Origin of the sequence: Nocardia violaceofusca NBRC 14427, assembly GCF_963869435.1 — a bacterium.
GTDB classification, from domain to species: Bacteria; Actinomycetota; Actinomycetes; order Mycobacteriales; family Mycobacteriaceae; genus Nocardia; species Nocardia aobensis.
The window spans coordinates 172,676-228,688 of the sequence record NZ_CAWMPM010000009.1 but is presented as its reverse complement, the minus strand read 5'-3'; the positions used below and the strand labels follow the sequence as shown (position 1 = coordinate 228,688).

At 68.1% G+C, this 56,013-nt stretch carries 61 protein-coding genes (2 of these 61 only partly in view); 29 read left to right on the top strand and 32 right to left on the bottom strand.

From position 1 onward, the window contains the following. The 5 genes in view from AC5592_RS09280 to atzF are tightly spaced (at most 34 nt apart) and all read left to right on the top strand, a layout consistent with a single transcriptional unit that may run on beyond the window. Positions 1–219 carry the 3' end of an amino acid permease gene (locus AC5592_RS09280; RefSeq protein WP_063063947.1) on the top strand. 1,305 nt of this gene lie to the left of the window's left edge, so only the last 219 of its 1,524 coding nucleotides appear in the window; the start codon falls outside the window, past its left edge; the stop codon is at positions 217–219. A 34-nt stretch (positions 220–253) separates the two neighbouring features. Continuing rightward, positions 254–1,003, top strand: a complete 750-nt coding sequence (locus AC5592_RS09275) for a DUF1989 domain-containing protein (RefSeq protein ID WP_063063946.1) — start codon at positions 254–256, stop codon at positions 1,001–1,003. Continuing rightward, complete coding sequence (locus AC5592_RS09270; RefSeq protein WP_063063945.1) at positions 1,000–1,620, top strand: urea amidolyase associated protein UAAP2; 621 nt, start codon at positions 1,000–1,002, stop codon at positions 1,618–1,620. Before AC5592_RS09275 ends, AC5592_RS09270 begins: the two co-directional genes overlap by 4 nt. Next, positions 1,617–3,635 (top strand): 5-oxoprolinase/urea amidolyase family protein, encoded by a 2,019-nt coding sequence (locus AC5592_RS09265; protein WP_084506495.1) that lies wholly within the window; start codon positions 1,617–1,619, stop codon positions 3,633–3,635. The genes AC5592_RS09270 and AC5592_RS09265 overlap by 4 nt, the downstream gene beginning before the upstream one ends. A gap of 10 nt (positions 3,636–3,645) precedes the next feature. Beyond that, positions 3,646–5,238, top strand: a complete 1,593-nt coding sequence (gene atzF, locus AC5592_RS09260; protein WP_063063944.1) for an allophanate hydrolase — start codon at positions 3,646–3,648, stop codon at positions 5,236–5,238. 6 nt (positions 5,239–5,244) lie between these two features. On the opposite strand, the gene AC5592_RS09255 is transcribed toward atzF, so the two are convergent. The 3 genes from AC5592_RS09255 to AC5592_RS09245 form a co-directional block, all read right to left on the bottom strand. Then, a complete protein-coding gene (locus AC5592_RS09255; RefSeq protein ID WP_036500849.1) occupies positions 5,245–6,060 on the bottom strand; it encodes a sulfurtransferase in 816 nt (271 codons plus the stop codon). Between the two features lie 62 nt (positions 6,061–6,122). After that, entirely contained in the window at positions 6,123–7,277 is a 1,155-nt protein-coding gene (locus tag AC5592_RS09250) for a benzoate/H(+) symporter BenE family transporter (RefSeq protein WP_063063975.1), read from the bottom strand. A gap of 143 nt (positions 7,278–7,420) precedes the next feature. Continuing rightward, positions 7,421–7,993: an Lrp/AsnC family transcriptional regulator gene (locus tag AC5592_RS09245; RefSeq protein WP_084506493.1), complete on the bottom strand. Its 573-nt coding sequence runs from the start codon at positions 7,991–7,993 to the stop codon at positions 7,421–7,423. 94 nt (positions 7,994–8,087) lie between these two features. Between AC5592_RS09245 and pdhA the strand changes: the two genes are divergently transcribed. Genes pdhA through AC5592_RS09230 form a run of 3 tightly spaced genes read left to right on the top strand, consistent with a single transcriptional unit; the run spans position 8,088 to position 11,696 of the window. Next, the gene (gene pdhA, locus AC5592_RS09240; protein ID WP_232329271.1) at positions 8,088–9,308 is read left to right on the top strand and encodes a pyruvate dehydrogenase (acetyl-transferring) E1 component subunit alpha; all 1,221 of its coding nucleotides are present in this window, start codon (positions 8,088–8,090) and stop codon (positions 9,306–9,308) included. Next, entirely contained in the window at positions 9,305–10,285 is a 981-nt protein-coding gene (locus AC5592_RS09235) for an alpha-ketoacid dehydrogenase subunit beta (protein ID WP_036498463.1), read from the top strand. The genes pdhA and AC5592_RS09235 overlap by 4 nt, the downstream gene beginning before the upstream one ends. A gap of 25 nt (positions 10,286–10,310) precedes the next feature. Next, complete coding sequence (locus AC5592_RS09230) at positions 10,311–11,696, top strand: dihydrolipoamide acetyltransferase family protein (protein WP_051024351.1); 1,386 nt, start codon at positions 10,311–10,313, stop codon at positions 11,694–11,696. Here AC5592_RS09230 and AC5592_RS09225 read toward each other — a convergent pair. Then, a complete protein-coding gene (locus AC5592_RS09225) occupies positions 11,693–12,154 on the bottom strand; it encodes an acyl-CoA thioesterase (RefSeq protein ID WP_083870615.1) in 462 nt (153 codons plus the stop codon). The two genes, AC5592_RS09230 and AC5592_RS09225, sit on opposite strands and share 4 nt — an antisense overlap. 432 nt (positions 12,155–12,586) lie before the next feature. Here AC5592_RS09225 and AC5592_RS09220 point away from each other — a divergent pair, with 432 nt between their 5' ends. Continuing rightward, entirely contained in the window at positions 12,587–13,942 is a 1,356-nt protein-coding gene (locus AC5592_RS09220) for an MFS transporter (protein WP_063063974.1), read from the top strand. Positions 13,943–14,020: 78 nt separating this feature from the next. Here AC5592_RS09220 and AC5592_RS09215 read toward each other — a convergent pair whose 3' ends face one another. Beyond that, entirely contained in the window at positions 14,021–15,844 is a 1,824-nt protein-coding gene (locus AC5592_RS09215) for a DUF2075 domain-containing protein (RefSeq protein ID WP_232329270.1), read from the bottom strand. 246 nt (positions 15,845–16,090) lie between these two features. Here AC5592_RS09215 and AC5592_RS09210 point away from each other — a divergent pair, with 246 nt between their 5' ends. The 6 genes from AC5592_RS09210 to AC5592_RS09185 all read left to right on the top strand — a co-directional run bounded on the left by AC5592_RS09210 (position 16,091) and on the right by AC5592_RS09185 (position 20,059). Continuing rightward, positions 16,091–16,666 (top strand): TetR/AcrR family transcriptional regulator, encoded by a 576-nt coding sequence (locus AC5592_RS09210; RefSeq protein ID WP_063063942.1) that lies wholly within the window; start codon positions 16,091–16,093, stop codon positions 16,664–16,666. Between the two features lie 70 nt (positions 16,667–16,736). Then, complete coding sequence (locus AC5592_RS09205) at positions 16,737–17,525, top strand: oxidoreductase (protein WP_063063941.1); 789 nt, start codon at positions 16,737–16,739, stop codon at positions 17,523–17,525. A gap of 189 nt (positions 17,526–17,714) precedes the next feature. After that, positions 17,715–18,035 (top strand): hypothetical protein, encoded by a 321-nt coding sequence (locus AC5592_RS09200; RefSeq protein WP_063063940.1) that lies wholly within the window; start codon positions 17,715–17,717, stop codon positions 18,033–18,035. A 32-nt stretch (positions 18,036–18,067) separates the two neighbouring features. Further along, positions 18,068–19,462, top strand: a complete 1,395-nt coding sequence (locus tag AC5592_RS09195) for a hypothetical protein (protein ID WP_063063939.1) — start codon at positions 18,068–18,070, stop codon at positions 19,460–19,462. Next, entirely contained in the window at positions 19,463–19,765 is a 303-nt protein-coding gene (locus tag AC5592_RS09190; RefSeq protein ID WP_036498470.1) for a hypothetical protein, read from the top strand. 9 nt (positions 19,766–19,774) lie between these two features. Next, a complete protein-coding gene (locus AC5592_RS09185; RefSeq protein WP_157121699.1) occupies positions 19,775–20,059 on the top strand; it encodes a hypothetical protein in 285 nt (94 codons plus the stop codon). Positions 20,060–20,065: 6 nt separating this feature from the next. Here the strand turns inward: AC5592_RS09185 and AC5592_RS09180 are convergent, their stop codons facing one another. Continuing rightward, positions 20,066–21,502, bottom strand: coding sequence for an MFS transporter (locus AC5592_RS09180; RefSeq protein ID WP_063063938.1), 1,437 nt, complete (start codon positions 21,500–21,502; stop codon positions 20,066–20,068). 59 nt (positions 21,503–21,561) lie between these two features. Between AC5592_RS09180 and AC5592_RS09175 the strand changes: the two genes are divergently transcribed. Next, the gene (locus AC5592_RS09175; protein WP_063063937.1) at positions 21,562–22,071 is read left to right on the top strand and encodes a MarR family winged helix-turn-helix transcriptional regulator; all 510 of its coding nucleotides are present in this window, start codon (positions 21,562–21,564) and stop codon (positions 22,069–22,071) included. A 6-nt stretch (positions 22,072–22,077) separates the two neighbouring features. On the opposite strand, the gene AC5592_RS09170 is transcribed toward AC5592_RS09175, so the two are convergent. From AC5592_RS09170 to AC5592_RS09155, 4 genes are all read right to left on the bottom strand, one after another. After that, positions 22,078–22,395, bottom strand: coding sequence for a hypothetical protein (locus AC5592_RS09170; protein WP_063063936.1), 318 nt, complete (start codon positions 22,393–22,395; stop codon positions 22,078–22,080). Positions 22,396–22,588: 193 nt separating this feature from the next. After that, positions 22,589–24,001 carry an NAD(P)(+) transhydrogenase (Re/Si-specific) subunit beta gene (locus AC5592_RS09165; protein ID WP_036498474.1) on the bottom strand — a complete coding sequence of 471 codons (1,413 nt, stop codon included), beginning with the start codon at positions 23,999–24,001 and terminating at the stop codon, positions 22,589–22,591. Positions 24,002–24,004: 3 nt separating this feature from the next. After that, the gene (locus AC5592_RS09160; protein ID WP_063063935.1) at positions 24,005–24,346 is read right to left on the bottom strand and encodes an NAD(P) transhydrogenase subunit alpha part 2; all 342 of its coding nucleotides are present in this window, start codon (positions 24,344–24,346) and stop codon (positions 24,005–24,007) included. Then, complete coding sequence (locus AC5592_RS09155) at positions 24,346–25,512, bottom strand: Re/Si-specific NAD(P)(+) transhydrogenase subunit alpha (protein ID WP_371507162.1); 1,167 nt, start codon at positions 25,510–25,512, stop codon at positions 24,346–24,348. Before AC5592_RS09155 ends, AC5592_RS09160 begins: the two co-directional genes overlap by 1 nt. Before the next feature lie 248 nt (positions 25,513–25,760). On the opposite strand from AC5592_RS09155, the gene AC5592_RS09150 reads away from it, so the two are divergent. Genes AC5592_RS09150 through AC5592_RS09140 form a run of 3 tightly spaced genes read left to right on the top strand, consistent with a single transcriptional unit; the run spans position 25,761 to position 27,724 of the window. Next, a complete protein-coding gene (locus tag AC5592_RS09150) occupies positions 25,761–26,231 on the top strand; it encodes an HIT family protein (protein ID WP_036498440.1) in 471 nt (156 codons plus the stop codon). After that, positions 26,228–27,067: a maleylpyruvate isomerase family mycothiol-dependent enzyme gene (locus tag AC5592_RS09145; RefSeq protein WP_063063934.1), complete on the top strand. Its 840-nt coding sequence runs from the start codon at positions 26,228–26,230 to the stop codon at positions 27,065–27,067. Before AC5592_RS09150 ends, AC5592_RS09145 begins: the two co-directional genes overlap by 4 nt. Positions 27,068–27,073: 6 nt before the next feature. Then, positions 27,074–27,724, top strand: coding sequence for a Type 1 glutamine amidotransferase-like domain-containing protein (locus tag AC5592_RS09140; protein ID WP_063063933.1), 651 nt, complete (start codon positions 27,074–27,076; stop codon positions 27,722–27,724). A 21-nt stretch (positions 27,725–27,745) separates the two neighbouring features. On the opposite strand, the gene AC5592_RS09135 is transcribed toward AC5592_RS09140, so the two are convergent. Further along, the gene (locus AC5592_RS09135; protein WP_036498437.1) at positions 27,746–28,078 is read right to left on the bottom strand and encodes a winged helix-turn-helix transcriptional regulator; all 333 of its coding nucleotides are present in this window, start codon (positions 28,076–28,078) and stop codon (positions 27,746–27,748) included. 67 nt (positions 28,079–28,145) lie between these two features. Here AC5592_RS09135 and AC5592_RS09130 point away from each other — a divergent pair, with 67 nt between their 5' ends. Both AC5592_RS09130 and AC5592_RS09125 read left to right on the top strand, forming a co-directional pair. After that, a complete protein-coding gene (locus tag AC5592_RS09130) occupies positions 28,146–28,472 on the top strand; it encodes a hypothetical protein (RefSeq protein WP_036498460.1) in 327 nt (108 codons plus the stop codon). Between the two features lie 4 nt (positions 28,473–28,476). Next, positions 28,477–29,121 carry a cysteine hydrolase family protein gene (locus AC5592_RS09125; protein ID WP_036498436.1) on the top strand — a complete coding sequence of 215 codons (645 nt, stop codon included), beginning with the start codon at positions 28,477–28,479 and terminating at the stop codon, positions 29,119–29,121. Positions 29,122–29,133: 12 nt separating this feature from the next. On the opposite strand, the gene AC5592_RS09120 is transcribed toward AC5592_RS09125, so the two are convergent. After that, positions 29,134–29,721, bottom strand: coding sequence for a TetR/AcrR family transcriptional regulator (locus AC5592_RS09120; RefSeq protein WP_036498435.1), 588 nt, complete (start codon positions 29,719–29,721; stop codon positions 29,134–29,136). Between the two features lie 157 nt (positions 29,722–29,878). On the opposite strand from AC5592_RS09120, the gene AC5592_RS09115 reads away from it, so the two are divergent. After that, positions 29,879–31,342 (top strand): MFS transporter, encoded by a 1,464-nt coding sequence (locus AC5592_RS09115; protein ID WP_063063932.1) that lies wholly within the window; start codon positions 29,879–29,881, stop codon positions 31,340–31,342. Between the two features lie 48 nt (positions 31,343–31,390). On the opposite strand, the gene AC5592_RS09110 is transcribed toward AC5592_RS09115, so the two are convergent. After that, positions 31,391–31,711, bottom strand: a complete 321-nt coding sequence (locus AC5592_RS09110; protein ID WP_030513633.1) for a GroES family chaperonin — start codon at positions 31,709–31,711, stop codon at positions 31,391–31,393. Positions 31,712–31,761: 50 nt separating this feature from the next. On the opposite strand from AC5592_RS09110, the gene AC5592_RS09105 reads away from it, so the two are divergent. From AC5592_RS09105 to AC5592_RS09095, 3 genes are all read left to right on the top strand, one after another. Further along, the gene (locus AC5592_RS09105; protein ID WP_036498433.1) at positions 31,762–33,120 is read left to right on the top strand and encodes an FAD-binding oxidoreductase; all 1,359 of its coding nucleotides are present in this window, start codon (positions 31,762–31,764) and stop codon (positions 33,118–33,120) included. Between the two features lie 111 nt (positions 33,121–33,231). After that, complete coding sequence (locus tag AC5592_RS09100) at positions 33,232–33,552, top strand: hypothetical protein (RefSeq protein WP_036498432.1); 321 nt, start codon at positions 33,232–33,234, stop codon at positions 33,550–33,552. 45 nt (positions 33,553–33,597) lie between these two features. Beyond that, complete coding sequence (locus AC5592_RS09095) at positions 33,598–33,888, top strand: GNAT family N-acetyltransferase (protein ID WP_036498431.1); 291 nt, start codon at positions 33,598–33,600, stop codon at positions 33,886–33,888. A 22-nt stretch (positions 33,889–33,910) separates the two neighbouring features. Here AC5592_RS09095 and AC5592_RS09090 read toward each other — a convergent pair whose 3' ends face one another. From AC5592_RS09090 to AC5592_RS09070, 5 genes are all read right to left on the bottom strand, one after another. Further along, entirely contained in the window at positions 33,911–34,219 is a 309-nt protein-coding gene (locus AC5592_RS09090) for a hypothetical protein (RefSeq protein ID WP_030513629.1), read from the bottom strand. Positions 34,220–34,519: 300 nt separating this feature from the next. Continuing rightward, positions 34,520–35,677, bottom strand: coding sequence for an acyl-CoA dehydrogenase (locus tag AC5592_RS09085; protein ID WP_036498430.1), 1,158 nt, complete (start codon positions 35,675–35,677; stop codon positions 34,520–34,522). A 183-nt stretch (positions 35,678–35,860) separates the two neighbouring features. Continuing rightward, complete coding sequence (locus AC5592_RS09080; RefSeq protein ID WP_036498429.1) at positions 35,861–36,541, bottom strand: TetR family transcriptional regulator; 681 nt, start codon at positions 36,539–36,541, stop codon at positions 35,861–35,863. Between the two features lie 49 nt (positions 36,542–36,590). After that, positions 36,591–37,127: a 5-(carboxyamino)imidazole ribonucleotide mutase gene (gene purE, locus AC5592_RS09075; protein WP_063063931.1), complete on the bottom strand. Its 537-nt coding sequence runs from the start codon at positions 37,125–37,127 to the stop codon at positions 36,591–36,593. Then, positions 37,120–38,322, bottom strand: coding sequence for a 5-(carboxyamino)imidazole ribonucleotide synthase (locus AC5592_RS09070; RefSeq protein WP_036498459.1), 1,203 nt, complete (start codon positions 38,320–38,322; stop codon positions 37,120–37,122). Before AC5592_RS09070 ends, purE begins: the two co-directional genes overlap by 8 nt. 151 nt (positions 38,323–38,473) lie before the next feature. On the opposite strand from AC5592_RS09070, the gene AC5592_RS09065 reads away from it, so the two are divergent. Then, positions 38,474–39,019: a GtrA family protein gene (locus AC5592_RS09065; RefSeq protein WP_039776751.1), complete on the top strand. Its 546-nt coding sequence runs from the start codon at positions 38,474–38,476 to the stop codon at positions 39,017–39,019. A gap of 9 nt (positions 39,020–39,028) precedes the next feature. Here the strand turns inward: AC5592_RS09065 and AC5592_RS09060 are convergent, their stop codons facing one another. From AC5592_RS09060 to AC5592_RS09030, 7 genes are all read right to left on the bottom strand, one after another. After that, entirely contained in the window at positions 39,029–40,339 is a 1,311-nt protein-coding gene (locus AC5592_RS09060; protein WP_036498426.1) for a sensor histidine kinase, read from the bottom strand. A 6-nt stretch (positions 40,340–40,345) separates the two neighbouring features. Continuing rightward, a complete protein-coding gene (locus tag AC5592_RS09055) occupies positions 40,346–41,023 on the bottom strand; it encodes a response regulator transcription factor (RefSeq protein WP_030513615.1) in 678 nt (225 codons plus the stop codon). Between the two features lie 60 nt (positions 41,024–41,083). Continuing rightward, entirely contained in the window at positions 41,084–41,632 is a 549-nt protein-coding gene (locus AC5592_RS09050; protein ID WP_036498425.1) for a PH domain-containing protein, read from the bottom strand. Between the two features lie 29 nt (positions 41,633–41,661). Continuing rightward, the gene (locus AC5592_RS09045; protein ID WP_232329269.1) at positions 41,662–42,459 is read right to left on the bottom strand and encodes a biotin--[acetyl-CoA-carboxylase] ligase; all 798 of its coding nucleotides are present in this window, start codon (positions 42,457–42,459) and stop codon (positions 41,662–41,664) included. Between the two features lie 81 nt (positions 42,460–42,540). Then, positions 42,541–42,771, bottom strand: coding sequence for a hypothetical protein (locus AC5592_RS09040; protein ID WP_157121697.1), 231 nt, complete (start codon positions 42,769–42,771; stop codon positions 42,541–42,543). Between the two features lie 131 nt (positions 42,772–42,902). Further along, the gene (locus AC5592_RS09035) at positions 42,903–43,241 is read right to left on the bottom strand and encodes a hypothetical protein (RefSeq protein WP_063063929.1); all 339 of its coding nucleotides are present in this window, start codon (positions 43,239–43,241) and stop codon (positions 42,903–42,905) included. Beyond that, the gene (locus tag AC5592_RS09030) at positions 43,241–43,693 is read right to left on the bottom strand and encodes a DUF1707 SHOCT-like domain-containing protein (RefSeq protein WP_063063928.1); all 453 of its coding nucleotides are present in this window, start codon (positions 43,691–43,693) and stop codon (positions 43,241–43,243) included. Before AC5592_RS09030 ends, AC5592_RS09035 begins: the two co-directional genes overlap by 1 nt. Before the next feature lie 279 nt (positions 43,694–43,972). Here AC5592_RS09030 and AC5592_RS09025 point away from each other — a divergent pair, with 279 nt between their 5' ends. After that, positions 43,973–45,637, top strand: coding sequence for a serine/threonine-protein kinase (locus AC5592_RS09025; protein ID WP_063063927.1), 1,665 nt, complete (start codon positions 43,973–43,975; stop codon positions 45,635–45,637). Positions 45,638–45,784: 147 nt separating this feature from the next. Here AC5592_RS09025 and AC5592_RS09020 read toward each other — a convergent pair whose 3' ends face one another. After that, positions 45,785–47,587 (bottom strand): acetyl-CoA carboxylase biotin carboxylase subunit, encoded by a 1,803-nt coding sequence (locus tag AC5592_RS09020; protein ID WP_063063926.1) that lies wholly within the window; start codon positions 47,585–47,587, stop codon positions 45,785–45,787. A gap of 121 nt (positions 47,588–47,708) precedes the next feature. After that, positions 47,709–48,638: a sulfurtransferase gene (locus AC5592_RS09015; protein WP_063063925.1), complete on the bottom strand. Its 930-nt coding sequence runs from the start codon at positions 48,636–48,638 to the stop codon at positions 47,709–47,711. Positions 48,639–48,796: 158 nt separating this feature from the next. Here AC5592_RS09015 and AC5592_RS09010 point away from each other — a divergent pair, with 158 nt between their 5' ends. After that, on the top strand, positions 48,797–49,588 hold the full coding sequence (locus AC5592_RS09010) for a helix-turn-helix transcriptional regulator (protein ID WP_036498419.1): 792 nt from the start codon (positions 48,797–48,799) through the stop codon (positions 49,586–49,588). On the opposite strand, the gene AC5592_RS09005 is transcribed toward AC5592_RS09010, so the two are convergent. The 5 genes from AC5592_RS09005 to AC5592_RS08985 all read right to left on the bottom strand — a co-directional run bounded on the left by AC5592_RS09005 (position 49,496) and on the right by AC5592_RS08985 (position 54,427). Further along, a complete protein-coding gene (locus AC5592_RS09005) occupies positions 49,496–50,221 on the bottom strand; it encodes a nucleoside triphosphate pyrophosphatase (RefSeq protein WP_063063924.1) in 726 nt (241 codons plus the stop codon). The genes AC5592_RS09010 and AC5592_RS09005 overlap by 93 nt on opposite strands. A 1-nt stretch (position 50,222) precedes the next feature. After that, entirely contained in the window at positions 50,223–50,555 is a 333-nt protein-coding gene (locus AC5592_RS09000; protein WP_036498417.1) for an acyl-CoA carboxylase subunit epsilon, read from the bottom strand. A 204-nt stretch (positions 50,556–50,759) separates the two neighbouring features. Continuing rightward, positions 50,760–52,400, bottom strand: a complete 1,641-nt coding sequence (locus AC5592_RS08995) for an acyl-CoA carboxylase subunit beta (RefSeq protein ID WP_036498416.1) — start codon at positions 52,398–52,400, stop codon at positions 50,760–50,762. 145 nt (positions 52,401–52,545) lie between these two features. Then, complete coding sequence (gene lat / locus AC5592_RS08990; protein WP_063063972.1) at positions 52,546–53,910, bottom strand: L-lysine 6-transaminase; 1,365 nt, start codon at positions 53,908–53,910, stop codon at positions 52,546–52,548. 64 nt (positions 53,911–53,974) lie between these two features. Then, complete coding sequence (locus AC5592_RS08985; RefSeq protein WP_036498415.1) at positions 53,975–54,427, bottom strand: Lrp/AsnC family transcriptional regulator; 453 nt, start codon at positions 54,425–54,427, stop codon at positions 53,975–53,977. Between the two features lie 97 nt (positions 54,428–54,524). Here AC5592_RS08985 and amaB point away from each other — a divergent pair, with 97 nt between their 5' ends. Next, positions 54,525–56,013, top strand: the 5' portion of a protein-coding gene (gene amaB / locus AC5592_RS08980; RefSeq protein ID WP_036498414.1) for an L-piperidine-6-carboxylate dehydrogenase. 41 nt of this gene lie beyond the right edge of the window; 1,489 of the gene's 1,530 nt are visible here — the first part of the coding sequence; it begins with the start codon at positions 54,525–54,527; its stop codon lies beyond the right edge, outside the window.

Genomic DNA, 56,013 nt, shown 5'->3' with positions numbered 1-56,013 from the left:
GCGGTGAACGTCGCGGCGGTGGTGTGGGGCATCGCGATGGCGGTGAATCTGGCCTGGCCGCGCGCGGAGGTGTACACGCCGGCCGGCGGCAGCTGGTGGATGCTCTGGGCCGCACCGCTGTTCCTGCTCCTGACCGTCGCGGTGGGCGCGGTGGTGCACCGCATCGTCACCCCGCGCGCCGCGGCCGCCGAAGCCCGGCCCGCACCGCAACCCGCCTGAGCGACATTCCCATCCGACTCTGCGAGGAGACATCATGTCCGCAACCGCCTCCACCGTCGGCGCCCGCGACCACGCGCGAGCGCAAGCCGCGGCCGCGTCCGTCGCCGGTCCCGATCTGCCCGAAAGCCTCGATCCGGCGAAAGTCATTTTCGCCCAACGTGTTCCGGGCAACGGCTACACCACCGCGGTACTCGCCCGCGGTACCCGGCTCCGGCTGGCCGATCCGGACGGCGCGGCCGGCGCCCACCTGCTGCTCCTGCGGGCCGAGGCGCCGTGGGAACGGTTGAACGTCGCGGACACCGTCAAGGTGCCGTGGCAGGCCTATCCGGGCCCGGGCCATCCGCTGCTGTCGGATCAGGGGCGCGTGCTCGCCACGATCGTCGCCGACACGTCCGGCCACCACGACACGTTGTGCGGACCGACACCGCGGGTACGACAGGCACTGCGGGTCGCGGGCGCGAAACACGGTCTCACACCGCGCGATATCGGTCCGTCGATCGCGCTGTTCCGCGGGGTGCGCGTCGGCGCGGACGGCGCCCTCACCGCCACCGGCAGCGCCGGTCCGGGCCGCTCGGTCGAACTGCTGATCCACCTGCCGCTGACCGTCCTCATCGCCAACGGCACCCATCCACTCGACGACCGGCCCGCCACGGCGCTGGACGTCGTCGCCTGGCGGGGCGCCGCGGAGCCCCACGACGCCGGCACCGAGCCGGAATATCGCCGGGCCGTGGAGAACACCGAACAGGCCTGGCTGGCCGCACACGATCCGGAGGCGATCGCATGACCACCGTTACCGAACGCACTGTCGTCCTGGACGAGACCGTGGCCGCCTGCGCACCGTGGTCGACCGTGGTCCGGGCGGGTCAGCAGTGGCAGATCGTCGACCTGTACGGCAACCAGGCCGTGGACTGCCTGCTCTATTCGGCCGCCGATCACGCCGACCGCTACAGTGCCCAGGCGACCGTCGCCGCCCAGCGCAACATCTTCCTGACCACCGGCAGCGTCCTCCGTGCCGAATCGGGGACGGCACTGATGACCGTGGTCGCCGACGAGGTCGGCAATCACGACACCATCGCCGGCGCGTGCTCGCAGGAATCCAACACCCTGCGCTACGGCCACCACACCCGCCATCAGCACGCCTGCGTGGAGAACTTCCTCACCGAGGCGTTGCGCTGGGGCCTGGGCAAACGCGATCTGGTCTCGAACATCAACTGGTTCATGAACGTTCCGGTCGAGGCCGACGGGACCCTCGGCATCGTCGACGGGCTCTCCGCACCGGGTAAGTCGGTGACGTTGCGTGCCGAGATCGACACACTCGTCCTGATCTCCAACTGCCCGCAGATCAACAACCCCTGCAACGGATTCGATCCGACGCCGGTACGGATGGTGGTGACGCAATGACGACGGCAACCGAATTCGCGACGAGCACAACCACTCTGGAGTCCATCGCCGACCTCGTGGTGGTGCGGCCGGGAATGCTGACCACCGTGCAGGATTGGCCGGGTCGCGTCGGCTACTGGCACGTCGGCGTGCCGCCGTCGGGACCGATGGACGATCTGTCGTTCCGGCTCGGCAATCGGGCGCTGGGCAACGACGAGGGCGCGGCCGGACTCGAATGCACCCTCGGCGGGCCCGCGCTGCGATTCCGCAAGCCGACCCGAGTGTGCGTGACCGGTGCGCCCGCGACGGTGACCATCGACGGCGCGCGCGTACACCAGTGGCGCACCGTCGAGGTACCGGCGGGTGGCACGCTGGATGTCGGCGCCATGCAGGGTCCGGGTATGCGGACCTACGTCCTGTTCGAGGGCGGTCTCGACCTGCCCGAATACCTCGGCAGCACGGCCACTTTCACACTCGGCAGATTCGGCGGCGGCACCGGTGCCGCTCTTCGCGCCGGCGACCGGTTACCCCTGGGCGAGCCGACCGGCACAATCGGGTCCGGGGTACCGATGGCCGAGCAGCCGGTGCTGACGCGCCGATGGGAACTCGCGGTCACCGAGGGCCCGCACGGCGCGCCGGAATTCTTCACCCGGGCCGATATCGACACCATCCTGGGCACCGACTACGAGGTGCACTTCAATTCCGATCGGACCGGGGTGCGGCTGATCGGGCCGAAACCGCACTGGGCGCGCAGCGACGGCGGCGAGGCCGGACTGCACCCCTCGAACATCCACGACACCGCCTATTCGATCGGTGCCCTGGACTTCACCGGTGATACACCGATCCTGCTGGGCCCGGACGGCCCGAGCCTCGGCGGATTCGTCTGTCCCGTCACGGTTGTCGCCGCGGAGCGCTGGAAACTCGGGCAACTCTGTCCCGGTGACACCGTCCGCTTCGTCCCGGTGCGCGCCGACCGCGCCGCCTCGATCCGCGCCCTGGGCCCGGCCCGGCGAGCCGACTGGCCGATCGTGCTGTCCGACGGCGGTGACGGCGACGACGGCATCCTGGCCCGCGCCGAAGCCGACGACACCACCACTGTCACCTATCGCCGCGCCGGCGACGACGGCGTCCTCGTCGAATACGGTGACATGACGCTGGATCTGGCATTGCGCGCCCGCGTCCACGCCCTGCACCGGCATCTGCTCGAATACGCCGAGCCGGCGATCACCGAGCTGACACCCGGAATCCGTTCGCTCCAGGTGCGTTTCGATCCGGACCGGCTGGCCCCGGCGAAACTGTTGCGACTGCTGCGCGAGGCCGAATCCGCCCTGCCCCCGGCCACGGAACTGGTGGTGCCGAGCCGGACGGTGCACCTGCCGCTGTCCTGGGACGATCCGGCCACGCGCGAGGCCATCACCCGCTACATGCACGGCGTGCGGGCCGATGCGCCGTGGTGCCCCTGGAATATCGAGTTCATTCGCCGGATGAACGGATTGTCCACGGTGGCAGACGTTTTCGATACGGTCTTTGCCGCCGAGTACCTCGTGCTCGGCCTCGGCGACGTGTACCTCGGCGCACCGGTCGCGACCCCGACCGACCCGCGCCATCGCCTGGTCACCACCAAATACAATCCGGCCCGCACCTGGACGCCGGAGAACGCGGTGGGCATCGGTGGCGCCTATCTGTGCATCTACGGCATGGAGGGACCCGGCGGATATCAATTCGTCGGCCGTACCACACAGGTGTGGAACCACCGCGCCACCGGCGATGCCGAGGATCCCTGGCTGCTGCGGTATTTCGATCGCATCCGCTGGTATCCGGTGTCCGCGGAGGAACTGCTGGACATGCGGGCCGACTTCGCCCGCGGTCGCGGCACACTGCGCGCGGAGGAGGGCGAATTCCGGCTCGCCGAATATCGCGATTTCCTGTCCGCCAACGCCGAATCCATCGCCGGCTTCCGCGCAGTGCAGGCGGAAGCGTTCGCCGCCGAGCGTGATTCGTGGCAGGCGGCGGGCGAATTGCACGAACGAGGATGAGGGGTCCGATATGAGCATCTGGATTCATCGGTCCGAAGACCCGGGTCCGCACGCCACCGGTCCGCTGGCGGGTCTGCGGGTGGCCGTCAAGGACAACGTCGACGTCGCGGGCCTGCCGACGACCGCCGGCTGCCCGGACTACGCCTACCTACCCGACCGCGACGCGCCCGCGGTCGCGGCCCTGCGCGCCGCGGGTGCGGTCGTGGTCGGCAAGACCAATATGGATCAGTTCGCGACCGGTCTGGTCGGCACCCGCTCGCCGTACGGTCCCGTCTCGGACTCGCGTCGTCCCGAATTCATCTCGGGCGGTTCGAGTTCCGGTTCGGCGGTGGCCGTCGCGACCGGTGCGGCCGATATCGCCATCGGCACCGATACCGCGGGTTCCGGGCGCGTTCCGGCGGCGCTGCAGGGCATCGTCGGCATCAAACCGACCGTCGGAGTCGTCTCCACCGAGGGGGTCGTCCCGGCCTGCCGTTCCTATGATTGCGTGACGATCTTCGCCGCCGACCCGGCGCGCGCCGATCAGGCGATGGGGGTGATGGCCGCGGGTGCGCCCGCACGCGCCTGGCCCGCCGATACCCGGCTGGCGGCGCCGCCGCGCCCGACCGTCGCGATCTTCGCCGAACTGCCGGAACTGGATCCGGTGTGGCGGGCGGCGTTCGACCGCACCGTCACCGCGCTCCGCCGGCGCGGGGCGACCATCGTGGAGATCGACCCGGCGCCGTTCCTGGCGGCGGCCCGGCTGCTCTACAATGGAGCGCTGGTCGCCGAAAGGTACGCCGCGGTAGGTGAATTCATCGAGACACATCCGGATGCGGTCGATCCGACCGTCGCGAGCATCGTCCGCGCCGCCCGCGAGATTCCGGCGCATCGGCTGGTCGCCGACCGCGCCGAACTCGAGCGCTTGCGCGCGCTCGCGATGGACAGCCTGGGCGACGCCGATGCCCTGCTCGCGCCGACCGCCCCGACGCATCCGACCATCGCGCAGGTCGAGGCGGATCCGATCGGGGTCAACTCCCGCATGGGCACGTACACGAACTTCTGCAATCTGTTCGATCTGTGCGCCGTGGCCGTGCCCGCCGGAATGGCGGGCGAATCCTGTTTCGGCGTCACGGTTTTCGCGCGGCCGTTCGAGGATGCGGTGGCCTTGGACATCGCCGTGTCGATCACCGGCGACGCGGAGATCACGCGGCCGTGGCCGCTGGCGGTCGCACCGGTGAGTGAGCTGATCGTGTTCGGGGCGCATCTGCGCGGCCAGCCGTTGGAACACCAATTGCATGCGCTCGGCGCGCGGTGGGCGGGGCCGGTTCGCACGGCCGCGGCCTATCGCCTCGCCGCCCTGGACACCACGCCGCCGAAGCCCGCGGTGACCCGCTGCGAGGGTGGTGTGCCGGTCGCGGGTGAACGCTGGTTGCTCTCCCCCGCCGCCCTCGGCCGCTTCCTCGCCGCGCTGCCGGCGCCGATGCAGCTGGGCGCCGTCGAACTCGATGACGGCACCTGGCACACCGCATTCGGATGTGACGGGACCGCCGCCGCCGACGGGAAGGACATCAGCGAATACGGTGACTGGCGCGCGGCCCTGGCAGCGGGGGCCGTGGGCTGATTCGCGTCAATCCAGCGCCGTGGCGACCGGACGCTCCGGATCCGACGACCACTGCGACCACGAACCCGGATACAGCGCCGCCGACACTCCCACGACCGACAGCGCCGCGATCTGGTGGGCGGCGGTCACCCCGGAACCGCAGTAGACCGCCACCGGGCCGGAACCGAGATCGGAGAACCGCGCCCGCAACTGGTCCGGGGTCTTGAAAGTGCCCTCGGGCGTGAGGTTTTCCGCGGTCGGCACGCTCACCGCGCCGGGAATGTGCCCGGCGCGCGGGTCGATCGGCTCGACCTGCCCGCGATAACGTTCCCCGGCTCGCGCGTCCAGCAGCGCGCCCCGCCAGCCCGCGACCTCGTCGGCTTCCACCACCGGCATATTGCCGGGCGTGAGCACCACGTCGCCGGGCTTCGGGTCGGGTTCGGTGCCGACGGCCAGATCGCCGCCGCCGCGCTCCCACGCGGGCAGGCCGCCGTCGAGAATGCGCACGTCGCGCACGCCCGCCCAGCGCAGCAGCCACCACGCCCGCGCCGCGGCCATACCGCCGGTGGCGTCGTAGACGACCGTCGGCTCCCCGGTGCGCAGTCCCCAGCTGCGGGCGCATTTCTGCAGGTGGGTGAGGGTCGGCAACGGGTGGCGGCCGTGTGCCGGGGACGGCGGCGCGGCCAGCTCGGTCTCCAGATCGACGAAGATCGCGCCGGGAATGTGGCCGGCGAGATAGTGCTGGGGCCCGTCGGGATCGCCCAGCGCCCATCGCACATCCAGCAGATGCACCCGGCTCTCGCTGTCCGCCAGCGATTTCCGGAGTTCTTCGGGGGAGATCAGTACCGCGGTCAAGCCCGGCTCCTCAGTCAACAGATGTACCCGTGACGCGAACAGGTGTCAGCCTACGACACCGGCGTGTCCCGGCGGGTCAGCATCCATCGCACGACCAGGCCCGCGACCACCGCCCAGAACGCCGCGCCGATGCCGAACACCGCTATCCCGGAGGCCGAGACCAGAAACGTCACCGTGGCCGCGACACGATGTTCGGCGACCCCGAGCGCCGCGGTGAGCGCGGCGGCGAAGGTGCCGACGAGGGCAAGTCCGGCAACGGTTTCCAGCACACCGGCGGGTGCGGCGGCGGCGAGCGCGACCAGCGCCGCGGCGGCCGGAGCCAGCACGAGGTAGCACCCGCCGGCGGCCATGGTGGCCACCCAGCGCCGGCGCGGGTCGGGGTGGGCCGACGGCGCGGCCGCCAACGCCGCACTGATCGCGGCCAGGTTGATCGCATGCCCGCCCGCCGGGGCACCCACGATGGTCCCGAGCCCGGTGACCGTCATCGACGCCCGCCACGGCACCCGATATTTGAACGAGCTCATGACCGCAACGCCGGGGATGTTCTGCGCGGCCATCGTGACCACATACAGCGGAATCGCGATGCCGATGATCGCCTGCCAACTCCAGTGCGGCACAGTGATTTCCAGCTTCGGCACCAGATCGCCGGCCGGAATCGAGCGATGTCCGGCGACCATCGCGATCGCCGCACCGGCCACCGCGGTGACGAAGGCGCCGGGCACCGCCCACCGCTGCGCGTACCGCTGCAGCACCACCCACACCACCAGCACCGGCGCCACCACCGCCGCGCTCGAGGTGGTCAGCGCCCGCAGCGGCGCCAGGCACAGCGGCAGCAGTACACCGGCGAGCATGGCCTGCGCGATCTCCACCGGGATCGCGGTGATCAGCCGGCCCAGCCGTGACCAGCATCCGGTGAGGACGATCAATATCCCGGTGACCACGAACGCTCCCACCGCCGCGGGCCAGCCACCGGTCACCGCACCGGCGCCGACCAGCAGCGCCGCACCGGGAGTGGACCAGGCGAGGGTGATCGGCATGCGGTAGCGCCGGCTCAGGATCCACATGCCGACCGCCTGCGTGACGCAGACCGCCAGCAGACCCGAGGCGGCCTGCGCCGGGGTCGCGCCGACGGCGGTGAGCCCGGCCAGCACGACCGCGAACGAACTGGTGAAACCGACCAGCGCGGCGATGATCCCGGCGCTCATCGCCTGTCCGGTACCGCCGGGCCCGTGCTCGCCCTCGACCGCCGCCGGGAGGCTCGCCTGTGCCTCGGCGACGTCGGGCGGGTGGGATGCGGAATCGGCGGTGGCAGTCACCGAGCTATCTTCGCGGGCGGCTGGCCCTGCCGTCAGCGGCCAGTACGCCGGAACTGGACCGAATTCTCGCCTGCGTCCTGTCGTCCCGCGTCCTGTCGTGGCGCTGCCGACTCGTCGGCTCCAGCCAGTCGCTGCAGCAGTGGCGCGGTGCGCGGCCCGACCAATTGCTGCATCACCAGTGCCATATTGGTGCGCTGCACACCCGCGATCTTCAGAATCGCGCCGGTGATCCGGTACAGATCGTCGGCGTCGCGCGCGACCACGCGAACCGTCAGATCCGTCTGCCCCGTCGTGCCGCACACCTCGGTGACCTCGGGGATCTCGGCGAGTTCGGCCACCACGTCGGCGAGCCGATGCTGATCGACCACCACCGCGACGAAGGCCGCCAGCCGGTAACCGAGGGCGCGCGGGTCCACGCGCCGTTCGAATCCGGCGAGCACACCGGCGGCCTCCCATCGAGCCAGCCGGGCCTGCACGGTATTGCGGGACAGCCCCAGTCGCGTGGCCAGTTCCACCCCGGTGGCACGAGGGTTGGCAACCAGTTCCAGCAGCAGCCGGGCGTCGGTGGCGTCGATTGTCGCCGGAGCGGGTTCAGCACTGGGCATGTAACGCAGTATGACAGTCCTGACCCCGTTCGGATCGAGCATTCTGCGCAGTTCGCGTGTTGCCACTTGCGCATCCCGCTCAATCGTGGATGCTGTGAGGTACAGCACACAGCTGGCGAAGAGCAGTCCGCCGGATCGCGAGGACGGAGACCCCGTCGTACGCGGCAACGAGGAGGTGATGGCTGTGCACAACACCACGACGCACAACACCACAACCAAGTACGACACCGGGACGAACCCCTATCCCGTGCAACTGGTCCAGCCCGACGGGCGCCGTGTTCTCGACCGCGAGCACGCGGCCCTGATCGCGGACATCGGTCCGGCCGAACTGCGCGAACTCTACGAGGACCTGGTCGTCACCCGCCGCATCGACGTCGAGGCGACCGCACTGCAGCGGCAGGGCCAGCTCGGCCTGTGGGCACCGCTGCTCGGCCAGGAGGCATCGCAGATCGGCTCCGCCCGCGCCCTGCACGACGACGATTACGTCTTCTGCAGCTACCGCGAGGCGGGTGTCGCCTACTGCCGTGGCGTGGATCCCACCCTGATCACGCGGCTGTGGCGGGGGGTGGCGCATTCGTGCTGGGATCCGGACGAGATCAACATGACCAATCCGGCCATCGTCGTCGGCTCGCAGGGCCTGCATGCCACCGGTTACGCCTACGCCGCACATCTGGAAGGCGCGGAGATCGCGGTGCTGACCTACTTCGGTGACGGTGCCAGCAGTCAGGGCGATATCGCCGAAGCGCTCGGCTTCGCCGCCTCCTGGAGTGCGCCGGTGGTGTTCTTCTGCCAGAACAACCACTGGGCGATCAGCGAACCGGTGCAGCTGCAGAGCCAGACGCCGATCGTCCGGCGCGCCTACGGATACGGCATTCCGGGCGTGCAGGTCGACGGTAACGACGTGCTGGCCGTCCTGGCCGTGACCCGCCAGGCCGTCGCCCGTGCCCGCGCCGGTGGCGGGCCGTCGTTCATCGAGGCGATCACCTATCGGATGGGCCCGCACACCACCGCCGACGATCCCACCCGCTACCGCTCGGCCGCGGAAACCGAACTGTGGCAGCGCCGTGACCCGATCGACCGCTTGCGACGGCTCCTCGAACGAGAAGAACTGTGGGACAGCGACTTCGAGCGCCAGGTCACCGCGCGCGCCGACTCGGTCGCCGCCGCGGTCCGCACCGCGACCATCGATATGCCCGATCCGGATCCGATGCAGCTGTTCGACCACGTCTACACCACCGCGCATCCGCTGATCGCCGCCGAGCGCGACGAATACGCCGGGTACCTGGCGGGTTTCGAGGAAGGAGTACGGGCATGATCACCACCTTCGCGAACGCGCTGAACACGGGGATGCGCCGGGCACTGGAGGACGATCCGAAGGTCGTGCTGATGGGTGAGGACATCGGGCGGCTCGGCGGTGTGTTCCGGGTGACCGACACGCTGCAGAAGGACTTCGGGAACAACCGCGTGATCGACACCCCGCTGGCCGAATCCGGCATCATCGGAACCGCTTTCGGCATGGCGCTGCGCGGTTTCCGGCCGGTCTGCGAGATCCAGTTCGACGGATTCGTCTACCCGGCCTTCGACCAGATCGTTTCGCAGGTCGCCAAGATTCACTACCGCACCCAGGGCAGGGTCCGCGCGCCGATCACCATCCGGATTCCGTTCGGCGGGGGAATCGGTTCGGTCGAACATCATTCGGAGTCGCCGGAGGCCTATTTCGCGCATACCGCCGGACTGCGCGTGGTCTCGCCGAGTACGCCCGAGGATGCGTATCGGCTGTTGCGCCAAGCTATTTCGTGCGACGACCCGGTCGTCTTCTTCGAGCCCAAGCGGCGTTACTGGGACAAGGCCGATCTGGATTTCACCGCCCTGGACGCGGATCCACTCCCCCTGGACCGGGCGCGCATCCGCCGGTCGGGCCGCGACGCCACGATCGTCGCCTACGGCGGCATGGTCGCGACCGCGCTGACGGCGGCCGAAATCGCGGCCGGAGAGGGGCATTCACTCGAGGTGATCGATCTGCGCAGCCTGTCGCCGATCGATTTCGGCACCATCGAGGAATCGGTGCGCCGCACCGGCCGGCTGATCGTCACCCATGAGGCGCCGGTCTTCGCGGGGCTCGGCGCCGAGATCGCCGCCCGCATCGCCGAACGGTGTTTCTACTATCTCGAGGCGCCGATCCTGCGCGTCGGTGGCTTCGACATCCCGTATCCCCCGGCTAAGCTCGAACGGCACCACATGCCAGACCCCGATCGCATTCTCGACGCGGTCGATCGAACGTTCGCCGCTTGACAACTGTTCGGACAGAGGTGCCCCTTTGGAAGACCCTGCTGTGGACGACAACAACCACATACTCGAGTTCCGGCTGCCCGATCTCGGGGAGGGATTGACCGAGGCCGAACTGATCTCCTGGTCGGTGGCCGTCGGCGATACCGTCGAACTCAACCAGACCATCGCCGAGGTGGAGACCGCCAAGGCGCAGGTCGAACTACCGTGTCCGTTCGCCGGGCAGGTCGCCGAACTGCTGGCCCGGCCCGGTGAGACGGTGGCGGTCGGCGCACCGTTGATCAGAGTGCGCACCGCCGCGCCGGCCGGCGACGCTCCCGCGGCGGGCGAAAGCCGGACCTCGGTGCTCGTCGGTTACGGGCCCGGGGCCGAAGCGCCCACGCGGCGTCGTCCGGCGTCGAAAAACGGTGCCGCGGCCCCGCATTCGGCCGCACCGGGACGATCCGAGGAGATTCCGCCGGAGTTCCCGGGCCGCCCGCCCGCCACGCCGGCCGCCCGCCAGCTGGCTCGCGAACTCGGTATCAATATCGCGTTCGTGGCCGGCTCCGGGCCGGGCGGGGCGGTGACGGTCGAGGATGTGCGCCACGCGGTGCCGGTGTCGCAGCCGCCGCGCCGGGTGCGGCCCGAGGAGGAGGCCGCCGACGCTCCGCGCCCGGCCGCTCCACCGGTGCCCACCATGCGACCCGACGGCGGCATCATCCGGCCGACGCCGAGTGAACGCGAAACCCGCACCCCGGTCAGCGGTGTCCGCAAGCGCATCGCCGCGGCCATGACCACCAGCGCCCGCACGATTCCGCAGGCCAGCGCGTTCGTGACCACCGATTTCACCGCCTCGATGGAGTTGCTCGACCATCTGCGCAGCACCGACTCCTTCACCGGGCTGTCGCTCACTCCCCTCGCGCTGGTGGCGAAGGCGACGCTCGCGGCGATCGCCGAATTCCCGGGGATCAACTCCTGCTGGGACGCCGAAGCCAATCAGATCGTCACCAAGCACTACGTCAACCTCGGCATCGCCGTGGCCACCGAACGCGGGCTGCTCGTCCCCAACATCAAGGAGGCGCAGTCGCTGAGCCTGCGCGAGCTGTGCCGGGAGATCGGCTGGCTCGCCGATGTGGCCCGCGCCGGTTCGGCGACCCCCGCCGATCTGCGCGGCGGCACCTTCACCATCAGCAATGTGGGTGTCTTCGGCGTCGATACCGGTGTGCCGCTGGTGAATCCGGGTGAGGGCGCGATTCTGTGCCTGGGTTCCATCCGGAAACGGCCGTGGGTGTATCGCGACGAGCCGGCGATCCGGTGGATCACCACGCTCGGTGTGAGCTTCGATCACCGCATGATCGACGGGGAGCTCGGCGCGCGATTCCTGTCGACGGTCGCCTCACTGCTCGAGGATCCGCTGACCCTGCTGGGCCGGGTCTAAGCCTCGTCGGTCACCAGCGCGGCCGCGGCGCTGCGGATGATCGCCGGGATCTCCACGGATTTGCGGGTCTCGTTGTCCACGTAGACGTGCACGAACCTGCCGGTGGCGGCCAGCTCCAGATCCTCCCCGGCGGTATCGGCGGCGGTGCCGGCGTCCAGGATGCGAAAGATCGCCAGATCGTAGGTGATGCTGGAGCGGCCGAGGCGGCTGATCCGCAACCCCACCCGCAGCTGGTCGGGGAAACTCAGCGAGCCCAGATACTGGCACGAGGTCTGGGCGACTACGCCGATCGCGGGCAGCTCCCGAATGTCGGTACCGGTCGCGGCCATCAACCAGGCGTTGACCGCGGTGTCGAAGTACGAGTAATAGGTCACGTTGTTGACGTGGCCGTAGTGGTCGTTGTCGGCCCATCGGGTCGGCACCGGCCAGAGCACCGGGTAGTCCTGCTGTGTGGTCACCGCCCCGACAATAGTGACCGCGACCGGAGCGACGCGGGCGGAGGCGGCAGCCTGCGTCACCCCGGAGCCCGCCGCGCAGGTCGCCGATCGGCACCGCGACCGGAGCGACGCGGGCGGAGGCGGCAGGTGAACCCGGCGCGGCTCCGAAACGTGTCGGTGGTAGGTCATACACTCGAATCGAAACCGGTTACATCCGGGGCCCGTGCGGTGACGTCGACGATGCCGTGATCGCTCGGGATACGGGGAGCCGCCGACCGCGGTCGGCGCCGCCGAATCAACGACGCTTCGACGCACTCCTCCGCTCCGGAGTCGTACCCGCGGGGCAGGCGCTTCGGGTGTTGGGCCCCAAGGGGTTCCGCGTGCCGAGCCACCTGGTTCGGCACGGCCTCTCGTGCGGTGAACAATCGGTGCGCGCCCGGTACCGTCGAATCGATGCATTCATCGGTGGAGACGACACGGCGCGGGACGGCTGCTCCGGCCGCTCGCCGCGCGCGGGCAGCGGTGTTCGCGGTTTTCGCGCTCAACGGGTTCCTGGCCGCGATGTGGGTGGTGCACATTCCGGTCATCACCGATCGCACCGGGGTCTCGCACGGGACTCTCGGAATTCTGATCCTGGTGATGGCCGGCAGCGGCATCGTCGGTATGCAGGCGGCGGGTCCGCTCGCCGACCGCTTCGGCAGCCGAACCCTGGTCACCGCGGCCGTCGCCTGGCTGGTCGTGGCGGTGAGCGGACCGGCGTGGGCCACCGGGCCGGTGCAGCTCGGTATCGCGCTCGCGCTCTTCGGTTTCGGCAACGGTGCGCTCGATGTGTCGATGAACGCCCAGGCCGTGCAGGTCGAGCGCGTCTACCGTCGGCCGATCATGGCGGCGTTCCACGCGCTCTTCTCCTGCGGCGGTCTGGTCGGCTCGCTCGCCGGCGCGGCGGCCATGCACGCCGGTGCCGATATCCGGGTGAGTTTCGCGGTCGCGGCCGTACTGGGCCTGCTGGTGATGCTGGCCAGTGTGCCGAGCCTGCTCCCCCGCCTGCACGCCACCTCGCAGGTCGAACCGGCAGCCACGACCGCCGAATCCGCGGCGGTCCCGAACCACTCCGCGGCCGGAAATGGTGTGGCTGTCACCGAATCGGCCGCGGCACTTCCGGCAGCCGGCGCCCCCGCCGCGGGTTCGCGGCCCGGTCGCCACACAGCCGATTCCGCCGTGCGCCGACGCATCCGGCGCTGGCTCCCGCCGAAAGTCTTGGCGCTGGCCGCGATCGCGTTCGCCCTGCTGATGGCCGAGGGCGTCGCCAACGACTGGAGCGCCCTGCAGACGCACGAGCATCTGGGCGTCAGCGACGCCACCGCCGCCCTGTCGTTCGGTGCGTTCTCCATCGCGATGACCGTCGGCCGCTTCACCGCGGACCGGGTCAGCGAACGCTTCGGCCGCATCGCCGTCGTCCGCTGGGGTTCGGTCCTCGGCGCCGCCGGTCTCGCCGTCATCACGGCCTCGCCCTGGCTGCCCCTGAGCCTCGCGGGCTGGATCCTCGCCGGCCTCGGCCTCGCGGGCGGCGTCCCCCAGATCTTCACCGCGGCGGGCAATCTGAGCACCGCCACCGCCGCCACCGACATGTCCAAGGTCTTCGGCCTCGGCTACCTGGGCTTCCTCGCCGGCCCCTCGGTCATAGGCTGGCTCGCCCAACTCACCTCCCTCACCCTGGCCTTCACCTTCCCCCTACTCGCCGTCCTCCTCTGCGCCTGGTTCGCAGGCACCGTCGGGGAAGGTACTCCGGCCGACCACGTCGACAGGTAGACGAGCAATCACCACGAACAGCCGGCCGTGCCATCGGGTGCAGCCACCGGGAACACGCGTCCCTCTCATGGCCGCTGTTCAGTCGACAAGGCTCTTCAGAAAGGCTTGTGTGTCCGGATCGACAGAATGTATGACAACTCCCCGCATCCCGCGCGTGAGAAGCACCTTGTAGATATTTCGCACCAATGTGTCGAAGGTTTCGTCACCTACAGGTTTGGTTTTCGTGCCCTTGAGCGCCTTGTCCTTCGTAGCGTCGCGAACCGTCGTCAAGTGCCCGTCGCGAATGACGAGGTCGGGACCGATGATGACACCCGACCAGTCGTATTCGAACCCCTGGGCGGTGTAGACGCAGCCGACCTGCTCGAATCCGCGCGGGTCGGTTGCCCACAGTGAACTCGGCGGAGCGCCCCCGACGGCCCGTTCTCCTCGAAGGTTCCACGGCTTGGCCCATTCGCCGATGACCACGTCGTCGACGAGAGTCCCATCCTCCTTCGGAGAGCTCCAAGGCCAGCAATATCCGGCGGCGATTCGCGCGGTCCATCCGTCGGCGTTCTTGTCTCGGAGGAACGTTTCCATTTCCTGCGGCGTCTCCGCGATACGGACGTCGAACGCGGCGGTGTCTCCCGTCCACGGTGTAGGACCGCCGATACGCAACCCCAGCAGACGGCGTACCCATTCGTCGTATTCGGCGCTGCCGCCGCACCGGTACTGCCCGTCCAATTCGATCTGGTGTACCACGTAGCCGGCGCGAGCCGCGTGATCTCGGATCGCGTGAACCGTCCCCACCTCGTCCGGCCTGACCACCTGATGTTCATCGAGAAGAAAGACCGGGACCCGCGCCGCAGCCATCAACTCATCCACCTGTGGACGGTTGGTGCGCTGGGCGCGCGGTGTGAACCGATTGGTGGACACCTCTCGAATTCGATGGGCCTCATCGCAGATGAGGACGTCGAGCTCGTTCTTTTCGCAGTCGGAGAAGTTCCGAAAGTACTTGAACAAGTCCTGAAGCTCTCTGGAGCCCTTGCCCGGAAACTTTCGCAGCGATTCGGTGAAGGCCAGAGATCCAGTCGCGTGCCGTACGCGGTAGCCCTCGCGGTGCAACTCCGCGAGCAGCGAGACCGCGATGAGGCTCTTGCCACTGCCCGGTCCTCCGGTAACGACCACAACACTCTTCTGGTCCGTCTGCCGGGCCAACCGCACTCGGCTCATCACCGTTTCGTACGCCAGTTTCTGGTGGTCGAGCAGCGAGTATTCGGTCGCCGACCGTAGCTCCGCACCGGTGAACCCGAACAGGTTCGGCTTCGCTCGAATAGGGCTCTCGAGCAGCCGGTTCGCTGCTCCGGTGCCCGATTCCGGGGCGAATTGGCTCTTGAGGAAGGTCAGAAATTCTTCGCGTTGCTCGCCGGTGAACATGCGGCCCGTCTCGTCCGGCGGCAGAGCTCGCAGCGCGCTCACCGAATTCTCGGTTGCATTGTGCAAGTAGGCCACTCCACGGACCGCATTCGGCCGATCATGGAGAGTTTCGACGAATCGGGTCAGATATCGGCAATAGCCACGCACCTGATCGATGGGGTGAAGATGCTCGCCCGGCAATCCCTGGACTCGCACGATTCGGTCGCTGTTCCAGACGAGCTCCGCTCGCCCCCACTGCTTCAGTTCGACGACGACATAATGGTCGTCTCCGGTTTGCGGGTGGATACCACTCAGAATCACATCGGCCCGGCGGCTCGTCTCGGGCAGTCGATATTCGATCAGCATCTCGACGTGCTCCAGCCCGGTGGCGACCAGATCCCCGGCTATCCACGGCAGGCTCACGTCCCAGGAGCGTTGCTCGGCGGTCGGCACCTTACGTTTCGTCCGGCCCAGATGCTCGGAGACTATCGCCGACAGCTGCTGCTCCACTGACAGATGCAACACCTCTTCTGCCGTCGAGCGGTACACCCGAGATGACACGACAACACCCCCAAGCAGCACGAATCCTCGCGCGGTTGGGGGCGTATCCGTTGCTCACAGAAGCCCGTCGGGCCGCAACCTGATGACGAGATATTAACGCAGCCAACAACTGTCACACACGGGCACCGTCCGAGAGCTGACCCGCAGACGTACCCATTGTTGACCTCAAGGACAAAAACTCGTAGAGTTCGGGACATGGGCAGGCCGCGTAACTTCGAGACCGAGGCCGTGGTGGATCGGGCTCTGGATGCGTTCTGGACTCATGGGTATGCGAATACCTCGCCGGCGCAGCTGGCCGAGGCTACCGGGATCGGGAAGGGGAGTTTGTACCACACGTTCGGCAGTAAGCGGGAGCTGTTCGAGCGGGTGCTGAACCGTTACGACCGGATGGGAGCGGAAGTGGCCGGGGAGTTCATGGCCCGGCCGGGGACCGCACGCGAGTGCATCGGCGCGTTCATCCGGTTTCTGGTGGATTCCGATGTGGCACAGCCGGTTCGGCGTGGCTGCTTGGCGGTGAACACCGCTACCGAATTCTCCGCGCAGGATCCCGAGATCACGAAGGCGGTCCGGACCATGCAGGAGAACACCATGACCGCACTGTCCGATCGGATCGATCGGGGTCGACGCGACGGCGACGTGGCACAGGACGTCGATCCGCGGGCCGCCGCCGAATTCCTGATGAACACCATCGTGGGACTGCGCGTCATGGCGAAGACCAGCGATGCGGAGACCCTGCACCGCATCATCGACACCGCACTGACCACCCTCTGATATCCGGGCCGCCACCGCGGCCCTTTTTCGTACCGCAATTTTTGACCTGAAGTTCAAGAAAGGGAAGCTCATGGACCTCGAACTCACCGGCAAGACCGCCGTCGTCACCGGCGCGAGCCGCGGCATCGGACTGGCGATCGCCGAGGCGCTGACCGCCGAGGGAGCACTGGTGGTCGGCGCCGCGCGCACCGTCACGCCGGAGCTGGAAAAGGCCAGTGTGGCAGCCTATTCCGTCGATCTCGGCACCTCCGAGGGCGCCACCACACTGATCGATTCGGCGCTGCGTGAACTCGGCGGCATCGACATCCTGGTCAACAATGTCGGTGGCGGTGATGCGGATCGGCTGGGGCTGGGGGCATTCACCGACATCTCCGACGAACAGTGGCGGACCCTGTTCGACCTCAATCTGTTCAGCGCGGTCTGGACCACGCGCGCGGCGCTGCCCAGCCTGCTGGAACGCCGCGGCGCGATCGTGAACATCTCCTCGATCAACTCGCGCCTGCCCGCGGCCGGGCCGATCGGCTACAGCGAGGCCAAGGCCGCGCTCACCGCGTTGAGCAAACGCCTCAGTGAGGAATTGGCCCCGCGCGGCGTGCGCGTCAACACCGTATCCCCCGGCGTCGTGGGCACGCCGCTGTGGCGGGACCCGAACCGTTTCGGCGGAAAACTCGCTGCGGCGCAGGGCATCTCGCACGACGACCTGCTCGCGGGCATCGGCGAGAGTTTCGGCATCGCCTCGGGGCGGATCTCGGAGCCCGAGGAGGTGGCCGCACTGGTCGCCTTCCTCGCCTCCGCGCGAGCCGGCAATATCGTCGGCGTCGACTACGTCATCGACGGCGGGACATTGAAAGTCGCGTAGTCACTACCGTTCGTGCTTGTGCCGCAGGCCGTTGCCCAGGGCCACGGCCTGCGGCCGGCCACGCCCTGCCGCGGACTACCCGAATATCCGATCGCCGGTTCAGGCCGGGTAGTACGGGGAATGTGAACCGCGAGTACTCGGCTCGCCGGAAGTCGCTTCCCTGCCCTGTCCTGACGTCAGGAGGGGAAAATGACATTTCAAGTCAACCCGGACGGACTGCGGGCCGCGGCTGGGGAGTTGGCGCTACTGCCGATCGATATCGACAACGCACCGAAACTAGACGCTGATCCGGTGGCGAAATTGCTCGCGGGTTTGTCGGTAGGAACCGAACTCGGCAAGTCCCATGCGGCGAGTCGGCAAGCCAAAGATGTTCTGAAAGCGCGTTTCAACGAGTTCTCGGCCCTGTTGGTGACGTGTGCGGACAGCTTCCACGGCAATGACCAAGACGCCGCTCGGCGCCTCGCCGCTGTCGCTGATCTGAATTCCGGCGACCCGCACGCGGGCCGGTAGCCATCATGCCGACTCCGAAAGAAGTACTGGCCATGGATACCTCGGGCCTGCAGGGTGTCGCCGACCGGGCCGGCCAGATTGCCGACGCCATCGTCAAAGTAGCCGGCACGCTGCACAAGACCATCCACGACGATCTGGCGTGGCAAGGCGCGGCGGCCCGAGCCGCTGAAGACAAAGCCGACCGCGAACAGACTCAGATGCGAGCGATTGCCACCGCATACGATGACCTCAGTGCCGCCTGCGCCGGCGCAGCTCGCGACCTTCAGTATCCGATAGCGGAAACCAAGACGATCTTTCAGCATTACGTCGTCCCGCCGGTTGCCGTCGCGGACAACTGGAGCGCAACCGGAATACAAGATCCGAATTCCGAAGCGGGCGTAGAGCTATCTCGCCTGTCCGGACTGGTCGCCAGCCTCCGAACCGCCGATGCGCAATGGAGCGCCGCCATTGCCACGGCCAACGACGAACTGACGAAGATGGCATCGGCGGCTACCTTGACGGCGCTCGAGGTAGCCGATCAGAGCTTCAAATCCATGGATTCCCGCGCCGATCCCGATCGGATCCGCACCTCGGCCGCGGCGTTCCAGCAGTTGTTCGGGCGTCCGCCTGCAACCGCATCCGACTGGAGTACAGCCGAGGTCCTGAACCCGAACAGCTATACCCCGGAGTTCAAGGGGGTCGGGCCCGAAATTCGCGTCGTCAAGATCACACCCGTTCCTGGGCAGGGTGTGGTCCGATCGTCTCAGTACATCGAGCAACGTGACGTCTCCGACCCGGACCCCAATCCGCTCAATCTCAATCCCGGCGCTCGCGACTTGGGGAACAATCGAACGGCCGACCCGAATTTCGATCCCGAACATACGAAGGTCACTACATATGTCGACTACGAGAACGGCATAGTCGTCATGCGCCAGAACCCGTCCGTTCGCGAGAACGACGACTGCAGCCCGGGCGAGGTCAAAGTTGGTGCGCCGGACGGGAAAGTGTGGCAGAACCCGGACGGGTCGGTCCGCATCCAGTACGACGCGGGTAACCCACTGCCGCCCTCTTGGATGACCAAACCTCCTGGCCTGGATGGCCACGACGTCACGGTCAACGGCGACTTGGTGTTCCAGCCCGGTCCGAACGGGGTCCAAGTGAACGGGACGCGCACCGATTACCCATCATTGGAGGTGTATCAAGACACCCCCGATGGACGCACGCAAACGATCGCGCTGGACCCGGCTCGGTCCGGGAGCTCACTCGGCCCGGCCATGAATCTGCCGTTTCACCACGACATCGGCGTGGGAGGTGCGGCCTTCGGTCCGTTCACCGACTGGAACGACCGCTACGACGTGCCCGGGAATCCGAAGCCGCCGACATCGTTCGGTCCGGTCGCGGCGCCGCCCACTGCCCCGGTGCAGCGGATACCCGCAGGGACGGCCTGAATGACGCCCTCTTCGTCGCAAGATGCGCGGTTCTGGCGCCTCGCCACATGGGGCGTCGCGGGCTTCTTTCTGCTGCAATTGGTGGTCATGATGATCGCGGCGCGGGTCATGCACTCGGACACCGACGGCACGATCTTCGGTTCGTTTCTCGCCGCCTCGGTGGTGGGTACCCTTATCGCTTCGCTCCTTCGATGGAAGGCGCGGGGGCCCGTCCGCGGCGTAGCTCTTGCCGCAGTGACCACCGCGGGCATATGGCTCGGGTCGTCTGTCATCATCGGATGCCTCTATTTCGCGACCGGATAGGAGCATCCTGTGACCAGAGAACACTCTGCTCCGCAGGACAGGCGCGAAACCTGGTTCGGCCCACTGTCATTCAGAGCGGCTGCGGTTTGCCTCACGCTGAACGTGATTCCGTTCTTCATCAACGGATACCTGATCTTCGCGCTCGTCCTGCTGTACGCGATCGAAGTGATCGCCGCTGCTCTGCTCTGCGCTCGCGGAGGGCGCGCGCGACAGCTGTGCACAGGCATCGCGGTGGCGCTGGTCGGCACTGCCGCCTGCTTTGTGCTGCTCCCCGCACTGGGACGGTTGTCCTGACGTCCGCTACCGTTCGTGCTTGTGCCGCAGGCCGTTGCCCAGTGCCACGGCCGCGGCCAGCCACGCCCCGACACTCAGCACCGCGAAGCTGATCACGTAGGCGTGCAGCGACGGCACGCCCGTGTGACCGATGGTGAGAGCGCTCAGAATCGAGGCAGTGATGGCGCCGGCGATACTTCCACCGGCGGTGCGCACCAACGAGTTGATCCCACTGGCGATTCCGCTCTCGCTCATCGGAACATGCTGGACGGCAAGGGTTCCCAGCGCGGCGTAACCGATACCGAAGCCGATGCCCTGCAGCGTATTCGAGATGACCATGTCGTAGCCGTGCGCATTGGACAGCGCCAGCCATCCGGTCGCCGCACCGGCGAAGGCTGCGCCGATGGCCAGGGTGAAGGCGGGGCCGATGCGCGCGACGATGCGCCCGGTGCGGAAGGAGAAGAAGGTCATCAGCACCGAGCTGGGGATGCCGTAGAGCCCCACGGCCAGGACCGACCCGGACAGACCGTAACCGACCTTGTCGGCGGGGGTCTGCACGAAGTTCGAGATCAGGGTGAAGGAGCCGAACATCGCGAAGCCCAGCAGCGCCGAGGCCATATTGGCCGACAGCGAGCGCGGGCCGACCAGCAGTGGCAACCGCACCAGCGGCTGTGCGACCTTGCGTTCCACCAGCACCCACACCACGGCGAGCACGGCGGCCGCGGTGAACAGGCCGATCACGCTGGTCTCACCCCAGCCCCAGCGCGGCCCCTCGCTGATGGCCAGCAGCAGGCACACCAGCAGACCGGCGAGCAGGACCGCGCCCAGATAATCCGGCTGCCCGCCGTGGCGCTGCCCCACATCCCTGGCGCTCACGCCGACGAGCACGGTGGCGAGCACGGCCAGCACCGCCGTCATCCAGAACACGGGATGCGGATCGGTGGTCTTGTCCGCGATGACACCGGTCACCAGCATGCCGATGGTGCCGCCGACACCCATGGTGCCGCTGATGACGCCGATCGCGGTGGTGAGCCGTTCGCGCGGGAAGGTGTCGCGAATGATGCCGATCCCCAGCGGAATCAGCGCCGACGAGGTGCCCTGCAGCGCCCGGCCGACGATGTAGACACCCAGCGAACTCGCCATCGCGCAGACCACCGAACCGATGATCAGCAGCCCCATGCAGAACATCACCATGCGCTTCTTGCCGTACATGTCGCCGAAGCGCGAAAGCAGCGGTGTGGCAACGGCTCCGGTGAGCAGCGCGGCGGTGAACAGCCACGTGACACCCGCGACGTCGGTGTGCAGTTGCCCGATCAGCCTGGGCAGCAACGGAATGACCACGGTCTGCTGCAGCGAGACCACGAGTCCGGCCGCGCACAGCGCCAGCAGTGTCAAGACCAGGTGCGCCGGCGCACCGGTTTCGGAATCGGTTCCGGTGGATCGGCCGGTGACGGTCGACGTCATCTGAGTTCCCTATCTTTATACTTACCTAACTTAAGTAAGTTGGGTAGTAGGATAACCCTGTGCCGCGTTCCGAAGGAAGTCCCGAATCGGTGGCCGACGCCGACTACATCGTGGAACTCGAGCGCGCCCTGACCCGGATCGCGCACCTGCTCACCCGGGCCAGACGCCACGATCGCACCGTGGCCGCGGCCGGGGTGAATCTCGATCGCGCCAATGTGCCGCTGCTGCGGATGCTCGCCGACGCCGCGGAGCCGATGCGCATGGGAGAACTCGCGGCCTGCCTGGATGTGGAGGCGCCGCATGTCACGCGCCAGATCCAGCGCCTGGAGCGGGCCGGTTACGTCGACCGGGTGACCGATCCGGAGGACCGCCGGGCGCAGCGGGTGCGCATCACCGACGAGGGCCGGGCCACCGTCGACGCGATCCGCGCGGTGAGCCGCCGCCACATGCGCGATGCGCTGGCGGAGTGGTCGACCGAGGATCTGCGTCAGCTCGCCGCGCTCAACCACCGCATGGTCGACGCGTTTCTCGACAATGCCGAGCGCACCGACGCCTTCGGGCGGCGATGAAGCTCGTCAGCGCTCCTTGCGGTCGATCCGAATGGTGACATCCGGCCACGGCGGATTCCGCACCACCGCGATCAGGGACAACGTCGTCGCCACCAAGCCGACGAAGATGCCCAGCAGCGCGATCGCCGTGTCGTCGGTGACGGCGTGCCAGCCGGTGTTGCCGTCCTCGATGACGAAGACGCCCAGCGGCCGGGCGCGCCGGAACCTTCCGCCGGGGCGCGTCACCGGGATGACCGTGGCGCCTTCGGGGGTCTGATACGGCGTGCCGTAGATCGCCGAATCATCGCCCACCGCAGGCAGATCGAACCGCTCCCGAACCGTCATCTCGACCCCTTCCGGCTGCCGTGCCGCGCTCGCGGCACCATCGAGCCCCGCGGGCCACTCTAGTCCGCCACCCGCGGCTGGGAGGCGGCGTGCGCCCACGTTGCCGCAAGCACGCATCGCGCCCACCGCCTAGAAACCGGAAACGGCCCGCAGCACATCTGCCGCGGGCCGTTTCGGGTCGAACCTACGCTCGTTACAGCGCCTTGAGTTCCTCGGTGACGGCTCCGACGGACTTCTTGGCGTCGCCGAACAGCATGGAGGTGTGGTCGGCGTAGAACAGCGGGTTGTCGATGCCGGCGAAGCCGGAGTTCATCGACCGCTTCAGCACGATCACGCTCTTGGCCTGATCGACGTTGAGCACCGGCATGCCGTAGATCGGGCTGGAGGAGTCCTCGCGCGCGGCGGGGTTGGTGACGTCGTTGGCGCCGATCACCAAAGCCACGTCGGTGCGCGAGAATTCGCCGTTGATGTCGTCCATTTCCTTGAGCGCGTCGTAGGAGACCTCGGCCTCGGCCAGCAGCACGTTCATGTGGCCGGGCATACGACCCGCGACCGGATGGATGGCGTATTTGACCTCGACACCCTTGGCCTCCAGCAGCGAGGCCATCTCCTTGACCGCGTGCTGGGCCTGCGCGACGGCCATACCGTAGCCGGGCACCACGATCACCTGGTTGGCGTAGGCCATCTGGATCGCGGCATCGGCGGCCGAGGTGGCCTTGGCCTGCTTCTGTTCACCGTCACCGGCAGCCGCGACACCGCCGCCACCACCGAAACCACCCGCCACGATCGCCGGGATGGACCGGTTCATGGCCTTGGCCATGAGGTTGGTCAGGATGGTGCCCGACGCGCCGACGATCATGCCGGCCACGATCATCGCGGTGTTGTTCAACGCCAGACCGGCCGCCGCGGCCGACAGACCGGTCAGCGCGTTCAGCAGCGAGATCACCACGGGCATGTCGGCGCCACCGATCGGCAGCACGACCATCAGGCCCAGCACCGCGGCCAGCACCAGCAGCAGCACCATCCACCACCACGGCGCACCATCCTTGGTGGCGCCGATACCGATCACCACCGCGGAGGCGATCGCACCCAGGGCCAGCAGCAGGTTGACCGGCTGCTGCAGTTTGCCGAGCCCGATCGGGCGGCCGGGCAGGATCTCCTGCAGCTTGCCGAACGCGATCAGCGAGCCCCAGAACGAGATCGAACCGATGATCGCCGCGAACAGCGAACCGATCACGATGTGCACGGTGGGCTGCTCGTGCAGCGACGAGAAACCGTCGCTGTTGAGGAATTCCGACCACGCGATCAACGCGACCGTGCCACCACCGACACCGTTGAACGCGGCGACCAGCTGCGGCATCGCGGTCATCTTGGTGAACCGCGCCGGCGGAACACCCAGCGCCACACCGACGACCAGGCCCGCGATGATGATGATCCAGTTCGAGGTGTCACGGATCGAGATGAACGTCGCGATCACCGCGATGCCCATACCGACCGCCGCGATCCAGTTGCCACGCACCGCGGTCTTCGGGCCGGTCAGCCCCATCAGACCGTAGATGAACAGCGAGAACGCGACGATATAGAGAATATTGACCAGATTGTCCATGAGTCAGCGGCCCGCCTTCTCGGTGTTTCCAGGGCGCTCCGCGCCCGACGCAGCGGGCTTCTTGCCCTTGAACATCCCCAGCATCCGGTCGGTCACCACGAAACCACCGACCACGTTCAGCGTTCCGAACACCACCGCGACGAACAGAATGATCTGCGTGATCACCGACGGATGCTCGATCTTGCCCAACGTGACCAGCGCACCCAGCACCACGATGCCGTGGATGGCGTTGGTGCCCGACATCAGCGGGGTGTGCAAGGTGTTGGGCACCTTGGAGATCACCGCGAAACCCACGAATCCGGACAGCACCAGAATCGCGATATTGGCCAAAAGCTCGGTATACATCAGCCCTGCTCCTCGGAGTCGGCGGGACGGCTCGGCGCACCGGCCACACAGGAATCGGCGATCACCTGGTCACCGAAATCGGGCTCGAGCCGGCCGTCTTTCAGCATCAGCTCCAGCAGCGCCGAAATATTCTTCGAGTACAGCTCCGAGGCGTGCTCGGGCATCGTCGCCGGCAGATTCAACGGCGAGCAGATCGTGACATCGTGGCGGACCACCGTCTTACCGGGCTCGGTCAGCTCGCAGTTACCACCGGTCTCCCCCGCGAGATCGACGATCACACTGCCGGGCTTCATTCCCTCCACCGCGGCGGCGGTCACCAGGCGCGGCGCGGGGCGACCCGGCACCAGCGCGGTGGTCACCACCACGTCGAAGCCCTTGATCGCATCCTCCAAAGCCTGCTGCTGCTGGGCCTTTTCGTCATCGGTCAGCTCGCGGGCGTAACCACCCTCACCGGCCGCGTCGATACCCAGATCCAGCCATTGCGCGCCCACCGACCGCACCTGATCGGCCACCTCGGGCCGCACGTCGTATCCGGTGGTGCGCGCACCGAGGCGCTTGGCGGTGGCCAGGGCCTGCAGACCCGCGACACCCACACCGAGCACCAGCACCGTCGCCGGCTTCACCGTGCCCGCCGCGGTGGTCAGCATCGGGAAGAACCGCGTCGACTCCGACGCCGCCAGCAGCACCGCCTTGTACCCCGCGACATTGGCCTGCGAGGACAGGGCGTCCATCACCTGCGCGCGCGAGATCCGCGGAATCGCTTCCACCGCGAACGCACGCACGCCCGCGTCCTGTAGCGCGCCGATCTTGTTGTCCGCGTTGCGCGGAGCCAGGAATCCGATCAGCGTCTGGTCCCGCGACAGCTTGGCGATCTCCGCATCGTTGGGCGGAGCCACCTTCACCACGACCTCGGCCTGCCACGGATCACCGATCGTCGCGCCCGCGGCCTCGTAGGCTTCGTCGGGAATCAACGCCCCGACCCCCGCGCCGGCTTCGACGACGACCTGCACACCCTGCTTCACCAGGCTCGGGATGATCTTCGGCACCAACGCGACGCGTCGTTCATCGGCGTTGGTCTCACGAACCACACCGACACGCGTGCGGTGCGACGTGCGACTGTCGTCGCCGGGCTGCGCGCCCTCGTTCGCGCCCTGCGTTGTCTCCACTGGTCAACTTCCTTACTTGTGACGGCAAGCTGGCCCCCTGATGTCCAGGTGGGCCGCCTGTTGGGTCTGGCCGAGCAGAACTTACTTTTCAGTAAGTTCCGAAATAATTCTCGCAACTGTACCCGGCAGGTCGGTGAGATTAGTTGAGATCAACGTCACACCACACCACGCCTTTTCTCCCGAATGCCCGTTCACGCAGCACAGAAGCGGGCTATGCCGGGTGCGTCGTACGCCGTAATGTCTGCCTGGTGAGTGGCTGCATCTTCTGCCGGATCGTCGCGGGCGACGCACCGGCGACGCGGATCTACGAGGACGAGCGGGTGTACGCCTTCCTCGACATCCGGCCGATCACCCGGGGGCACACCCTGGTGATTCCGAAGAGCCATGCCGCCCACCTCGACGAACTCGACGCCGACCTGGGCGCGGATCTGTTCCGCGTGGGCCATCGCATCGCGAAGGCGTTGCGGCGCAGCGACCTCGGCGCCGACGGGGCGAATCTCGTCCTCAACGACGGTAAGGCGGCCTTCCAGACAGTGCATCACGTCCACCTGCACGTGGTGCCGCGCCGCGGTGGTGACCTGTTCACCTTCGCCCGAGGCTTCCTGCTGCGGCGCCCGCACGATCCGGCGGCCACGGCGGCCGCGATCCGTACCGGGCTCGACCGGCTCGGCGCGGAGCCGGACCGACTCGACCCGACCGACAGGGAGACTCGTTCATGAGCACAGCCTCACTCGACCGCACCGAACTGACCAGTGCGCTCTCCGACCAGTGGGATGCGCTGGCGGAGCTGACCCGCGGATTGGACGAGGACCGCTGGCGGCTGCCGTCACCGCTGCCGGGCTGGACGGTCTTCGATGTGCTCGCGCACGTCGTCGCCATCGAATCGATGTTGCTCGGCGAGCCGCTGCCACACATGGACAGCGATGTCCGGGCGTTCGACCACGTCCGCAACGACACCGGCGCGCTGAACGAGGTGTGGCTGGAGTCGCTGCGGCCGCTGCGCGGTGACGACCTGCTGCGCCGGTTCACCGAGGTGACCGGCCGCCGTCGCGCCGCGCTGGCGGCCGTCGACGAGGCCGCCTGGGCCGCCGATATCCAGTCCCCGATCGGGGTGGTGCCGTACGGCCGGTTCATGCGGGTGCGGTTGTTCGACTGCTGGATGCATCAGCTCGACATCACCGACGCACTCGGCGGCGAGGCGAAGGCCCTGGGTATGGACGAGGGCGGGCGGCGCGCCGAGATCGCGCTGGACGAGATCGAACCCTTCCTCGGGCGCGTAGTGGTCAAGCGTGGCGCCGCGCCCGACGGGTCCCGCATCACGATCGAGACCACCGGTCCGGTCGCCCGCACCGTGCACATTCGTGTCGACGGGCGCGCGGAAGTCGTCGCGGCCCTGGATGGGCCGGCCGATACCGTGATCCGGCTGGGGTCGAGTCTGTTCGCCCGCCTGTGCGGCGGACGCATCGCCGCCGCGGACCATCGCGACGAGATCGAGGTCGACGGCGACCGGGAACTGGGTGAGCGGATCGCCGCGAATCTCGCGTTCACACTCTGATCCGCCGTGCGACTGTTCCTGTCCAGCTACCGATTCGGCGCCCACTACGACCGGTTCGCCGAACTCGTCGGCGGCCCGGGGCCGATCGCGGTGATTCCGAATGCCTGCGACGCATGGCCGTCCGCGTGGTCCGGCGCCGTGACCAGTGATCTGGTTCCGCTGCGGCGCAGCGGTTTCCGGCCAGAGGTGGTCGATCTACGTGATTACGTCGGTCGTCGCGCCGAATTGGAGCGGGTGCTGCGCGGCTATCCGGCGCTGTGGGTCCGCGGCGGCAACACCTTCGTCCTGCGGGCCCAATTCGCCCGCAGCGCAGCCGATCTCGTGCTGCCGGAGTTGCTGGCCGAAGATGCGCTGGCCTACACCGGTTACAGCGCGGGCGCCTGCCTGCTGACGCCCGATCTGCACGGTCTGGAGGATGCCGACGATCCGGCCGAGGTGCGGGCCGCCTGCGGTATCAATCCGCGCTGGGACGGACTGGGAGTGGTGGACCGGGCGATCGTGCCGCATGTGGATTCGCTGGGCACCGATCCGGACGGGCACGGCACCCGCCTGGCCGAGCGCTTGCGCGCGGCGGGAACGCCGCACTGGGCGCTGACCGACGACGACGCCGTCGTGGTCGACGGTGAACGCACCGAGATACTGACCGCCGGTACCTGACGCCGCGCCCGCCGATCTCGCTCAGCCGAGGGTGACACCCGTTCGCTCACATCGCTTTTCGCCCCATTCGTACAGTGCGGTCAGCACCGGAACCAGGCTGCGCCCCTCGGCGGTCAGATCGTATTCCACCTGTGGCGGGACGGTGTCGAAGACGGTCCGGCTGACGAGACCGTCGGCCTCGAGCTCGCGCAACTGCTGTACCAGCATCTTCTCACTGGTCGAGGGCATGGCCCGGCGCAGTTGACCGTAGCGCCGCACACCTTCTTTCAGATGCGCGAGGATCACCGGTTTCCACTTCCCGCCGATCAGGTCGACAGTGACCTCGACCGGGCAGTAATACCGCCGCTGCGACATCGCGCTCACCTACTTACCGAAAAGTGCGCTCTTGTAACACTGTAATCACCGGACTTGCATGGATCTCATGAAAGTTATCGCCTTCGACCGCTTCAAACCCGGAGTCACTCTCGAGACCATCACACCGTATCTGCCCGAGGAGGTCGCCAATGTGTGGCGCCTCTGGAAGGCCGGAATCGTCCGGGAGAACTACGCCCGCGCGGACGAATCGGGTGTGGTGATCGTCTTCGAGGTGGACAATGTCGCGGAGGCCCGGCGCTATGTGGACGATTTTCCGTTGTCCAAGAGGGGTTTTCTGGAATGGACCTACGTTCCGGTGACCGCTCCGCTCCCGCTCGAGGCGCTCATGGACGCCTCGGTCGACACGGCCGAACCCTACGATCGGACCAGGTGAGCATATGCGGCATGCATTCGGACTCGACATTCCCTCGACCGTGGCGGACGCATGCGATCCGGCTCGGACGGCGGTGCTGATCTACGACATGCAGGCCGGCATCGTGAATCAGATCGCCGCGGGACAGCAGATCGTCGATGCCTGCGTCCGGCTTCGAGACATTGCGCGTGAGAACGGATTTCGCGTGTTCTACACCCGGCACATGTCGCTGCCGCCGGCCGCGTCCGGGGTATCACAACTGCGCACGGCCATGGCGTGGCAGCGGGTGGACGATCCGGGCCGGGTGCGCTCGATGTTCCCCCAAGGCTCACCGCAGTATCAGCTGGTTCCGGAGCTGACCCCGGGCCCGGACGAGGTGGTCTTCGACAAGATCACCATGTCGGCGTTCGCGGGCACGCCCCTCGATATCGCCCTGCGCGACCTGCGCCTCGATACCGTCGTGATCGCGGGGATCGCCCTCGAGGTCGGTATCGAGCCGACGGTGCGGCACGGCATCGATCTGGGCTATCTGCCGATCATGGTGACCGACGCCTGTGGCGCCGGACATCCCGAGGCGGCCGAGCGATCCTATGCCGCAATGGCTTTCGCCGGCGGATCACTCACCACCGATCTCGCCGGCCTCGAGCGGGAGATGGCCACGCGCCGTTAGCGAGCGTTCGGCTCAGGCGTCCTCGCGCGGCGCCACGATCCGGCGGGCGGCGTCACGCACCCAGGTGCGCAGCTCCGCCGGATCGTCGGGGCCGCCGACGACGAACCGCCGGGACTGCGGAAGCGCCTGCTGATAGTTGATCAGTCCCGTCAGCAGGGTCAGCAGGTATCCGGGCGGCATATCGTCGCGCAGCAGTCCTCGCCGTTGCGCGGCCTCGACCTTCTCGATCTTGTCCCGGTAGCGGCGGGCGCGGGCCTCGCCGGCGGTGACCTGGTCCGGCGCCAGTTCCAGCGCCTCCCACATCTGCAGCCGGAGGAATTCCGGATGTTCGCGGTGGTAGGCGATATGGGCGTCCACCCAGGCGTCGATATCGTCGATATCGGTCGACACCGCCGCGGCCACATCGATCATCGCCTTCTCCAGCACCTGCTCGAACAGTTGCTGTTTGTCGCCGAAGTAGGCGTAGATCAGCTGCTTGTTGGCCTTGGCGTTGCGGGCGATGCGATCCACGCGGGCACCGGCGATCCCGTGGGCGGCGAACTCCTCGGTCGCCGCCTCGAAGATGCGGGCCTTGGTGGCCTCGGGATCGCGCGGGGGCATGCCATCGATGCTAACCAACCAATTGGTTGACACGACGTCGCGGGCGCTGGAATAGTTCTAACCAACCGGTTAGTTACATCCCTCGCGGAGACAGATCCGCATCCCGCGGCGCAGCGCGGCGCCGCCGACACTCTCGACCGATTCCGGGGAGTCCGATATGTCCACCCTCGAAACCCCTACCGCCCCACCGCTTCTGCGCACACCACCGGCCGGCGTCGTGCCCTACCCGGCGCGCTGGCGGGTCCTGCCGGTGGTGCTGAGCGCCATGTTCATGGCGATGTTCGACTGGTTCGTCGTCAATGTCGCCGCCTCCTCGCTGCAACACGACCTGAACGCCGGCGAAGCGGCACTCGAACTGATCGTCGGCGGCTACGGCTTCGCCTACGCCTCGGGCCTCATCACGGGCGGCCGGCTCGGCGACCTGTTCGGCCACCGGCGCCTGTTCGTGATCGGCATGCTGGCCTTCACGGTGGCGTCGCTGCTCTGCGGCCTCGCGACCGACGCCTGGACGCTGGTCGGGGCCCGTGTGCTGCAGGGCGGCACCGCGGCGCTGATGGTGCCGCAGATGCTCGCGCTGATCAACACCCTGTTCCCGCCGCTCGAGCGACCGCGGGCGATGGCCGCGTTCGGCGCCACCATCGGCCTCGGCGCGGTCGCGGGCCAGGTGCTCGGCGGCATCCTGCTCGACGCCGATCTGTTCGGCTGGGGCTGGCGGACCATCTTCTACATCAATGTGCCGATCGGAGTGGTCGCGGCCGTGCTTGCCGCGCGCTGGCTCCCCCGCACCGGCAGCATTCGCGGGGCACGGCTGGATCCCGTTGGCGCCGTGGGCATTTCCGCAGCGCTGGCACTACTACTGATCCCGATCACACTGGGCCGGCCGGAGGGCTGGCCGCTGTGGACCTGGGTGTCGATGGCGGCCGCCGCGCCGGTGCTGCTGGCTACGCTGCGCTACGAGAACCGGCTGGCACGCCGAGGCGGGGAACCGGTCCTCGACACCGCCATGGTCCGCGAACGCGGCTTCAGTCTCGGTCTGGTGATCGCGGGCGGCTATCTGACCTTCTTCGCCGGCTTCATGCTCTGCCTGACCCTGATGCTGCAGGGCGGACTCGGATTGTCGCCGCTGCGTGCGGGTCTGGCGTTCGCGCCGCTGGGACTGTGCTTCGCGGGCAGTTCACTGTTCCTCGCACCACGGGTCGCCAATCGCTTCGGAAACAGGGTGATGGTGATCGGCACCTGCACCAGCCTGACCGGTCTGGGCATCACCCTGGCGGTGCTGGCCGGCATGGGCACACAGGTGAGCGCCCTCGCGCTGATTCCCGGCATGATGATCGTCGGGCTCGGCAACGGTATGACCATCCCCTCGGTCGTCTCGGCCGTGCTGTCCTCGGGTATCCCGGCACCGCAGGCCGGGATGGCGGCCGGCGTGCTCACCACCGCGCAGCAGTTCGGAAATGCCATCGGCGCAACGGTTCTCGGCGTCATCTTCTTCTCGGCGCTGGGTGCGGCACACACCACCGGCAACTATGTGACGGCCATGGAAATGGCCGCGGTGGCCGGGATCGTGGTCCTCGGTGTGGTGCTCGCCGCCGCGCTGGCACTGCCGCGGCAAACCCGCTGAACGCCCTCGATGCCCCCGGCCGCGCGACCGGGGGCATCGCCGTGGCGGTTACAGGTAGAGGCCGGTGCCGTGTTCGGGGCGTTCGCTGGCAACCGCGTGCAGATCGCGTTCGCGCAGCACCAGATAGGCCTGGCCCTGCACCTCCACCTCGAACTGATCCTCGGCGCTGAACAGCACGCGGTCGCCGACGCCCACGCTGCGCACGTGCGAACCGACCCCGCTGACCTCACCCCAGGTCAGCCGCTTGGCGACCTGCGCGGTGGCGGGAATCAGAATGCCGCCGCTGCTGCGTCGTTCGCCCTCCTCCTGGGAGACGCGAACCATGATCCGGTCGTGGAGCATCTGGATCTCGAGCTTGGCATCGGACACCGCGGCAGTGTACTGCGCACGGATCCCGTGCGAGCACGTAGGTTCGGGGTGTGGACATCGCAACACTCGCAGACCGGCTTCCCGACGGCACGGTCGTCACCGATCCCGACATCCTCGCGGGGTACCGCCACGACCGCGCACTCGATCCACAGGCCGGGATGCCGGCGGCGCTGGTGCGGCCGCTGACCACCGAGCAGGTCGCGACCGTGGTCGGCTGGGCACACGAACATCGGGTCCCGCTCGTGCCGCGCGGCGCCGGAACCGGACTCTCCGGCGGCGCGACCGCACAGGACGGCGCCCTGCTGGTGAGCACCGAGCGCATGCGCGAGATCACGGTCGATCCGGTCACCCGCACCGCCGTGACCCAGCCCGGACTGCTGAACGCCGAGGTCAAACGGGCCGCGGCCGAACACGGACTGTGGTATCCGCCGGATCCGTCGTCGTTCGAGATCTGCTCGATCGGCGGCAACGCCGCCACCAACGCCGGTGGGCTGTGCTGCGTGAAGTACGGCGTCACCACCGACTACATCCTGGGTATGGAAGTGGTGCTCGCCGACGGCACGGTGGTGCGGCTGGGCGGGCCGCGGCTCAAGGATTCCGCCGGGCTGTCGCTGACCAAACTGTTCGTCGGCAGCGAGGGCACCCTCGGCATCATCACCGAGTTGACACTGCGGCTGCTGCCCGCGCAGCCGCAGCAGAGCACCGTGGTCGCCACGTTCTCCACCCTCGCCGCGGCCACGGCGGCGATCGAGGCGGTCGCGGCCCGGCTGCGTCCCTCGATGCTGGAATTCATGGACTCGGTGGCGATCAACGCGGTCGAGGACGAAATGCGGATGGGCCTCGATCGCGAGGCCGCCGCCATGCTGGTGGCCCGCTCCGACGCCCCCGGCGAATTCCGCGCACGGGAGGCCGCGATCATCGCCGAGGCCTGCGAAAGCGCCGGAGCCGCCGAGGTTTTCCGGACCGAAGACCCGGAGGAGGGCGAAGCCTTCTGCGCCGCACGGCGATTCGCGATCCCCGCGGTGGAACGCAAGGGCCCGCTGCTGCTCGAGGACGTCGGCGTGCCACTGCCGCGCCTGGGCGACCTGGTCACGGGGATCGCCGAGATCGCCGAGCGCCGCGAGGTGCTGATCTCGGTGATCGCGCACGCCGGTGACGGCAACACCCACCCGCTGATCGTCTACAACCCCGCCGATGCGGACGAGACCGCACGCGCCCATCAGGCCTTCGGCGAGATCATGGATCTGGCCATCGCGCTGGGCGGCACGATCACCGGTGAGCACGGGGTCGGGCGGTTGAAGAAGGCGTGGCTGCCCGATCAGGTCGGTCCGGAGGTGATGGATCTGACCCGGCGCATCAAGGAGGCCCTGGACCCACACGGGATTCTCAATCCGGGCGCCGTGCTCTGAACTCGACCGCAGCCGGAAAAATCTCGCAAACCGGACAGTCAGCGGCTAGGCTGCGAGATCCCGGTTCGCTCGCCTGATGAGCGGCCCCCGTTGAAAGCCTCCCGAGGACAGATGATCAAGAGCCTGCCCGCCGTCGTGTTCGCCGCCGCGACGACCGTTTCCCTGCTGATTCTCCCCGCGGCCACCGCCGAGGCGAAGTCTCCGGCCTGCGATCGAGCCATCGCCATGGTCAACGCGGGAGTGCAGATGAGCGGCGGCACATTCGACGCCGAGACGGCCCGGGCCCTGCACGATCGGCTGTGGACCGTCGGCGATCTCGCCGCGGGTGAGGAGCGGGCGGCGATCACCGGATACGCCGATGCCCTGATCGACGACAACGTCACCGACCTGCAGCCCTTCACCGACGAACTCAATCGAGTCTGCGGGAGCTGACCTGCGCGCGGAACAAATCGGCCCGGGACGGCGGTTCCACCTGACATGACGACCAGGCTCGAGCACAATACGGCCGCCGGCCGCTACGAGATCTACATCGACGACACCCTCGCGGGCTACGCGGACTACAACGAAAGCAGCGCGGGCGGCAAGCCGATTCGCGACCTCAACCACACCCTCACCTTCCCCGAATTCCGTGGGCGCGGGGTGGCGGCGCAACTGGTCGAATACGCGCTCACCGACTGCCGCGACAACGGTTTCGCGGTAGTGCCGACCTGCTGGTACGTGGACCAGTACATCGGCGACCACCGCGAATACGCCGACCTGGTCGCCTAGCGGACAGACGACGGCCGCCGCGTCAGATGCGGCGCCGCCAGACCAGGAACTGCCGGTCGCCGACCGTGCCCATCGCCTCGATCACGGCGGCGTTGTCGAAGCCCGGCAGTTTCTGCAGGCGGGCCAGGAACTCGGTGTCGGCAGCGGAATGCGGGACCACGCAACCGTTCCCGCGCACACCGATCAGCACGAAGAACACATCGTCGGCGAAGGGGCCGTCGGCGGTCGTGATGATCCGCACCTCGGTCAGCTCCAGCCAGGTGACCTCTTCGATTCGCCCGTTGTCCAGCGTGCGGCGGACGAACCTGTCGGTGATCTCCACGCCTGCCATGCATCAATATTGCGCTGCGAAAGCCGTTGGGACAATTCCGAATTCGCCCGATTGCGATTGAACGAACATTTGAAATTGCAGATGAAAGTACTTCGCAGAGATTTTCTGGGTACTACCGTTCTACCAGCGAAAATTGCCGGTAATTCACTGAATTCGGCGCTTCGATACCGTAACGCGCCCTGACAACCCGGCGCGCGCGACGCGCCACGAGCCCCGGCCGCTTCGGTTCGATGTCACAAGGTGACGCGGGCGGTGCCGAGTCGGCACCGGCACCGCCCACGCCCTCGCGCGACCGTGCGATCAGCGCAGCAGCTGACGCGACATGACCAGACGCTGAATCTGGTTGGTGCCCTCGTAGATCTGGGTGATCTTGGCGTCGCGCATCATCCGCTCCACCGGGAAGTCGGTGGTGTAGCCGGCGCCACCGAACAGCTGCACCGCGTTGGTGGTCACCTCCATCGCCACATCGGAGGCGAAGCACTTGGAGGCGGCGGAGATGAAGCCCAGGTTCTTCTCGCCGCGCTCGGCGCGGGCGGCCGAGGTGTAGACCATCAGGCGCGCGGCCTCCACCTTCATCGCCATATCGGCGAGCATGAACTGGGTGTTCTGGAAATCGGCGATGGCCTTGCCGAACTGCTTGCGGTCCTTGGTGTAGGCGATCGCGGCGTCCAGCGCACCCTGCGCCAGACCGACGGCCTGCGCACCGATGGTGGGACGGGTGTGGTCGAGGGTCTGCAGCGCGGTCTTGAAACCGGTGCCCTCGGCGCCGATGATCCGGTCGCCCGGGATGCGGCAGTTCTCGAAGTACAGCTCGGCGGTCGGCGAACCCTTGATGCCCAGCTTGTGCTCGAGCGGGCCGACCACGAAGCCCTCGTCGTCCTTGTGCACCATGAACGCGGAGATGCCGTTGGCGCCCTTCTCCGGATCGGTCACGGCCATCACGGTGTACCAGGTGGACTGGCCGCCGTTGGTGATCCAGCACTTGGAGCCGTTGATCACCCAGTCGTCACCGTCGCGCTTGGCGCGGGTGCGCATGGAGGCCGCATCCGAACCCGCCTCGCGCTCGGACAGGCAGTAGGAGGCCATCTTGCCCTCGACGAGGTCGGGCAGCACCTTCTGCTTCAGCTCCTCGGAGCCCTGCAGGATCAGGCCCATGGTGCCGAGCTTGTTCACGGCCGGGATCAGCGAGGACGAACCACAGACGCGGGCGACCTCCTCGATGACGATGCAGGTGGCGACCGAGTCGGCGCCCTGGCCGCCGTAGGTCTCGGGGACGTGGACCGCGTTGAAGCCCGCGGCGTTCAGCGCGTCCAGGGCCTCCTTCGGGAACCGGGCGTTGCCGTCGACATCCTTCGCGTGCGGGGCGATCTCCTTCTCGGCCAGGCCGCGAATCGCCGCGCGCAGCTCGTCGTGGATGTCGTCCAACTTGAACAGATCGAAATCGGGGTTGCCCGCCATGGGTTCACTCCTGGTCGTGGGGTTTCGGTTCGCCTGGTCCGCGAATTCCGGCACTACACTGGCGCACCTCGGCACTCAGTGCCAGTCGCATTCGAGTATACGCCGCCGAAGGGCGACAACGTGAGGGGATACCGGGAATCCGCCCTGGCACTCAGTGCCACACGTCGGATTCACCGAACCCGCTCACAGATTATCGAGGCGTTCGGCCAGAAGGTCGGCGACCTGCCGGGCGGGCATCGCGCGCGGGAAGACCGCCACCACCAGCTCGGCCGGATCCGGCGCCGGACCGGGAGGCGCGATCGCCCGCACCGCCGCGCGCAGATCGGCCGCGCTCGCCTCGGATCGACCCCGCACCATGCGGCGCAGCAGATAGTTGTGGGTGGCGGTGACGGCCGCGCTGAACTGGATCAGCGCCAGATCGGGCACCTCGGGAAGCCGATCGCGCAGATAGTCGGTGAACAGCCGTTCGTACCGGAAGACGGTCACGATCTCGCGATCACGCAACGCCGGCGCCTGCCGGACGACCCGATAGCGGCGCGCGGCCAATTCCCTGGTCTCGGTGAACCGCTCGAAGATCCCGACCACCGCCTCCCGCACGGCATCCCACGGATCACCCTGCGCCGCAGTCAGATACGCCTTCGCCCGGGCGAGCTGCTCCTCGTGGTCGGCGAAGACCACATCCTCCTTCGACCGGAACTGCCGGAAGAACGTCCGCCGCGAAATCCCCGCCGCCTCCGCGATCTCGTCCACCGTGGTCGCCTCGTACCCCTGCTCCGCGAACAGCCGCAACGCGTGATCGACCACGGCCAGCCGGAACTCGGCGGCGTCGGCGGCGCGAACGGGGGTCGAATTGTCGCTGGGCACCCCACAACGGTAGCCGTGCCGTACCGGGAGGCCCCGGGCGCGCCGACGACTAGCCGAGCAGACGGGTGCGCAGGGCCTCGTCCTTGTCGAGGACGAGTTTCTCCAGGTCGGCCTGGAACTGTTCCATGCGGGTGCGCAGCTGGGGATCGGCGGCGGCGAGGATGCGGACGGCCAGCAGGCCCGCGTTGCGGGCGCCGCCGATGGAGACCGTGGCGACGGGGACGCCGGCCGGCATCTGCACGATCGACAGCAGGGAGTCCATGCCGTCGAGGTACTTCAGCGGGACCGGGACACCGATCACCGGCAGCGGCGTGGCCGAGGCGACCATACCGGGCAGGTGGGCGGCGCCGCCGGCACCGGCGATGATCACCTTGACGCCGCGACCGGCGGCCTCGCGGGCGTAGTCGAGCATGCGCTGCGGCGTGCGGTGCGCCGAGACCACACCGACCTCGAAGCGAATCCCGAACTCCGCCAACGCTTCCGCGGCCGCTTCCATCGTGGGCCAGTCGGAGTCGCTGCCCATGATCAGGCCGACCGCCGGAGCGGAGCCCGCGGAGCGACCATCGAACCCGATTGCGTTACTCATGGGGATCCCATCCATCGGTCCACACCGCGTGCGACATCCAGTGCGCCGCTCGTTCGGCCTTCTCCCGCACCTCGGTCACGTCGTCACCGAGGATGTTCACATGCCCGATCTTGCGCTTCGGGCGCTCGCCCTTGCCGTAGAGGTGCACCTTCGCCTCCGGGATCCGGGCGAACAGGTGATGCAGCCGCTCGTCCATCGACATCGCCGGCGCCTCGGCCGCGCCGAGGATATTCGCCATCACCGTCACCGGCGCCAGCGGCGTCGTGGCGCCCAGCGGATAGTCCAGCACCGCGCGCAGATGCTGTTCGAACTGTCCGGTGACGGCGCCGTCCATCCCCCAGTGCCCGGAATTGTGCGGGCGCATGGCCAGCTCGTTGACCAGCAGGTCACCGGCGTGGGTCTCGAACAGCTCCACGGCCATCGCACCGGTGACACCGAGTTCGGCGGCCAGCCGCAGGGCCAGCGATTCGGCCTCGGTCGCGGCCTCGTCCGAGAGCTCCGGTGCGGGCGCGATCACCACGGCGCACTGCCCCTCGCGCTGCACGGTCTCCACCACGGGCCAGGCCGCGGCCTGCCCGAACGGCGAGCGCGCCACCATCGCGGAGAGCTCACGCTTCAGATCCACCCGCTGCTCGGCGAGCAATGTCACACCGTGCCCGAGCTGATCGGTGACGATGCGTTCGGCCTCGGCGGCGTCGTCGATCATCCACACGCCGCGCCCGTCGTAGCCGCCCCGCACCGCCTTCAGCACGAACGGACCGTGCTCGGCGAGAAATCCGGTGGCGTCCGCGACGGCCTCGACCGCCGTGAACGCCGGAACCGGCACGCCCATCCCGGCCAGCTTGCGCCGCATCGCGAGCTTGTCCTGGGCGTAGACCAGCGCGGCCGGCGGCGGCTGCACGTTCACACCCTCGGCCACCAGCGCCAGCAGATGCTCGGTCGGCACATGTTCGTGGTCGAAGGTCACCGCGTGCGTACCGACGGCAACCTTGCGCAGCGCCGCGAGATCGGTGTGCGATCCGAGCACCACCTCGGGGCTGACCTGAGCCGCCGGATCGTCGGGTCGCTCGACCAGGACCCGCAGGCACTGTCCCAGCGCCACGGCAGCCTGATGCGTCATCCGCGCCAGCTGGCCGCCGCCGATCATCGCGACGGTCGGCATTCCGCCACCTTCGAAACTGCGTGAAACCGGCATCGGTTCACCTTCGGCAACCTCTTGCACCCCGGTGGAAGGGTCCATCGATGGCCCACTACGCTCGCTCACAGCCCACCATGTTGTCATGCGCCCACACGCGGGAGTGAGTGCGGGTTGATTGCCCATCGCGGGACGGACGTAGACTCACCGGGTGCCATTTGTCGACGATGTGGTCAACATCCTCCCCAAAACACTACGGGACCTCGCTATTCGTCATCACGAGCTGATCAAGTTCGCGATTGTCGGAGCGACCACTTTCGTCATCGACAGCGGAATCTTCTACATCCTCAAATTGACGGTTCTCGAGTCGAAACCGATCACGGCCAAGATCATTTCCGGGGTTATCGCGGTCATCGCGTCCTACATCCTGAACCGGGAATGGTCGTTCAAGGGTCGCGGCGGTCGTGAGAAACACCACGAAGCCCTGCTGTTCTTCATGGTCAGCGCCATCGGAGTGCTGCTGTCGAATCTCCCGCTGTGGGTTTCGCGGTATTTCTTCCACCTGCACGTCCCCGATGTCAGCTTGACCGTGGAGAACATCGCCGACTTCGTCAGCGCCTTCATCATCGGCAACATCCTGCAGATGGTGTTCCGATTCTGGGCGATGAAGCGCTGGGTGTTCCCCGACGAAATCGATGCGCTGGTCGAGGAATTCGAAGAGCTGTACGAGGAAGAGAAACCGCTCGGCTTCAGCTGAACCCGTCGTTCAGCGGGGCTCCCCGATGACGCCGTTACCCGACCGCCCCGCGGTCGGCTTACCGAGGAATACCGCGAACAGCGCCGGACGCCGTCGCTGGAGTTCCAAGCGGCCACCGTCGGCTTCGATCAGCGCGCGCGCCAGCGCCAGCCCCACTCCGGTCGATCCGGCGCCGGAGAAGCCGCGGTCGAAGATGTGCGGCGCCAGTTCGTCGCTGACCCCCTCGCCCTCGTCGGCCACCTCCACCGCCACCAGCGGTTCCCGGTCGGGGCCGCCGTAGACCGTGCGCACCGACACCGAGCAGTCACCTCCGCCGTGCACCAGCGCGTTGTCGACCAGCACGGCCACCGCCTCACGCAACCGTGATCCGGTGACCGGGGCGCGCAGGCCCGGATCGCCGGAGAGCACGAGTTTGCGCCCGGCCTCGGCGAAGGGATGCCGCCATTCGGCGACCACCCCGCGCAATTCGGCGACCACCGGAACCGGTTCGTGATCGGCGGCGTCCTGGTCGCGGGAATCGCGGACCAATTCGTCGATCGCCTCGGTGAGCCGGTCGACCTGCGCCATCGCCTCCTCCGATTCCTGGACGACCGCCGGATCCGGATGCGCCGACAATTCGTCGAGACGCAGCCGCACCGCGGTCAGGCGACTGCGCAACTGATGGGAGACATCGGCGACCAAGGCGTGCTCGCGCTGCAGCCGACCCGCGATCTCGACCGTCGCCGAATCGAGCACATCCGAGACGCGGTCGAGTTCGGTGATCCCGTGCCGGCGCGGATCGGGCCGGAAATCGCCCTTCGCCAGCCGCGCGGCGCGCGCGGCCACATCGCGCAGCGGATCGGCGACCCGTCGCGCGGTCACCACCGCCACCGCGGCCCCCGCCGCCAGCGAGGCCAGAGCCACCAGCGCCACCGCGCCCACCGCTTGCCGCTGCATCGAATGCATGGGGGCGGCCGGCACCTCGAGTCGCAACGAGCCCGACGTGCCCATCGACAGCGATTCCACCACCGGGTTCTCGACCTCCGGCGCACCCGCGTCCACGCGCAGCGCGGCGTCCTCGGGTGTCGGATAGATGATGGTCAGCCGTCCGCCGGAGGGGATCAGCGGCCGCACCGAGCGCAGGTCGAGCACGCCGTGGACCAATCCGTCGTCACGCTCCTGGCCGACGATCTCCACCGACATGCGATCCAGCCGGGCGCGCAGGTCGCTGCGGGTGATATCGGCCACCCACTGCCACGCCGTGAACGCCAGCGGGATACCCAACACCACGGTGGTGAGGGTCAGGGCCGCCAGCATGGACAGCAGAATTCGGCGCCGCATCGGCGATCAATCGGTGTTGAAGCGGAAACCGACACCACGCACGGTGACGATGCGCCGCTCCGCGACGGGGCCCTCGTCGCCGATCTTGCGGCGCAGCCAGGACATGTGCATATCGAGGGTTTTGGAGCCGCGTAGATCGGCATCGCCCCACACCTCGCGCAGAATCGTCTCGCGCGGCACGACCTGCCCGGCCCGGTCGATGAGCACCTTGAGCAGTTCGTACTCCTTGTTGGCGAGATTCACCTCGTGGCCGTTGACCAGTACCCGGCGCGCCGCGGGTTCGAGCCGCACACCGCCGATCTCCACCGCCTCGTCGCCGATGCCACTGCGCCGCAACAGGGCTCGCACGCGGGCCAGCAGTTCGGCGAGGCGGAAGGGTTTTCCGACATAGTCGTCGGCGCCGGCGTCGAGACCCACCACGAAATCGACCTCGTCGGTCCGGGCGGTCAACATCAGCACCGCGAGATCGGCGCCCCGCGCACGTACCTGGCGGCACACCTCCAGGCCGTCCATACCGGGTAGCCCGAGGTCGAGGATGAGCAGATCGTGTTCACCCTCCAGCGCCCGGCGCAGCACGGCGGGGCCGAAACTCTCGACGGTTACCGAATAGCCTTCGCGCCCCAGGGCTCGCGAGAGCGGAGCGGCGATGGCCTCATCGTCCTCGGCCAGCAGTACGGCGGTCACAGCACAAGATTACTGGCGAACCGGGCCGGTCGGGCGTGCGCCACCGAACCACGGCGGCCGCTACCGACGGCGGCCGTAACGAGGGTCCTGATACTGGTCGTGGCCCGGATCGCCGTGCGGGTTGTCGAAGACCTGGTGGTACAGCAGCGAATGCACCTTCTGCACGTTCGGAATGTCGTCGTATTCCAACGGATCCCCCGAGGCGGCGTCGATGATCAGCGTGCCCGTGCCCAGCAACCGGTCCGACAACCCGTGGCGGAACTGCACACTGGAGATGCGGTTCATCGGGATATCGATGCCGGTGTGGGTGAGTACGCCCTCGCGTACCAGCACCCGCCGGTCGGTGATGATGAAATGCGTTGACTTCCAACGGATCACCTGCGACAGGCAACGCCACACGACCAGCAGCGCCCACACCACGACGATCGCGATGAGAACGATGTTGCGCGTGGTGCCCTCGGTGTTGCGCCAGGCCAGCCCGCTCAGGAATCCGGCCAGCGCGGTGGCGAGGATGAAGGTGAGCGCCGGCAAGAACAACATCTTCCAATGCGGATGACGGTGCAGTAGCAGCTGCTCGTCCGGCGCGAGCAGCTCCTCCGGATAACTCATATTCGAACCCTACCCCCTGATTCGTCGCGCTACGCCGGGCGAAGATGAGTGACGTCGCCCGCCGATACCGAACGGCCACCGATGATCAGGCGGCCGTAGCCGTCGATATCGGTGGCCACGCCGGTGAGGACCTCGCCGCCCGGCAATTCCGCCCGCACGTCCGCGCCGAGGGTGGCGCAGCGGGCACGATACGCGTCGGCCAGCGCGCCGACATTCCAGTTCTCCGTCCGCCATTCGGTGAAGTGGCGGGCGAAGGCGCGCAGCAGGGCGAGGACCAACGCGTTGCGATCGGCGTTCTCGGCGCCGGCCAAGGTCAGCGAAATGGCATGTGGCACAGGCAGTTCGTCCTCGGTGAGGCTCACATTGAGCCCGACGCCGACGACGACCGCCGGAGCGCCCGCACCGGAGGCGACCTCGGCCAGGATGCCGGCCACCTTGCGGCCGCCGATCAGAACATCGTTGGGCCACTTGAGGTTCGCGTCCAGGCCGGTGGTTTCGCGGACCGCGTCCACGACGGCGACACCCGTCAGCAGTGGCAGCCAGCCGAGGACGGCCGGTTCGATACCGCCGAGGCGCACCAGAATCGACATCGCGATCTGCGCGCGCGGCGGACTCACCCACGAACGTTCGTGACGGCCGCGGCCGCTGTCCTGATATTCGGCGACCAGCACCCGTCGATCCGAGGACGGATCGCCGGCGGCACCGATCAGATCCGCATTGGTCGAACCGGTCGACTCCACCACATCGATACGGGAGAAGAACGACAGGTCGGGCTGTTCGGCGACGGCATGTCGCAGGATATCGGCGTCCAACGGTGGCCTCTGCACGCCTCGCAGGCTACTCCAGCGGGTTGCGGCCGCCGATATGCCGCTCCGCAACGAACCTCCGCACCCGGCGAGTGCGACCTCTCATCGGGCCAGGTCGTACTCCGGCAACTGGATCGAGCGCACCATCGCGCTCGCACCGCCGAATGCCATCACGGCGTCGGAGGCCGGTTCGCCGACCTCTTCCGGAGCCGGCGCCCCCGGCCGCTCGGCCCAGACCTCCGGATCCACGACGGTCGGCGCCGGTTCTCCGGCCGACCGGGTCAATGCTGTCGCGGTAGCCCGCTCCGCGACCGATCTACTCCACTCCCACATCGCGCACCTCCCCAGTGCTTGATTTCGGAGTCCTCACGGTACGGGTACGGGCACCCGGCAATCCACCGAATTAATCGGCCGTCCCGGCCACCCGCCGCGAAAAACACTGCGGTACAGCGTTTTCGGTGAAATCACAAAGGTCGCAGGCCCAGCGCTCCGGCGACGAAGCGGCTCACCGCGGTCAGACCGGACTGCAGCGCCGAATCGTAGCCCGCACGCGACCAGCCCGAAATCTCCGCGGTGCCATCGGCTCGAGGCGTCACCACGATCTCGGCGACCAGTTCCGCGGTGGTGGGTTCGCACACCGCCCACGAATATCCGGTCTGCTCGGCCCATTCGCGGGCACGGCGTTCGACATAGCCGGGATCGGTGATGCCGCCGTCGGCCAGTGCCGGGCGGTCGTCGATGCGGTCGTCGGCACGCAGCGCGCGCAGATACCAACTGCCGGCGTTGATCTCGATCGGTTCCATCAGAACCTCCGGCGACGGTCGCGCCGACGGCGGCGGTCGAGCAGGCGGTGATCGTCGCCGCCGAGGAGCCGGCGATCGTGGCCGCGCTGCTGCAGGCCGCCGGTGACGATGCCGGCCGCGGGGATGAGCAGGAACCAGAGCCAGGTATGGGTGGTGAAGAACAACACCAGCGCGAGGATCACCACCAGGCCCATCATCGGACCGGCGAATTCGCGGCGCCCGCCCGGCTGGGCGGCGGCCGGTTCCGGCGGTTCCGGCGGCTCCGGTACGGCGGCCGGGAGGTCGCCGAACACCGGCGCCAGATCACCCCGCGTCACCGCCGCGGCGATCAGGCCGCTGCGTTCGTCGAACTCGGCGACCGACAACCGACCGGCGGCGAAGTGCTCCGACAGGCGCTGCATCGCCTGCTCGCGCTCCGCGGTACCGATGCGGACGTCGGGAGAATCAGCCATGGCACGAGATTACCGCGCTGCGCGCCGGTGAGCGGGCCCGATCCACCCGCGGTACCGCCGACCGCCTATCCGCACTATCGTCGGTCTCATGTTCCGCCAGCGCGGCATCGGCACCGCTGCCGCCCCGCTCGTCGCAGCGTCGTCGGGTCGAGCCCCACAGCCGAGTTCCGAGACGCGACCGCAGATCGGCGACGCGGGGCTCCGGCCGCGGACGAGCCCGCCGAGCGGCGATGTCCCCGGCGGCTTTCGGCCGAACACCACGCACATCGGGCGGATGCGATGACCGCGCGGGAATTCGGGCGGTATCGGCTCGATCGACTGCTCGGCCGGGGGTCGGCCGGGGAGGTGTGGCTGGCGTACGACCCGGCGGACGCGCGGACCGTCGCGCTGAAGATCCTGTCCGGGAGTGCGGCCGAGGACGCGGATTACCGGCGGCGGTTCGAGCGGGAGGCCCGGATCGGGGCGCACCTGGACAATCCGCACATCGCGCCGATCCATCGGTTCGGCGAATACGCCGGACGGCTGTATCTGGACATGGCCTACATCCCGGGCGTGGACCTGGCGCGGCTGGTGCGGTCCAGTGCGATGGAGCCGGCGGAGGCGATCGAGCTGACCTCCCAGATCGCCGAGGCACTCGATGCCGCGCACGCGGCCGGGCTGGTGCATCGAGATGTGAAGCCCGCCAACATCATCGTGCACACCAGCGGATTCGCCTATCTCATCGATTTCGGCATCGCCCGCGCGGTCGGGCAGACCACCATCACCGCAACCGGTTTCACGGTCGGCACGCTCGCCTATATGGCGCCGGAACGCTTCACCGGGCACGGCGACTCCCGCTCGGACGTGTACTCGCTGGCGTGCGTGCTGTACGAATGTCTCACCGCGCGAAGGCCGTTCGGCGATACCGACGCCGTGCGGCAGTTGCACGCCCACCTGCACGAAGCCCCGCCGCGCCCCTCCGCCGCCGATGCGCACATCCCCGCCGCCCTCGACGCGGTGGTCGCGCGAGGTATGGCCAAGCGTGCCGACGACCGGTACCGCACCGCGGGTGAGTTGGCGGCCGCGGCCCGGGCCGCCGTCGGGATGACGATCTCCGATCGCACACCGCCGTTGCTGCAATCCGAACAGGGATCCACGACGCGGCTGGGGTCGGGATCCGCGACCAGGTACATCAGCCCTGCACCAGCGGCGACCGGACCGTCCGGCCCCGCCTTCGCGGCGACTCGGCAGGACGCCGCGCCGGCTGCTCCGAGGGATTACTCCGGCCCCGCGCCCGCCGCATACGGGCACCCCGGGCCCGCACCCGTAACGAGAAGAGTCGGCTCCGAACCCGCGGGGCCGGCAGCCGACCGGCCGCCTGCCCCGGTGCGGGCTACTCGTGTCCTGCCGGACGCGACCGCACCCGTCGGTTCACCGGCGTCACCGGCAGATCGCGCGGTGTCCGCCCGGCCGAATCCGTCGGACGTTGGCAACCCTCGGCCCACTCTGGTCGGTAGCACGTCTTTTCCGGTGAAATCGGTTCCGGCACAGCATGTTCCGGCCACGCCGCCACGACGCCCGACGCTCGCCCTCGCCGCCGCACTGATCGGCGCCGCCATCGTCGCCCTCGCGGTCGTCGCCGGATGCACGGCCCTGCTCAGCAGTGGCTCCCGCACTCCGTCCGACCAGCAGTCGACCACCCGGACCGAGGTGAACACTCCCGTGCCGACCACCGCGGCGCCGGCCACCCCGGAACCCGAATACACCACGACGGTCATCCCACCGCGCTGGACGCTCCCCTTCCCGACGAACATTCTGCCGCCGCCGCTCCAATTTCCCCATCCCGCAGCGCATTCCGAGGAGCACCACCCCGCACCGGCAAAGAAGGGCAGTCACGGCGCTCCGCGAACCGACCGGGTCTCCTGCGCCGAGGACACCACCGCCTGCGAGGGCGCGGCACGATAACCCCGTCCCGCGTCGGCCGCCGGCGAGCCGTCGCCGCCTGCCCGCCGGGATACACGCCGACCGGCACAGGGCTGCCACACGTCACGGCCGAAACGTCGAAGGCCCCGCTCCGAATCGGAGCGGGGCCTTCGACGAAAACTGTTGGTACTACTTGATTTCGGCGAGCACGGTGCCCTGGGTGATGGCGGCGCCGGCCTCGACGGCCAGGCCGGTGACCACACCGGACTTGTGCGCGTTGACCGGGTTCTCCATCTTCATGGCCTCGAGCACGGCGATCAGATCGCCCGCCTCGACCGACTGGCCCTCTTCGACGGCCACCTTCACGACGGTGCCCTGCATCGGCGCGGTCACCGCGTCGCCGGAGGCGGCCGAGGCGCCCGCGCCGCCACGCTTGCGCGGCTTGGGCTTCTTGCGGATCACGCCCGCGCCGTTGTTACCGGCGGCGGCCACACCCGCGCCCACGCTGAACTGGCCCGGCAGCGACACCTCGAGGCGACGGCCGCCGACCTCGACGACCACCGTCTGGCGCGCACCCTCCTCCTCGTCCTCGATGGGCTGGCCACCGGTGTAGGGCTCGATGGTGTTTTCCCACTCGTTCTCGATCCACTTGGTGTAGACGTCGAACTTGGTGCCGTCACCGACGAAGGCGGGGTTGGTCACGATGTGGCGGTCGAACGGCAGCACCGTCGCCAGGCCCTCGATCTCGTATTCGGCCAGCGCACGCGCGGCCCGCTCCAGCGCCTGGGTGCGGTTCTCACCGGTGACGATCAGCTTGGCCAGCATGGAGTCGAACTGTCCGCCGATGACGCTGCCGGCGACCACGCCGGAATCGACGCGCACGCCGGGGCCGGACGGCTCCTTGTAGACGGTGACCGGGCCCGGTGCGGGCAGGAATCCGCGACCGGCGTCCTCACCGTTGATGCGGAATTCGATCGAGTGGCCGCGCGGGATCGGGTCCTCGGTGATGGTCAGCTCCTCGCCGTTGGCGATGCGGAACTGCCAGCGCACCAGGTCCAGACCGGAGGTCTCCTCGGTGACCGGGTGCTCGACCTGCAGGCGGGTGTTGACCTCGAGGAACGACACGGTCTCGCCCTGCACCAGGTACTCCACGGTGCCGGCGCCGTAGTAGCCGGCCTCCTTGCAGATCCGCTTGGCGGACTCGTGGATCTTGGCGCGGACCTCGTCGGACAGGAACGGCGCGGGCGCCTCCTCGACCAGCTTCTGGAACCGGCGCTGCAGCGAGCAGTCGCGGGTGCCGGCGACGATGACGTTGCCGTGCTTGTCGGCCAGCACCTGGGCCTCGACGTGGCGGGCCTTGTCGAGGTACTGCTCGACGAAGCACTCGCCGCGGCCGAAGGCGGCGGTCGCCTCGCGGGTGGCGGAGTCGAACAGCTCCGGGATCTCCTCGATGGTGTGGGCGACCTTCATGCCGCGGCCACCACCACCGAAGGCGGCCTTGATGGCCACCGGGACGCCGTACTGCTCGGCGAACTCGACGACCTCGTTCGCGTCCTTCACCGGATCCTTGGTGCCCGCGGCCATCGGGGCCTGCGCGCGCTCGGCGATGTGGCGGGCGGTGACCTTGTCGCCCAGATCGCGAATCGACTGCGGCGAGGGGCCGATCCAGATCAGCCCGGCGTCCAGGACGGCCTGGGCGAAGTCCGCGTTCTCGGACAGGAAGCCGTAACCGGGGTGGATCGCGTCGGCGCCGGATTTGCGCGCCGCGTCGAGAATCTTGTCGAAGACCAGGTACGACTCGGCCGAGGTCTGCCCTCCGAGCGCGAATGCCTCATCGGCCAATTTGACGAACGGCGCGTCCGCGTCCGGTTCCGCGTACACGGCGACACTGGCGATACCGGCATCCTTGGCGGCCCGGATCACACGCACCGCGATCTCGCCCCGATTGGCGATCAGGACCTTCGTGATCTGCGCGCTGGCATGGCTGGGCACTGAGCCTCCTGTGCTGTGGACAACTTACGTCTCGGGTGAGTGTAGGCAGTGTGCCAACAGACGCCGAACACGGCTAGGGCTACCGAACAGTAGCCCGGACCCCCGTGACGTGAACAACACCTTAGACCGACTGTGCCGCCGCCGACACGGCGGCCGGAGCCGAACCCGGTTCACTTCCCTTGACGATCGGCGTGCGCACGGCATTGCTCCACTCGGTCCAGGAGCCGTCGTAATTGCGCACATTCGCCACTCCCAGCAGCGAGGTCAGCACGAACCAGGTGTGTGCCGAATGTTCGCCGATGCGGCAATAGACGATGGTGTCCTCGGCTCCGAGCAGCGGCGCGTAGATCTGTTCGAGCTCCGCACGGCCGCGGAATCGGCCGTCGCCGCCCACGGCCGCGGTCCACGGGATGTTGATCGCGGTCGGAATGTGCCCGGCGCGCAACGACTGTTCCTCCGGACGGTCGAGGATGCGGTCGTCGTCGCCGGTGTACTCACCCACCGCGCGCACGTCGACCAGTCCGATGCCCGATCCGCCGCGAGTCAGGTAGCCGCGCACGTCCTCGAGGAAGGCCCGGCCGCCCCGGTCGTCGCGCTCGACGACCGGATACTCCCCCAGCCCGACGTCGGGCACCTCGAAGGTGGTGTCGCGGGCCTCGGAGATCCACGCCTCCCGGCCGCCGTCGAGCAGCCGCACATCGGGATGCCCGAACAGGCCGAAGACCCAGGCGGTGGCGGCGGCGGTGCCGTTGGCCTTGTCTCCGTAGACGACGACCGTATCGTCACGGGCGATGCCCTTGGCGCGCATGAGTTGGGCGAAACGGGCGCCGTCGATCACGTCGCGGGTGAGCGGATCGGTAAGCTCGGCCCGCCAGTCGATCTTGACCGCCCCTGGCACATGGCCGATGTCATAGAGCAGGATGTCCTCGTTGGACTCGACGATCGCGAGGCCACGCGTACCGATGTTTGCCGACAGCCACTCGGTGGTTACCAATCGTTGTGGATATGCATGAGAGCCGAAGGATGGATGAGAGTCCGGAGCGACGGGCACGGTGGAAGATCCTTCACACGTGGTAGGCGATGGTCGGCTGGGCAGTACCGATCGTAGGTGCGAACAATGCGCGCTGGCGGTTTCACATCACGAATCGGATGAAGCGCGATTAAGTCGCAGCGTCGTCCGATAAAGTCACATGGGAGGAGGGGTGAGCTATGTCCGATTCTTGGCCACGACGGCGCCTGCTTGCGATCCTACGCGGCGCCAGCGAGCCTCTCGATGCCCAGGAACTGGCGCGCATCACCGGACAGCACGTCACCACCGTCCGTTTTCATCTCGATGTTCTCACCCGGGAATCGCTCGTCCGCCAATTCCAGCAGCCGCCCCGGGGCCGCGGCCGCCCGCGCATCGGATACACCGCGGTACAGCGATCCGTCGGTTATCAGGATCTGGCGCAGGTGCTCGCCGATCAGCTCGGCAGTGATCCCCGCAGGCGTTCCGAATTGGCCGTGACGGCCGGACGGGCGTGGGGCGCCAAGGTCGAACAGCTCGAGCAGCCCATTGCCTCCCTCGACGACGCCCGCGACGTCGCGGTGACGGTGAGCTCGGAGCTGGGTTTCGCCCCCGAGCGCGATCCCGCCTCCGAAAACGGCGACCAGCTCAACATCCGCCTGACCGCGTGCCCGCTGCGCGAATTGGCGCGCACCCATTCCGAGGTGGTCTGCGGTGTGCATCAGGGCCTGATGCGCGAGGTACTGGATCGCAACGGCGGGCGCGATGCGGTGAACGTCCGGCTGCACCCGTTCGTGGGGCCGGACCTGTGCGTGATCCACTTGGAAGCGCTGGCGAGCACGCTGCCGGATCCCGCCCACATCCCCGATCAGGCGGGGGCGGCGCCGCGACTACCGACGCCGTCAGCCAATCGCGTCGGCCCGCAGCTGCGCACCGATCCACAACTGCGCAATACCGACGCCCACGTCGCCCAGGAGGCGACGCAGCAGCGGTAGGCCGATCCCGATGACGCTGGACGGGTCACCGTCGATGCGGTCGACGAACCAGCCGCCCATTCCGTCGAGGGTGAACGCGCCGGCCACCCGCAGTGGCTCGCCGGTGGCGATGTAGGCATCCAGCTCGATCGGCCCGGGTTCGGCGAAATGCACGGTGGTGGTGCTGCAGTCCTGGGCGTCGGCGACGATCGCCCCGTCCCGCAGGCGCAGCACGCAGTGGCCGGTCAGCAGATCGGCGCTGCGCCCGGCCATGTCGGCCCAGCGGGCGCGCGCGACGTCGGGAGTATGGGGCTTGCCCTGCAGGACGCCGCCGACCAGCAGCATCGAGTCGCAGCCGACGACCACACAGTCGTCCACCAGGCGCGGGGCCCGCGCGGAGACGATGCCGTAGGAATCCGGAGTGGCCGGGCCGTGTCCGGACGCCGCGGCGTCCGCGATCAGGCCGGCGGCCACGGTGTGAGCCTTGGCCGTGGCGAGGGCGGTGACCACGCCGGCGGGCGGAGTGTCCGGCGGCAGGGCCGCGGCGACCGCGTCCTCGTCGACCTCGGATATTCGCACCACCGGATCCAGCCCGGCCGCGCGCAGCACTTGCAGGCGCGCGGGCGAGGCGGAACCGAGAACGAATCCCGTCACGTCAGCCGCGGAGGTGCGACAGGTAGGGGAAGGCGTACGGGGAGAACGGCGAGGTACCGCGGTGCATCATGGTGGGCCGGCCCCAGTTGTCCACCGGGCCCTGGTCCTGCGGCGCGCCGGCATTCGCGCTCGCGGCGGCGAACACGGTGACCAGTGCGGCGAGGTCCTCGTCGGTGGGCGAACCCTTCAGGACGCGGATGACCGGTCCGTGACCGGCCTCGACCTCGACGGCAGCGGTGACGGATGCGAGCCTCGTGTCGTCGTCACCGAATTCGTCGACCGCCAAATCCACTTCGGCAGCGCGCAATATCTCTTCGTCAGCCACAGCCGTCACAGCGCCAACTCCTCCTGTTCTGTGCCGACCCGAGGGGCCGGCGTTCACGGTGCGGGACGAGCCCACGCCGCGAAGGGTATTCGTGCGGCCCTCATCGAATGAGGGCCTCTTCCTACCATCTTCGCCCGGATGCGGCGATCGTGCGCGGTGCGAACGCATCACTCATCCGGAAAGTGTGCCTCCGCTACCGCACATATCGTCGGATCAGAGCGGAATGTTGCCGTGCTTCTTCGGCGGAAGAGTAACCATCTTCCGTTCGAGCAAGCGCAGCGCGGCGACGATCTGGCCGCGGGTGTGCGAGGGCGGGATCACCGCGTCGACGTAGCCGCGCTCGGCCGCCACGTACGGGTTGACCAACGTGTCCTCGTACTCGTTCTGCAGCTCGAGGCGCAGTGCGTCGACATCGGCGCCCTCCGCGGCCGCTTGCTGCAGCTTCTTGCGGTAGACGAAGCCGACCGCGCCCGAGGCGCCCATGACGGCGATCTGGGCGGTGGGCCACGCCAGGTTCACATCGGCGCCCATGTGCTTGGAACCCATCACGTCGTACGCGCCGCCGTAGGCCTTGCGAGTGATGACCGTGATTTTGCCCACAGTGGCCTCACCGTAGGCGTAGAGCAGCTTCGCACCGCGGCGGATGATGCCGTTGTACTCCTGGCCGGTGCCCGGCAGGAAGCCCGGAACGTCGACCAGCGTGATGATCGGAATGTTGAACGCGTCGCAGGTGCGCACGAACCGCGCGGCCTTCTCCGAGGCGTCGATGTCGAGGCAGCCGGCGAACTGGGTGGGCTGGTTGGCCACGAAACCCACACTGCGGCCGTCGATGCGGGCGAAGCCGACGATGACGTTCATCGCGCGCTCGGCCTGCACCTCGAAGAACTCGTCGTCGTCGACCAGGCGCCGGATGACCTCGTGCATGTCGTACGGCTGGTTCGGCGAATCCGGGATCAGGGTGTCGAGCTCGATGTCCTCCTCGGTCAGCGAATCCTCGATCGCGCCGGCGATCGGGTCGGTGGCCGGGAAGCGCGGAGCCTCGGCGCGGTTGTTGCTGGGCAGGTAGCTCAGCAGGTCCTTGACCCAGTCCAGGGCGTCCTGCTCGCCGGAGGCGACGTAGTGCGCGGTACCGGACTTCACCATGTGGGTGTGGGCGCCGCCCAGCTCCTCCATGGTGACCTCTTCACCGGTGACGGTCTTGATGACGTCCGGGCCGGTGATGAACATCTGGCTGGACTGGTCGACCATCACGACGAAGTCGGTCAGCGCCGGGGAGTACACGTGCCCACCGGCCGCGGCGCCCATGATCAGCGAGATCTGCGGGATCACGCCGGAGGCCTGAATGTTGCGGTGGAAGATCTCGCCGTAGAGGCCGAGCGAGACCACGCCCTCCTGGATGCGAGCGCCGGCGCCGTCGTTGATGCCGATCAGCGGGCGGCCGGTCTTGAGCGCGAGGTCCATGACCTTGACGATCTTCTCGCCGTAGACCTCACCGAGGCTGCCACCGAACACCGTCGAGTCCTGGCTGAAGATGCAGACGTCGCGGCCGTCGATGGTGCCGTAGCCGGTGACCACGCCGTCGCCGAGCGGACGGTTGTTCTCCAGGCCGAAGTTGACGCTGCGATGCCGGGCCAGCGCGTCCATCTCCACGAACGAACCCTCGTCCAGCAGGGCCAGGATGCGCTCGCGCGCGGTCAGCTTGCCCTTGGCGTGGACCTTCTCGACCGCGCCCTCACCCATCGGGTGCTGGGCCTCTTCCAGCCGATTGCGCAGATCAGCCAGCTTCCCTGCGGTGGTGTGGATATCGGGGGCGCCCGCCGAACCCGGCGAAGGCTGACTCTGGACACTCGTCATGCCCCGGAGTGTAACCAGTGGCGCAGTCCGGCGGAATTCCAGTGGGGGCTACCGACCAGTACCCTTATTGACTACCTGCCAGCAGAAAACCGCTGGTGAAGTGCCACAACGACGGTCCGGACACGCTCCCGCGAGCCGGGAATCGTCACCGATCGGCCATGCCCGTGAGGACGCGATCCAGGGCATCCACCGCCCGCTCGAGCTCGTCGGCGGTGACCGTCAGCGGCGGACGGAACCGGATGCCGCGCTCGCCGGTTCCGAGGAACAGTACCCGTTCGCGCTGCCGCAGATCGGCGAGGACGGCGTCGCGCAGTTCGGCGGACTCCAGCGTCACCGCGCACATCAGGCCGCGACCACGCGGATCGGTCAGCCGCTCGTGCCGGTCGGCGAGCGCGCACAGCCGGTCGAGCAAGAGGGCGCCCAGTTCCTTCGCGCGGGCGGCCAGGTCTTCGGCCTCGACCACCTCGAGGATGCGCCGCGCCCGCACCATGTCGGCGAGGTTGCCGCCCCAGGTGGAATTGATCCGTGAACTCACCGCGAACACGTTGTCGGGTACCTCGTCGACGCGTCCGCCGGCCATGATTCCGCAGACCTGCGTCTTCTTACCGAACGCGACCACATCGGGTCGCAGGCCGAACTGCTGATAGGCCCAGGTCGAGCCGGTCATCGCCACGCCGGTCTGCACCTCGTCGACGAGGAACAGCGCGTCGTGCTCGTGGCAGAGCTCCTGCATGCGCCGGAGAAATTCCGGTCGCATATGCCGGTCGCCGCCCTCGCCCTGGATCGGCTCGGCGATGAAACACGCTATGTCGTGCGGATTTTCGGCGAACGCCGCCCGGGCCTGCGCCAGCGCACGCTGCTCGGCGGCCTCGATGTCGACACCGGGACACAGGTAGGGGGTCTCGATGCGCGGCCAGTCGAAGGCGGGGAATCGTTCGGTCTTGATCGGGTCGGTATTGGTCAGCGACAGGGTGTAGCCGGAGCGGCCGTGGAACGCACCGGTCAGATGCAGCACCTTCGTGCCGAGGTCGGCCGGGCGGCCGTGCATAGCGTTGTGGCGGCTCTTCCAGTCGAAGGCGACCTTGAGCGCGTTCTCGACCGCCATCGCGCCGCCGTCGATGAAGAACAGGTGCGGCAGTGCCGGATCGCCGAGGACGCGCGCGAAGGTGTCGACGAAGCGCGCCATCGTGACCGTATAGACATCGGAGTTACTGGGCTTGTTCAGTGCGGCCGTGGTGAGTTCGGCGCGAAAGCGGGCATTCGCCGCCAGCGCCGGATGGTTCATCCCCAGCGCCGAAGACGCGAAGAAGCCGAACATATCCAGATAGACGGTGCCGTCGCGGGCGTCGATCAGGTTGCGTCCCCGCGATCTGCGCAGGTCCAGCACCAGATCGAAACCGTCGGCGAGCATATGGGCGGACAGGATGTCGTGTACGCGCGAGGCGGTGACCGACGCCGGGTTCGTGACCTCCGCGTCGGCCGTTCCGGGGCGCTCCAGTTCGAGGGTCACACCCACAGGATACGAAAATATTTACGGTTTCACTACGAACAATCGGATAAATTACGATCAGGTCTCACCTGTCATAGAATGTCTGCAGAATGATGGTGCTTCGGGTGCGGACATTGGCGGTGGCGCGGATCTCCTGCAGCAACTGTTCGAGATGCCGGGGTGAGGCCACCCGGACGAGCAGCATGTAGCTCTCCTCCCCCGCCACCGAATGGCATTCCTCGATGCCGGGGATGTGCTGCAGCAGGGCCGGAGCATCGTCGGGCTGTGACGGATCGAGAGGAGTGATCGCGACGTATGCCGACAGCAGTTGTCCCAGCGCCTCCGGATCGACCTTCGCGGAATATCCGCGGATCACGCCGCGCGCCTCGAGCCGGCGCACCCGCGACTGCACCGCGGATACCGACAGACTGGCCTTCTCCGCGAGATTGGACAGCGTGGCCCGGCCGTCGGCCATCAATTCGCGGATCAGGAGCCGATCGATATCGTCGAGAACAGGTTTCGCAGGTGCATCCGCCATCAGCGAAGGCTAACCCAGCGGGCGGTGGCCGGGGCCGGAAACGATCTCCCACCGGTGCGAAGTCACCCACGAACCGATGTCGGAAACGGAGCCGCACATGACATCCGCACCCGTTCTGCCCACCACCGACGAACTCCGCGACCGAGCCGCGCGCTTGCTGCTCGAACTCGGTGTCGACCCGGTCGACTCGGGCGACCTGCCCGCCCGCACACCGATCACCGGCGGTGAGCTGATGCGCGTCCCGGCCACCTCCGCGTTCGAGGTGACCAGCGCGATCGACAAGGCGCACAGCGCTTTTCACACCTGGCGTACCGTCCCCGCGCCGCAACGCGCCGCCGTGGTGCGGCGCCTGGGACGACTACTGACCGACAATCTGGACGCGCTGGCCGAACTCGTCACGCTGGAGGCGGGCAAGATCGGCGCCGAGGCCCGCGGTGAGGTCCAGGAGATGATCGACGTCTGCGAATTCGCCGTCGGTCTGTCCCGCCAGCTCTACGGTCGCACCATGGCCTCCGAGCGACCCGGGCATCGGCTCATGGAGACGTGGCATCCGCTCGGTGTGGTCGGGGTGATCTCGGCATTCAACTTCCCGGTCGCGGTCTGGTCGTGGAATACCGCGATCGCGCTGGTCTGCGGCGACACCGTGGTGTGGAAGCCCTCGCAGACGACGCCGTTGACCGCGCTGGCCTGCGATGCGCTGCTGCGGCGCGCGGCCCTCGACGTCGGTGCCGACCCGCAGATCCATCAGCTGATCCAGGGGGGCGCCGAGGTCGGCACCCAGCTCGTCGACGACGAGCGGGTGGCCCTGGTCAGCGCCACCGGATCGGTGCGGATGGGGCAGGCGGTGGCACCCCGGGTGGCGGCCCGCTTCGGCCGGTGCCTGCTCGAGCTGGGCGGTAACAACGCCGCGATCGTCACCCCGTCCGCGGATCTCGACCTCACCACGCGGGCAGTGGTTTTCGCCGCGGCGGGAACGGCCGGACAGCGGTGCACGACATTGCGCCGGGTCATCGCCCACACGGACGTGGTCGGACCACTGCTGGATCGGATGAGCACGGCGTATCGCCAACTGCCCGTGGGCAATCCGTTCGACGACGCGGTATTGGTCGGACCGCTGATCGACGGCCGCGCCCACACCGCGATGCGGGCGGCGATCGACCGTGCGCTCGCCGACGGCGGTGAATTGATCTGCGGCGGTGAGCGGGTCGAGGTCGGTGGCGGCGACTCCTACTATGTGCGCCCGGCCATCATCCGGATGCCCGCCCAGACCGCGATCGTGCGCGAGGAGACCTTCGCGCCCATTCTCTACGTGCTCACCTATGACGATCTCGACTCCGCGATCGCCCTGCACAACGGTGTGCCGCAAGGGCTGTCATCGGCCATCTTCACCGGTGACCAGCGCGAGGCGGAACGGTTCCTCGCCGCCGACGGCTCCGATTGCGGCATCGCCAATGTGAACATCGGCACCTCGGGTGCGGAGATCGGCGGTGCGTTCGGCGGTGAGAAGCAGACCGGCGGCGGGCGCGAATCGGGTTCCGACTCCTGGAAGGCGTATATGCGCCGCGCCACCAATACGGTCAACTACT

What these genes read in the sequence shown, in the direction of transcription:
- AC5592_RS09275 (WP_063063946.1), top strand. Translation starts at nt 254, where the DNA reads ATGTCCGCAACCGCCTCCACCGTCGGCGCCCGCGACCACGCGCGAGCG.
- AC5592_RS09270 (WP_063063945.1), top strand. Translation starts at nt 1,000, where the DNA reads ATGACCACCGTTACCGAACGCACTGTCGTCCTGGACGAGACCGTGGCC.
- AC5592_RS09265 (WP_084506495.1), top strand. Translation starts at nt 1,617, where the DNA reads ATGACGACGGCAACCGAATTCGCGACGAGCACAACCACTCTGGAGTCC.
- atzF (WP_063063944.1), top strand. Translation starts at nt 3,646, where the DNA reads ATGAGCATCTGGATTCATCGGTCCGAAGACCCGGGTCCGCACGCCACC.
- AC5592_RS09250 (WP_063063975.1), bottom strand. Translation starts at nt 7,277, where the DNA reads ATGAGCGCCGGGATCATCGCCGCGCTGGTCGGTTTCACCAGTTCGTTC.
- AC5592_RS09245 (WP_084506493.1), bottom strand. Translation starts at nt 7,993, where the DNA reads ATGCCCAGTGCTGAACCCGCTCCGGCGACAATCGACGCCACCGACGCC.
- AC5592_RS09235 (WP_036498463.1), top strand. Translation starts at nt 9,305, where the DNA reads ATGATCACCACCTTCGCGAACGCGCTGAACACGGGGATGCGCCGGGCA.
- AC5592_RS09220 (WP_063063974.1), top strand. Translation starts at nt 12,587, where the DNA reads ATGCATTCATCGGTGGAGACGACACGGCGCGGGACGGCTGCTCCGGCC.
- AC5592_RS09210 (WP_063063942.1), top strand. Translation starts at nt 16,091, where the DNA reads ATGGGCAGGCCGCGTAACTTCGAGACCGAGGCCGTGGTGGATCGGGCT.
- AC5592_RS09205 (WP_063063941.1), top strand. Translation starts at nt 16,737, where the DNA reads ATGGACCTCGAACTCACCGGCAAGACCGCCGTCGTCACCGGCGCGAGC.
- AC5592_RS09200 (WP_063063940.1), top strand. Translation starts at nt 17,715, where the DNA reads ATGACATTTCAAGTCAACCCGGACGGACTGCGGGCCGCGGCTGGGGAG.
- AC5592_RS09195 (WP_063063939.1), top strand. Translation starts at nt 18,068, where the DNA reads ATGGATACCTCGGGCCTGCAGGGTGTCGCCGACCGGGCCGGCCAGATT.
- AC5592_RS09190 (WP_036498470.1), top strand. Translation starts at nt 19,463, where the DNA reads ATGACGCCCTCTTCGTCGCAAGATGCGCGGTTCTGGCGCCTCGCCACA.
- AC5592_RS09180 (WP_063063938.1), bottom strand. Translation starts at nt 21,502, where the DNA reads ATGACGTCGACCGTCACCGGCCGATCCACCGGAACCGATTCCGAAACC.
- AC5592_RS09170 (WP_063063936.1), bottom strand. Translation starts at nt 22,395, where the DNA reads ATGACGGTTCGGGAGCGGTTCGATCTGCCTGCGGTGGGCGATGATTCG.
- AC5592_RS09165 (WP_036498474.1), bottom strand. Translation starts at nt 24,001, where the DNA reads ATGGACAATCTGGTCAATATTCTCTATATCGTCGCGTTCTCGCTGTTC.
- AC5592_RS09160 (WP_063063935.1), bottom strand. Translation starts at nt 24,346, where the DNA reads ATGTATACCGAGCTTTTGGCCAATATCGCGATTCTGGTGCTGTCCGGA.
- AC5592_RS09145 (WP_063063934.1), top strand. Translation starts at nt 26,228, where the DNA reads ATGAGCACAGCCTCACTCGACCGCACCGAACTGACCAGTGCGCTCTCC.
- AC5592_RS09135 (WP_036498437.1), bottom strand. Translation starts at nt 28,078, where the DNA reads ATGTCGCAGCGGCGGTATTACTGCCCGGTCGAGGTCACTGTCGACCTG.
- AC5592_RS09130 (WP_036498460.1), top strand. Translation starts at nt 28,146, where the DNA reads ATGAAAGTTATCGCCTTCGACCGCTTCAAACCCGGAGTCACTCTCGAG.
- AC5592_RS09125 (WP_036498436.1), top strand. Translation starts at nt 28,477, where the DNA reads ATGCGGCATGCATTCGGACTCGACATTCCCTCGACCGTGGCGGACGCA.
- AC5592_RS09120 (WP_036498435.1), bottom strand. Translation starts at nt 29,721, where the DNA reads ATGCCCCCGCGCGATCCCGAGGCCACCAAGGCCCGCATCTTCGAGGCG.
- AC5592_RS09115 (WP_063063932.1), top strand. Translation starts at nt 29,879, where the DNA reads ATGTCCACCCTCGAAACCCCTACCGCCCCACCGCTTCTGCGCACACCA.
- AC5592_RS09100 (WP_036498432.1), top strand. Translation starts at nt 33,232, where the DNA reads ATGATCAAGAGCCTGCCCGCCGTCGTGTTCGCCGCCGCGACGACCGTT.
- AC5592_RS09095 (WP_036498431.1), top strand. Translation starts at nt 33,598, where the DNA reads ATGACGACCAGGCTCGAGCACAATACGGCCGCCGGCCGCTACGAGATC.
- AC5592_RS09090 (WP_030513629.1), bottom strand. Translation starts at nt 34,219, where the DNA reads ATGGCAGGCGTGGAGATCACCGACAGGTTCGTCCGCCGCACGCTGGAC.
- AC5592_RS09085 (WP_036498430.1), bottom strand. Translation starts at nt 35,677, where the DNA reads ATGGCGGGCAACCCCGATTTCGATCTGTTCAAGTTGGACGACATCCAC.
- purE (WP_063063931.1), bottom strand. Translation starts at nt 37,127, where the DNA reads ATGAGTAACGCAATCGGGTTCGATGGTCGCTCCGCGGGCTCCGCTCCG.
- AC5592_RS09070 (WP_036498459.1), bottom strand. Translation starts at nt 38,322, where the DNA reads ATGCCGGTTTCACGCAGTTTCGAAGGTGGCGGAATGCCGACCGTCGCG.
- AC5592_RS09060 (WP_036498426.1), bottom strand. Translation starts at nt 40,339, where the DNA reads ATGCGGCGCCGAATTCTGCTGTCCATGCTGGCGGCCCTGACCCTCACC.
- AC5592_RS09050 (WP_036498425.1), bottom strand. Translation starts at nt 41,632, where the DNA reads ATGAGTTATCCGGAGGAGCTGCTCGCGCCGGACGAGCAGCTGCTACTG.
- AC5592_RS09040 (WP_157121697.1), bottom strand. Translation starts at nt 42,771, where the DNA reads ATGTGGGAGTGGAGTAGATCGGTCGCGGAGCGGGCTACCGCGACAGCA.
- AC5592_RS09035 (WP_063063929.1), bottom strand. Translation starts at nt 43,241, where the DNA reads ATGGAACCGATCGAGATCAACGCCGGCAGTTGGTATCTGCGCGCGCTG.
- AC5592_RS09030 (WP_063063928.1), bottom strand. Translation starts at nt 43,693, where the DNA reads ATGGCTGATTCTCCCGACGTCCGCATCGGTACCGCGGAGCGCGAGCAG.
- AC5592_RS09025 (WP_063063927.1), top strand. Translation starts at nt 43,973, where the DNA reads ATGACCGCGCGGGAATTCGGGCGGTATCGGCTCGATCGACTGCTCGGC.
- AC5592_RS09010 (WP_036498419.1), top strand. Translation starts at nt 48,797, where the DNA reads ATGTCCGATTCTTGGCCACGACGGCGCCTGCTTGCGATCCTACGCGGC.
- AC5592_RS08995 (WP_036498416.1), bottom strand. Translation starts at nt 52,400, where the DNA reads ATGACGAGTGTCCAGAGTCAGCCTTCGCCGGGTTCGGCGGGCGCCCCC.
- AC5592_RS08985 (WP_036498415.1), bottom strand. Translation starts at nt 54,427, where the DNA reads ATGGCGGATGCACCTGCGAAACCTGTTCTCGACGATATCGATCGGCTC.